At 52.1% G+C, this 57671-nt stretch carries 47 protein-coding genes (1 of these 47 running past the window's edge); 21 read left to right on the top strand and 26 right to left on the bottom strand.

What is annotated here, in order from left to right; all coding sequences use genetic code 11:
- Together JW953_17875 and JW953_17870 are read left to right on the top strand one after the other, a co-directional pair.
- Positions 1-810 carry the 3' portion of a hypothetical protein gene (locus tag JW953_17875; protein ID MBN1994572.1) on the top strand. The gene continues 270 nt to the left of window position 1, outside the view, so only the last 810 of its 1080 coding nucleotides appear in the window; its start codon lies off the left edge, out of view; it ends in the stop codon at positions 808-810.
- Between the two features lie 57 nt (positions 811-867).
- Positions 868-2283 carry a pentapeptide repeat-containing protein gene (locus JW953_17870; GenBank protein MBN1994571.1) on the top strand — a complete coding sequence of 472 codons (1416 nt, stop codon included), beginning with the start codon at positions 868-870 and terminating at the stop codon, positions 2281-2283.
- Positions 2284-2378: 95 nt separating this feature from the next.
- Here JW953_17870 and JW953_17865 read toward each other — a convergent pair whose 3' ends face one another.
- The 15 genes from JW953_17865 to JW953_17795 all read right to left on the bottom strand — a co-directional run bounded on the left by JW953_17865 (position 2379) and on the right by JW953_17795 (position 22802).
- The gene (locus tag JW953_17865) at positions 2379-3254 is read right to left on the bottom strand and encodes a ParB/RepB/Spo0J family partition protein (protein ID MBN1994570.1); all 876 of its coding nucleotides are present in this window, start codon (positions 3252-3254) and stop codon (positions 2379-2381) included.
- Between the two features lie 144 nt (positions 3255-3398).
- Positions 3399-4196, bottom strand: coding sequence for a ParA family protein (locus tag JW953_17860; GenBank protein MBN1994569.1), 798 nt, complete (start codon positions 4194-4196; stop codon positions 3399-3401).
- Between the two features lie 182 nt (positions 4197-4378).
- Positions 4379-5167: a protein jag gene (locus tag JW953_17855; protein ID MBN1994568.1), complete on the bottom strand. Its 789-nt coding sequence runs from the start codon at positions 5165-5167 to the stop codon at positions 4379-4381.
- On the bottom strand, positions 5127-6563 hold the full coding sequence (gene yidC, locus JW953_17850) for a membrane protein insertase YidC (GenBank protein ID MBN1994567.1): 1437 nt from the start codon (positions 6561-6563) through the stop codon (positions 5127-5129). Before yidC ends, JW953_17855 begins: the two co-directional genes overlap by 41 nt.
- A gap of 43 nt (positions 6564-6606) precedes the next feature.
- Complete coding sequence (gene yidD, locus JW953_17845) at positions 6607-6816, bottom strand: membrane protein insertion efficiency factor YidD (protein MBN1994566.1); 210 nt, start codon at positions 6814-6816, stop codon at positions 6607-6609.
- A gap of 59 nt (positions 6817-6875) precedes the next feature.
- Positions 6876-7214, bottom strand: coding sequence for a ribonuclease P protein component (rnpA, locus tag JW953_17840; GenBank protein MBN1994565.1), 339 nt, complete (start codon positions 7212-7214; stop codon positions 6876-6878).
- Between the two features lie 39 nt (positions 7215-7253).
- Positions 7254-7430, bottom strand: coding sequence for a 50S ribosomal protein L34 (rpmH, locus tag JW953_17835; protein MBN1994564.1), 177 nt, complete (start codon positions 7428-7430; stop codon positions 7254-7256).
- Between the two features lie 316 nt (positions 7431-7746).
- Positions 7747-12228, bottom strand: coding sequence for a lamin tail domain-containing protein (locus JW953_17830; GenBank protein ID MBN1994563.1), 4482 nt, complete (start codon positions 12226-12228; stop codon positions 7747-7749).
- Positions 12229-12599: 371 nt separating this feature from the next.
- Complete coding sequence (locus tag JW953_17825) at positions 12600-13634, bottom strand: ABC transporter permease (GenBank protein ID MBN1994562.1); 1035 nt, start codon at positions 13632-13634, stop codon at positions 12600-12602.
- Between the two features lie 118 nt (positions 13635-13752).
- Entirely contained in the window at positions 13753-14844 is a 1092-nt protein-coding gene (locus tag JW953_17820) for an ABC transporter permease (protein ID MBN1994561.1), read from the bottom strand.
- A gap of 182 nt (positions 14845-15026) precedes the next feature.
- On the bottom strand, positions 15027-16892 hold the full coding sequence (locus JW953_17815) for a peptide ABC transporter substrate-binding protein (GenBank protein MBN1994560.1): 1866 nt from the start codon (positions 16890-16892) through the stop codon (positions 15027-15029).
- A gap of 258 nt (positions 16893-17150) precedes the next feature.
- On the bottom strand, positions 17151-18191 hold the full coding sequence (locus JW953_17810) for an ATP-binding cassette domain-containing protein (protein ID MBN1994559.1): 1041 nt from the start codon (positions 18189-18191) through the stop codon (positions 17151-17153).
- A gap of 24 nt (positions 18192-18215) precedes the next feature.
- The gene (locus JW953_17805; GenBank protein MBN1994558.1) at positions 18216-19229 is read right to left on the bottom strand and encodes an ABC transporter ATP-binding protein; all 1014 of its coding nucleotides are present in this window, start codon (positions 19227-19229) and stop codon (positions 18216-18218) included.
- A gap of 52 nt (positions 19230-19281) precedes the next feature.
- A complete protein-coding gene (locus tag JW953_17800) occupies positions 19282-21063 on the bottom strand; it encodes a peptide ABC transporter substrate-binding protein (protein MBN1994557.1) in 1782 nt (593 codons plus the stop codon).
- A gap of 68 nt (positions 21064-21131) precedes the next feature.
- Entirely contained in the window at positions 21132-22802 is a 1671-nt protein-coding gene (locus JW953_17795; protein ID MBN1994556.1) for a peptide ABC transporter substrate-binding protein, read from the bottom strand.
- A 495-nt stretch (positions 22803-23297) separates the two neighbouring features.
- Here JW953_17795 and JW953_17790 point away from each other — a divergent pair, with 495 nt between their 5' ends.
- The 4 genes from JW953_17790 (at position 23298) to JW953_17775 (ending at position 29535) form a co-directional block, all read left to right on the top strand.
- On the top strand, positions 23298-25142 hold the full coding sequence (locus JW953_17790; GenBank protein MBN1994555.1) for a glycogen/starch synthase: 1845 nt from the start codon (positions 23298-23300) through the stop codon (positions 25140-25142).
- Positions 25143-25404: 262 nt separating this feature from the next.
- The gene (gap, locus tag JW953_17785; GenBank protein MBN1994554.1) at positions 25405-26409 is read left to right on the top strand and encodes a type I glyceraldehyde-3-phosphate dehydrogenase; all 1005 of its coding nucleotides are present in this window, start codon (positions 25405-25407) and stop codon (positions 26407-26409) included.
- Positions 26410-26953: 544 nt separating this feature from the next.
- Positions 26954-28207, top strand: a complete 1254-nt coding sequence (gene rho, locus JW953_17780) for a transcription termination factor Rho (protein MBN1994553.1) — start codon at positions 26954-26956, stop codon at positions 28205-28207.
- 251 nt (positions 28208-28458) lie between these two features.
- Positions 28459-29535, top strand: a complete 1077-nt coding sequence (locus JW953_17775) for a peptidoglycan DD-metalloendopeptidase family protein (GenBank protein ID MBN1994552.1) — start codon at positions 28459-28461, stop codon at positions 29533-29535.
- Positions 29536-29612: 77 nt separating this feature from the next.
- On the opposite strand, the gene JW953_17770 is transcribed toward JW953_17775, so the two are convergent.
- Together JW953_17770 and JW953_17765 are read right to left on the bottom strand one after the other, a co-directional pair.
- On the bottom strand, positions 29613-30947 hold the full coding sequence (locus JW953_17770; protein MBN1994551.1) for a hypothetical protein: 1335 nt from the start codon (positions 30945-30947) through the stop codon (positions 29613-29615).
- The gene (locus tag JW953_17765) at positions 30944-32392 is read right to left on the bottom strand and encodes a hypothetical protein (GenBank protein ID MBN1994550.1); all 1449 of its coding nucleotides are present in this window, start codon (positions 32390-32392) and stop codon (positions 30944-30946) included. Before JW953_17765 ends, JW953_17770 begins: the two co-directional genes overlap by 4 nt.
- A 168-nt stretch (positions 32393-32560) precedes the next feature.
- Here JW953_17765 and JW953_17760 point away from each other — a divergent pair, with 168 nt between their 5' ends.
- Positions 32561-33079 carry an adenine phosphoribosyltransferase gene (locus tag JW953_17760; GenBank protein ID MBN1994549.1) on the top strand — a complete coding sequence of 173 codons (519 nt, stop codon included), beginning with the start codon at positions 32561-32563 and terminating at the stop codon, positions 33077-33079.
- A gap of 12 nt (positions 33080-33091) precedes the next feature.
- On the opposite strand, the gene glgB is transcribed toward JW953_17760, so the two are convergent.
- Positions 33092-35035, bottom strand: a complete 1944-nt coding sequence (gene glgB, locus JW953_17755) for a 1,4-alpha-glucan branching protein GlgB (GenBank protein MBN1994548.1) — start codon at positions 35033-35035, stop codon at positions 33092-33094.
- A 378-nt stretch (positions 35036-35413) separates the two neighbouring features.
- Here glgB and JW953_17750 point away from each other — a divergent pair, with 378 nt between their 5' ends.
- The 3 genes from JW953_17750 (at position 35414) to JW953_17740 (ending at position 37582) form a co-directional block, all read left to right on the top strand.
- Complete coding sequence (locus JW953_17750; protein MBN1994547.1) at positions 35414-36007, top strand: hypothetical protein; 594 nt, start codon at positions 35414-35416, stop codon at positions 36005-36007.
- A 103-nt stretch (positions 36008-36110) separates the two neighbouring features.
- Positions 36111-36842, top strand: coding sequence for a ubiquinone/menaquinone biosynthesis methyltransferase (locus tag JW953_17745; protein MBN1994546.1), 732 nt, complete (start codon positions 36111-36113; stop codon positions 36840-36842).
- Positions 36839-37582: a class I SAM-dependent methyltransferase gene (locus JW953_17740; protein MBN1994545.1), complete on the top strand. Its 744-nt coding sequence runs from the start codon at positions 36839-36841 to the stop codon at positions 37580-37582. The genes JW953_17745 and JW953_17740 overlap by 4 nt, the downstream gene beginning before the upstream one ends.
- A 252-nt stretch (positions 37583-37834) precedes the next feature.
- On the opposite strand, the gene JW953_17735 is transcribed toward JW953_17740, so the two are convergent.
- Positions 37835-38305 (bottom strand): response regulator, encoded by a 471-nt coding sequence (locus JW953_17735; protein MBN1994544.1) that lies wholly within the window; start codon positions 38303-38305, stop codon positions 37835-37837.
- 277 nt (positions 38306-38582) lie between these two features.
- Between JW953_17735 and JW953_17730 the strand changes: the two genes are divergently transcribed.
- From JW953_17730 to JW953_17700, 7 genes are all read left to right on the top strand, one after another.
- Positions 38583-41834 carry a transglycosylase domain-containing protein gene (locus JW953_17730; protein ID MBN1994543.1) on the top strand — a complete coding sequence of 1084 codons (3252 nt, stop codon included), beginning with the start codon at positions 38583-38585 and terminating at the stop codon, positions 41832-41834.
- A gap of 10 nt (positions 41835-41844) precedes the next feature.
- Entirely contained in the window at positions 41845-42675 is an 831-nt protein-coding gene (surE, locus tag JW953_17725) for a 5'/3'-nucleotidase SurE (GenBank protein ID MBN1994542.1), read from the top strand.
- Complete coding sequence (locus JW953_17720) at positions 42672-43631, top strand: DUF1648 domain-containing protein (protein MBN1994541.1); 960 nt, start codon at positions 42672-42674, stop codon at positions 43629-43631. Before surE ends, JW953_17720 begins: the two co-directional genes overlap by 4 nt.
- Before the next feature lie 218 nt (positions 43632-43849).
- Entirely contained in the window at positions 43850-45508 is a 1659-nt protein-coding gene (locus JW953_17715) for a tetratricopeptide repeat protein (protein MBN1994540.1), read from the top strand.
- A gap of 9 nt (positions 45509-45517) precedes the next feature.
- Positions 45518-45961 carry a hypothetical protein gene (locus JW953_17710; GenBank protein MBN1994539.1) on the top strand — a complete coding sequence of 148 codons (444 nt, stop codon included), beginning with the start codon at positions 45518-45520 and terminating at the stop codon, positions 45959-45961.
- Positions 45880-46611, top strand: a complete 732-nt coding sequence (locus JW953_17705) for an SH3 domain-containing protein (protein ID MBN1994538.1) — start codon at positions 45880-45882, stop codon at positions 46609-46611. Before JW953_17710 ends, JW953_17705 begins: the two co-directional genes overlap by 82 nt.
- Before the next feature lie 23 nt (positions 46612-46634).
- Positions 46635-47084: a hypothetical protein gene (locus JW953_17700; protein ID MBN1994537.1), complete on the top strand. Its 450-nt coding sequence runs from the start codon at positions 46635-46637 to the stop codon at positions 47082-47084.
- 17 nt (positions 47085-47101) lie between these two features.
- On the opposite strand, the gene JW953_17695 is transcribed toward JW953_17700, so the two are convergent.
- The 7 genes from JW953_17695 to JW953_17665 all read right to left on the bottom strand — a co-directional run bounded on the left by JW953_17695 (position 47102) and on the right by JW953_17665 (position 52559).
- Complete coding sequence (locus JW953_17695; protein ID MBN1994536.1) at positions 47102-47356, bottom strand: thioredoxin family protein; 255 nt, start codon at positions 47354-47356, stop codon at positions 47102-47104.
- Positions 47357-47492: 136 nt separating this feature from the next.
- Positions 47493-48413 carry a sulfite exporter TauE/SafE family protein gene (locus JW953_17690; GenBank protein MBN1994535.1) on the bottom strand — a complete coding sequence of 307 codons (921 nt, stop codon included), beginning with the start codon at positions 48411-48413 and terminating at the stop codon, positions 47493-47495.
- A gap of 554 nt (positions 48414-48967) precedes the next feature.
- On the bottom strand, positions 48968-49405 hold the full coding sequence (locus JW953_17685; GenBank protein ID MBN1994534.1) for an arsenate reductase ArsC: 438 nt from the start codon (positions 49403-49405) through the stop codon (positions 48968-48970).
- Positions 49406-49525: 120 nt separating this feature from the next.
- On the bottom strand, positions 49526-50692 hold the full coding sequence (gene arsB / locus JW953_17680; GenBank protein ID MBN1994533.1) for an ACR3 family arsenite efflux transporter: 1167 nt from the start codon (positions 50690-50692) through the stop codon (positions 49526-49528).
- Positions 50693-50717: 25 nt separating this feature from the next.
- Positions 50718-50954 (bottom strand): TM0996/MTH895 family glutaredoxin-like protein, encoded by a 237-nt coding sequence (locus JW953_17675; protein MBN1994532.1) that lies wholly within the window; start codon positions 50952-50954, stop codon positions 50718-50720.
- 149 nt (positions 50955-51103) lie between these two features.
- Entirely contained in the window at positions 51104-52162 is a 1059-nt protein-coding gene (locus JW953_17670) for a permease (protein ID MBN1994531.1), read from the bottom strand.
- A 4-nt stretch (positions 52163-52166) separates the two neighbouring features.
- Entirely contained in the window at positions 52167-52559 is a 393-nt protein-coding gene (locus JW953_17665; protein ID MBN1994530.1) for a winged helix-turn-helix transcriptional regulator, read from the bottom strand.
- Positions 52560-52857: 298 nt separating this feature from the next.
- On the opposite strand from JW953_17665, the gene JW953_17660 reads away from it, so the two are divergent.
- The 4 genes from JW953_17660 to JW953_17645 all read left to right on the top strand — a co-directional run bounded on the left by JW953_17660 (position 52858) and on the right by JW953_17645 (position 57535).
- The gene (locus tag JW953_17660) at positions 52858-53034 is read left to right on the top strand and encodes a hypothetical protein (GenBank protein ID MBN1994529.1); all 177 of its coding nucleotides are present in this window, start codon (positions 52858-52860) and stop codon (positions 53032-53034) included.
- Between the two features lie 163 nt (positions 53035-53197).
- On the top strand, positions 53198-54223 hold the full coding sequence (gene pheS, locus JW953_17655; GenBank protein ID MBN1994528.1) for a phenylalanine--tRNA ligase subunit alpha: 1026 nt from the start codon (positions 53198-53200) through the stop codon (positions 54221-54223).
- A 105-nt stretch (positions 54224-54328) separates the two neighbouring features.
- Complete coding sequence (locus JW953_17650; protein ID MBN1994527.1) at positions 54329-56998, top strand: phenylalanine--tRNA ligase subunit beta; 2670 nt, start codon at positions 54329-54331, stop codon at positions 56996-56998.
- A gap of 120 nt (positions 56999-57118) precedes the next feature.
- Positions 57119-57535: a YjbQ family protein gene (locus JW953_17645; GenBank protein MBN1994526.1), complete on the top strand. Its 417-nt coding sequence runs from the start codon at positions 57119-57121 to the stop codon at positions 57533-57535.
- Positions 57536-57671: the final 136 nt, after the last annotated feature.

Genomic DNA, 57671 nt, shown 5'->3' with positions numbered 1-57671 from the left:
TTGAATTTGGCTGTTTTGAGGAGTAAGGTTGAAATGGAGGTTTTTGACATGGATGCACCCAAACAACCCGATGAAGAAAAAATTGACATTGCAGCGCGGCTGGGGAATCGTCCCCCTGCCGGCCGGTCCGCGGAGCCGACTGAACTGCTACGCTTGCTGCGTCATCCGCGGTCGGGCCAACTTATTGTTGAGGTAGCCGGGCAGCGTTATGGTAGATTGGCCGATATTGATGATCGGGAGACCGGCCAATACATTTTGGAATTGGCGGCTCATTTGTTGGCTTTTACGGGGGGAGTGATTGCCACAGAAGTAGGTGTCAAATCGGTTTATCTGCCCAAAGTAGGTGAAACGCCAATGTCTCTCACCGCGCCTACGCCCGTCTCGCAACTGCCAGACCCGAGCGCCTATGAACCGGCCACTTCCTCACCGGAGCCGGAGCCATCTTCGGCCAAACCTGAACTTGTGCCCAAACCTTCCCCGGAAGCTGAGGTCGCTTTTTTGGCTTCCTTAAAAGCCCAATCTCCAGAACCACAACCTCGCGGTTTTTTGGGACGTTCCAGCGCTGCCTCTCCCGGCGCATCGAGTCAGTTAACCGGCTTTAATCTGGCCGATGAGATTAATAAAATCGTCCAAACCCGCTTGTTGGTTTCTCCATTGGCTTCTACTACGGCCATAGACATCCTGTCGGATCCAGGCGGAGGGATTCAAATCAAGGTGAATGAAACTATTTATGCTGGACCTGATGACATTCCTGACCCTGAAGTGAAAGCCTTGATTAAAGATTCTATTAAACAGTGGGAGCGTACTTAGCAACCAACGGCGCTTATTAACTACCAAACCCTCCCCCTAACCGCAGAAAGCGACATCATGGGATACGAACAACTCAATCAAGTGATTAAAACTGCCCGTCGTCAGGGCAAAACGCCCGATTTGCGTCGAGTTGATTTGGCCGGTGCAGATTTAAAAGGTTTTGATTTGGCCGGAGTAGACTTGAGCGAGGCCAATTTAAGTAGGACAAATTTACGCAAAACCCGGCTGACCGGGGCCAATCTGAGCGGGGTAGACCTGAGTCACGCCAATTTGAAAAAAGCCGATTTACGCCAGGCCCGGCTGGATGGGGCCAATTTGACCGCCGCCAATCTGGATAGAGCCAACCTGGCCCACAGCACTATGCAGGGAGCCAATTTAGAGGCCACAAACCTGGACGGAGCAGATATGACCGGCGTCAATCTATCTGAAGCCCGTTTGCGCCGTACCAATTTGAGCCAGGGCCAGGCCAAACCCGATTGGCGCGGTTTTTTACAGCATCTTGGCCCTTATGTGATGGTCATTGGCGCGTTGGGCATTATCAATGCCCTCACCTCCCCCTCTTATCCCTGGTTTTTATTTCCGGCGGCGGCTTGGGGCATAGGCTTAAGTATCCATTTTTGGAATCTGGTTATCCGTTCTTTGCCCCGGCTCAGCGGGAAGTGGCGCGATTTTTGGGATCACTTGAGCGCCTATGTGTCCGTGATAGGGGCTTTGGGCATTATCAATGCCCTCACCTCCTCTTATCTCTGGTTTCTATTTCCGGCGGCAGCCTGGGGAATGGGGTTGGGTATCCATTTTTGGGTTGTTTTGATTGGCGGCGATGACGACCAAGCCGTTGTTGAGCCTGAAACGGACGAGACAGAAGAACAACCGGCTATCATTCGTGAGGCAGTACAGGCCCCCGCCAGACAGGAGTCGGTGGCCGGAAAAAATTTAACCAGCAAAACCCTCCAAGCCCATCTGGACAAAGCTCTGGCTTACCGGGAGCAAATTAGTGCCGTGCTGGCGGCTACAAGTGGGGGGATAGCTGAAGCGCGTTTACAGGATTTGGCCCGGCAGGTTGATGACTGGACCCAGGCGATTGCGGATTTAGCCGGGCGGGTTGACCGCTACCAGCACAATACCTTACTCCGCCACGATTTAGAGTCGGTGCCGCAATATATTGCCGATTTGAAAGTCCGGCTGGCCCAGGAAACCGATGAGGCCACCCGCGCCGAATTGCAGCGCACCCTGACCAATCGTAAAAACCAACTGGCTTCACTGGAACAGTTGCAGCGCATGATGAAAAGGGCCGAAATTCAAATTGAAAGCACCCTCTCGGCGCTGGGCACTATCTATTCGCAGATACTGACCGGCCAATCCACCAACCACGTGGCCGATTACGGCCATCTTTCGGCGGAGGTTGATGAAGAGGTGCGTATTTTACAGGATCAACTGGAAGCGTTGGAAGAGGTCAAACTGGCCAAAGAGTGATGAGTGAAGGTCAAAAAGTATGCTTTTCGTTCCTTGACAAAAAAGGCCATCTCCAAACCGGTAGATGGCCTTTTTGATTTGAAGTCAAGATAAATTTATAATTGTTCGCCCTCACCCAAAATGGCGTCAAAAATCGCTTGCAGTTCTTCTTGAGAATAAAAATGAATAACCAATTTCCCCGCCTCTTCATCGGTACGGGTTAGCTCAACTTTGGTGCCCAGTTGAGACTCAAACCTGGCGAGCATACTTTTATCGTGGGGCGTGAGCGGGGGGTGTTTGGGCTTGGGCGCTTCATCGCCGGAAAGAAGCTGCCGCACCAGGGTTTCGGTTTGGCGCACGTTCAATTCGCGTTTAATAATTGTTTCCAGCGCGTTCAGTTGGTCGCGCTGTTTCTTCAGGCTTAAAAGGGTACGGGCATGTCCCTCTGAAATTTTGCCTGCGGCCAGCGCCGCTTTGATTTCTTCCGGCAAATTCAAAAGCCGCACGGTGTTGGCGACGGCGGTCCGGCTTTTGCCCACGCGTTCGGCCACGGCTTCTTGAGTGAGGCCAAATTCTTCCATCAATTGGGTGTAGGCATCGGCTTCTTCCAGGGGGTTTAAATCGGCCCGCTGAATGTTTTCAACAATGGCCAGCTCCAGCATTTGTTGGGGGCTGGTTTCTTTGACAATGACCGGCACCACGCTCAAGCCGGCCAACCGGCTGGCTCTCCAGCGCCGTTCTCCCGCAATGAGCTGATACATTGTGCCATGCCGGGTGACAATCAGCGGTTGGATCAGGCCGTGTTCGATAATGGAGTTTGCCAGGTCTTGCAACTTTTCCTGGTCCATGTTCTGCCGGGGCTGGTGAGGGTTGGGCGCAATCTGGTCAACCGGCACGGTAATGGCCCCGGCCTGCACTTCAGGACTTACCGCCGGCGGGCCGTGGGGAATTAAAGCTCCTAGCCCTTTTCCCAAACCTCGCTTTTTGGTCATTTGAGTTTTCCTTTCCAGGTTTAAGACAGGATTGCACAAGTGTGTTCTGGGTTTTCTTGTTCCTACACTTTCTTGCTCCCAAACTCAGTTTGGGAGCAAACCCAGTTTGGGAAGAAAAGAAATGAGTTGTTTTTAAGCAACTTCTTATTTGTCGGTTATTTGCCGGCGCACCCGGCTGAGCACTTCTTCGGTGAGCACCCGGTAAGCCTTGCAGCCAACCGAGTCTGGGGCATACGCCAAAATATCTTCGCCGTAACTGGGTGCCTCGCCGAGACGAACATTGCGGGGAATAATGGTTTTGAAAATTTCAACCGGGAAATGTTCGCGTACCTCGTTGACTACGTCTGCGGCCAGGTTGGTGCGGCCATCATACATAGTCATCACCAACCCGGCAATATGCAGGTTGGGGTTCAGGCTGTCTCGCACCAGGTTAATGGTATAAACCAATTGGCTGAGTCCTTCCAAGGCCAGGTATTCACATTGGACGGGAATAATCACCCCATGATCAGAGGCGGTCAGGGCGTTGATGGTGAGCAAGCCTAGGCTGGGTGGGGTATCAATAAAAATAAAATCGTATTCGGTGCGGATTGGGGTTAGGGCCTTTTGCAAAACATTTTCGCGGGCCAGATGCTGCACTAACTCCACTTCAGCCGCAGCCAATTCCGGGGAAGCCGGGGCCACAAATAAACGTTCTCGGTTGGTGGCGATGATTGTTTCTTTGAGCGGGACTTTATTGATGAGGACGTCATACAAAGAAAGGTTATTATCCTCCAACTGAGCGCCCAAGCTGGAAGTGGCATTGGATTGGGGATCAGCGTCAACAATCAGCACCCGGGCTTGCCGAGCCGCAATAAACGCGGCCAGGTTAACCGCGGTGGTTGTTTTGCCCACCCCTCCTTTTTGATTGGCGATGCTATAAATGAAGGCAGATTGTTGGGTCATAAATTAAACGTAATTGTCACAAATTGAGTTTTTGTCAGGATTCGTCAAACAAGGCCCATTGTAACATGGCCCGAAGTGACAAACAAAATGGCAAGGTGGCTAAACGGCGTCGGCCCAAGATTGGATAAACAAAACCCACCCGTTTGGGGTGGGTTGGGTTGGACTGTGCGGTGCGGGCAGCGTTATCTTGGCATAATTGTCACCTTGCGGTTGTCATCGCTGCCGATACTTTTGGTGAATACTTTGGGGTGGTCTCGCAGCGCCAGGTGAATCAAACGCCGTTCGTGAGCAGGCATTGCTTCCAGAACCACCCGGCGATTGGTGGCTATGGCGCGTTCGGCCATTTTTTCGGCCATTTTTTGCAATGAACGGCGGCGGCGGACCCGATACGACTCGACATCAACCACCACCGGTTCCCAGCGACTAAAGTGTTTGCTGACCATCAAGCGCACCATATATTGCAGCACCTGCAAAGTTTCGCTGCGACGGCCAATCAGGATCCCCAGATCTCTTCCGGTGACATCTAAAACCAGCGGCGGTTCTTCGTCGGCCTCAACTAGCTCCGGGACCAGGCGAGTGGTAACCTGGGCCTCAATACCCATTCGTTCTAAAAGGCCAGCCAGATATTCTGCCGCTACCTCCGCCACACTTTCCGGCTGGCCCTGACCCTGGGTATGAGACAGCGGCTTTTCCATAGCGACAGCCGCGACAGCCGCGACTTCGTCAGAAACGCCTGATTCATCAGGTGGAGAGATATCGGGTTGTTCCTTGGGGGTCAACCGGACCTGCGCTTCTTCGGACCCAAGTCCAAAAACCCCTCGTTTACCTTCGTTGATAACTTCAATGTTAACTTGCTCCTGGGGTAAACCCAATTGGGCCAGACCCAACAGAATGGCTTCATCTACTGTTTTGGCCTTGATTTCAACAGTTTTAGCGTTTGCGTCGTTTTTTTCGTTTTGAACTTCTGACATTTTGACTTTTTGTATCTCCTCCTGGATTGGCAGAGGCCGAATCAGCCGAAACCGGGACAGGTTCCGGGTTTTTAGTTGAGGCGGGGGCTTTTGCCGGTTTTCCTGTGGGTGTGGCCGGTTGCAGTTGAGACTTGGTAAAGTATTGTTGCACAATGGCCAGCAGGTTGCTGACAAACCAGTACAAGGTCAACCCCGAAGGGACAACCAAGGCAAAATAGCCGAACATAAACGGCATAAATTTCATGATTGATTGCACCGAGGCTTGTTGGGGATCGGTGGTGGGGGTCGTCATCATTTGCTGCATATACAGTTGGGAAACTACTAGCAGAACCGGCAAAACCAAATAAGCGATGGCGTGGGGCCAACCAACTGAAGGGGGCAAAGGCCACAGCCATTCGATGCCGCCTCCCCAATCCGATACGGGGCCAGACAGGCTGGGAATCCAGAAAAAGCCCTCATTTAGTAAACCTTCCCTGGACAACAGTCGCAGGCTCTGATATAGGGCAAACCAGATAGGCATCTGCACCAGCATGGGAAGGCATCCTCCCAATGGATTAACGCCATGTTCCTTATACAGGGCCATCTGCTCTTGAGCCAACTTTTCCCGATCATTTTTATGTTTTTCTTGCAGCTCCTTCAATTTTGGCTGTAACTCTTGCATGGCCTTAGACGATTTGATTTGCTGCATGTTCAGGGGAAAGGTCAGCCCGCGCACTATCACGGTAAAAAGAATAATGGCAAAACCAAAGGAATAGGGAATGTTTACTTTGGCCAAAATATTGTTGAACCAGACCAAAATGAGGGCCAGCAGGTTGACAAATCTGTCCCAAATATTGCGACTGGGTTCATAAGTGGTAACAGCAACATCGGCCTCTAACGTGGCTCCGCCAAATTGTAAACTGGCTATATTGCTCAAGGTTTGACCGGGGGTTGAAGTGGAGGGAGGAATAGCGCCATAAACAATGCTCGCCTCCTCGCCCTGCGCCAAACTTCCCCGCCAGGAAAGCGTGTTATCATTAACATGCGCTTCAACAGCGCCGAGAGTGGCTGAGACCACCTTTTGGAGAACCAGACCCTCGGGCAAAGTATCGGTGAGGGTGGCATTGATGGTTTCCGCTCCCTCATTTTTTATAACAACGGTGTAAGTTACAACTTCGCCCAGGGCCACATCTTTGGTCCCCGCTATTTTTTCTAAGGTAACGCCTAATCCGGCAGCGGTAGAGGTTACGGCTGTTGGGGGGAGAACAGAAGGCGTTGGGGTTGCTACCGGTTCTGTTGTTGCTGCCGGTGTTGCTTCTTCAGGCGGTGAAAAGAACAGCCTGAAAGTGTTAAATAGAAAATAACTGGCAATAACAATGAGAACCAGGGGTAAAATCTTTGAAAGTTGCTCGCGCAAGATATGTATTATCCTCTCTAGCTAAAATACTCAAAACCCCGTTTCAGGGAACAGGATCGTATCCTCCCGGGTTAAACGGATGGCAGCGGGCAATCCGTTTAGCGGCCAACCACCCTCCTTTGATCAGGCCGTATTTGGCAATAGCTTGGTAGCCATAGTGAGAGCAGGTTGGATAGAACCGGCAACTCGGCGGTAAGGCCGGTGAAATAAACTTTTGGTAAAAGCGAATTAAGGCTAAAACTAACTGTTTCACTTGATTAAGTGACCGGACAATTCCCTAAAACTTACTGGTTATTATAGTTTTTATATCGCTTAAGACAACCATAAACCGGCTTTTTTAAGCAAATACTCCAGCGTTTGCTCAATTTCGGCATAGCCGGCCTGGCTAATGGGTTGTCGAGCGATAAAAACCAGATCAAACCCTGATTTTATCCGGGTAAGCCGCAAGCGAACGGCTTCACGCATCCGCCGCTTGATTTTGTTTCTTTGGACCGCTTTACCTAACCGTTTGCTGACCACAAAGCCAAACCGGCTATAATCCAGGTCATTTCGTAGAAAAGCCAGCACCATGAAGGGGCTGGCGTAAAACTTACCATTCTGCCGCACCTGCTGAAAATCACTGTTGCGGCGTAATCGTTGTTGTCGCCTCATCAAGTAAGCAGGAGTGCCGAGTCGTCGGCAAGAGCGATCTCAATCTGCGTTCCAATTGGTGCGCTTGGCATGCCGTCGTTGCACAGCCAATACTTTGCGTCCGCGCGTCCGCCGCGCTTTGAGAACATTGCGTCCCCCTCTGGTAGCCATGCGCGCCCGAAAACCGTGCACCCTGGCCCGGTGGCGACGTTTGGGTTGGTATGTCCTTTTAGGCATGTTTGTATAAAACCTCTGTTTCTAGTTTTAAGTGATGGACACGAAATTATACCTTATATGCCCTATGATTGGCAAAAAGCTTACTTTCATTGTGACTAATGGGTTGTTTGATATTGCTGGTCTAGCCGGGGCCAAAGAGGATTGATTTCAGGTAAGAGATTCAAAAACCCCCAAAAATTGGGGTTTTCAAAATTTTGATTTCTGTTATAATAAGAGCATAAGAGTGATTTAGTTTTTAGTGTTTTATTTTTCCTCCTCCTCCTTTCATTACCCCCGGGTGCTGCCCCCACCCGGGGGATTTTTTTGTTTTAAGGCTTTAATATCCCGTTTCCGGTAAGAGTATAGGCCAACTGTTGGGAGACTGAGCCGGTTCTGGCAAAACCAGGTCGGTTTGGTAGCGTAGCAACAGGCGGTAATCGTTGCGGGAAGGAGCGTCTTCATCTTCAGAATATTGGCTGACAATGCCGGTGGCGGTAACGGGTGTGCCAACCTTAATGAAGGGTTTTCTGATGCCGGTGCTTTGCCGGAGGTAAACTTTGGCCCAGCCGGTGTTGTCATCCAGCCAGAGGGTTGACCTTCCCTGGAATTGCACGGCCTGACCTTGCAGCATCACCAGCATTCCCTCGTAAGGTTCCAGCAGCGAGGTGGTGGCAAGAGGCAATGGTGGCGGTGGGAACCCGGCTTCCAGAAATTTGATGTCGCTACGCTCGTTTACTGCAATTTCAAATTCTTCGTGATATATTTTTAGAGTACCTTTTACTTCCACCTTATCGCCCAAGTTGAAATAGCGGTGATCTTCCGGCAGATAAATCAAAATGCCTGCCGTGTCATCTTGAATATACATGTTTCGCTTACCCAACACCCCCGGCGGAGCCGTTACCCTGCCTTTAACTTTGACCCATGCCCCAAGCGCCAACCGTTTGGCCTCAAAGATGTTGGCTTGCAGAGGCCCGGCCGAGGCGCGTGCCCAATTAGCCGCGTTGGGCGAGGGGCCGCAATCCTCGCTCCAATCAGCATGGCCGTCGGGCAGGCGACACCATGTTTCATCGTAGCCGGGGGTGTGGGGGTAACTGAAAGCGTCGATCAAATTGCCGTTGGGGTGAATTAAGGTGATCGTATCGCCGTCGTTGTTCAGGGAAAAGCCGGTCTGGTGGTGGTAGAACGTGGCAAACCCCCCGGCAGGGATGACCACGCCCAGCGGAATGTCGTAAACCCAGCCGGAGCTATCGGCCAGCCGCCAGCCGCCCAGGCCCACCGGCCGCTCCAGGGGATTAAAAAGTTCAATCCACTCGTCCTGATAGGTAGCCTCGCCGTTGCCGTCCCAATCCCAATCTCTGGGCGCGGGCAGGATTTCGTTGAGGTAAATGGTATCCGGCGGGGCCTGGCCTTCGATCCACACCGGCGCGCTGTAGGCGGCATCGCCGTCGGCCTGGACCGCCTTGACCCAAAAGAAGTGTCCCGGCAGAGCGTTGACCGTGGTTGACCATTGTCCGGTGGAGGCGGCCACAGGCATGGCGGCAAGAGGCAGATTGCCGTCGTAAAGGTATAGCGTCAACGGCTCCGGGTCGGGGTCAACAAAATCTACCACCGCGGGCAAAGTGCCGGTAGTGTTCAAAACGCTGCCCATCCAGGCCCCGTTCAGCCGTAAGGCCAGGGCCAGGTTGTTGTCTTCGGTGGCAAAAACGCGGCGCGCGCGCATGGCGTCAAACAAATCGGTTTGGGTGAGGGCCGGGGCAACCAGGCCGGTGCGGGTGGGGGAATCCGTGCCCCAGTGGGCGGTGTGAATGTCACTGTTATTGGTGGGCGCAACGCGCCAGCCAAGGGTGTTGCTCTGCACAAAAGCCGGCTCGTAAGTAACGTAACCCTGGGCATTGTTGCCAATTTCTTGCATAAAAACACGCGGCGCTGCATGGGGGTTGAAAACAAAGTTGTTAAAATCGCCGTCGTAATTGAGGCCGGGATGATTGAGTTGGGCAATGACCTCGGGATTGGCCGCCAGCCAATTGTAAAGTTTGGGCAAGGTATCAAACATGGGGTCAGTCCGGCTCAGGAGCGTATTGCTGTTGAACACATTGATGTGCCCATCGGTTTTGTGCGTCCACTCCAGACCCCGCAAGGCGATAAACTGGCCGGGGGCCGTGGCGTTAGCGGTTTGGTTGAGAGTATCGGCCCACTGGGCGGCAGAAATTTGCCAGCCGTGGTCGGTGATGGCAAAAAAGTGCAGGCCGGCGGCGCGGGCCATAGCCAGAGCATAATAGGGCGGGCCGGCTCCGTCGGAGTAGGTGGTGTGGGCGTGTAGATCGCCCCAATAGGCCTTCATGCCCTCCGGCAGCGGCGCAGGCGGCGGCGGGACAGCCAGTGGCGACGGAGGCATGGTGGGTTGGCCCGGATTGGGCAGCGTCCGCACAAAGTCGTGCGGCATTGAGTTGGTATCTACGGGCCAGATACGTTGCAGGCTGTGAGGTTCGGGCGCGGAGGCGTCCGGTTCCAGGCCCAGGGTGGCGTAGTCGCCGTTGCGATAAGCCACACTGTCCAGAATTTCATCGTTGGGGCCAAGCACCAGCAATTCGTCGCCGTTGTTGGCCAGCGCCCAATTGCCGCTGCCCCAGGCCGTGTATTTGGTTAAACTGCCTGTCTCAAAATCCGGCCAACTTTCAAAGCGAGCCTGAAATTGCGCCGCATCCTTGGCAATAACCAGGCAGGCATTGGCCGCCAGCGTGGCGCCAGGGGGAAGTTGGTACATACTTTCGCCGCCGCCGTTCACTTCTTCGTCGCCTGTTTTGTAGCCGGTCAGGTCCACCGGCCCGGCATTTGGATTGCACAACTCAATGAACTCGTCGCCTTCGGTGGAAGAGGTGGCGCCGTCGTACAAAAATTCGCTGATGAGGATGGGGGCGGGTGGAGAAGTGGTGGTAAAGGTAAAAACTTCATGGTGGGTCATATTATCCGGCGGGCCGTCCTGGTCGGTAACCTGGTCCGCAAATACGGTCACGGTACAGGTTTCGTTGTTGGCAAAATCGGTATCCGGGTTGAGGGTGTAATTTTGTGGACCGCCGCTAACCACGGCGGTATGTCCCCCGCTGGACGTGCAGTTGAGGTTGAACCAGGGATCGGTTACAACAACATCTTCGCTGAAATTGAGGTCAATGTTGGTATTAATGGCAATGCCAGTCGCGCCGTTGGGGGGGATAGTGCTGACGATGATGGGCGGAATGTCAGGAGGGCCGCACATTGCAAACAACGAACCATCTACCCTGACGCCGGGCGAAAAAAGCGCGCCGCCCGAACCCGTGGCTGTGGAATGTCTAACCAATGGGTCAGGGCCGGTCAGGTCGGGGTCACGGGTGAGGGATTGGTCGTCATTGGCTTCGTTGCCGTAAGGATAAACGGCCTGGACGATGGCGCCATTGTTGAGGGTGATTGTGTCCACGTCGTTATTCAGGCCCAGTTGGCCCGTGCTGGCGGTCTGGACAACCGCCCCGCCAAAGACGCCGGTGGGCGCGCCTCCGGCAAAAACCACAACGGGACATTGGTCCATTACTACAGTGCCGGCCGGAAACGTGTGCTTGAGGCCAACGCCGTCTGAGAGGGTCCAGCCTGAAATGTCAACGATACCACCGCTATTGTTGATAATTTCAATAAATTCATCGTCGCTGGCATCCCGGATACCATCGCCGTTGGCGTCTCCATTTGGATCGGCCGGGTCGGCATGGATTTCGTTGATGACCCAGTTGCCGGCAGCGGCAATGGTGGTGAAACTGAAGGCATAGTCCGCAACCATGGTATCCGGCGCACCGTCCTGGTCGGTGACCTGGGCCGCAAATACGGTTATGGTGCAGGTTTCGTTGTTGGCAAAATTGGTGTCCGGGTTGAGGGTGTAATTTTGCGGGCCGCCGCTGACCGTAGCGGAATGTCCCCCGCTGGACGTGCAGTTGAGATCGAACCAGGGGGCGGTTACGGCGACATCTTCACTGAAGCTGAGGTCAATATTGGCGTCAAGGGCAATGGCTGTTGCGCCGTTGGGTGGGGTAGTGCTGGCGACGGTGGGCGGCATATCGCCGGTTGGTAGCGTGATCTGTACGTTATCTAGCCCATACTCGTCTCGGTTGCCTGCGCCACTCACGTCGTCACCTGTCCATTTAAGATAGAAAAAATTGCCATTGGCAATGTTCAGGCCGGTGAGTGAAGTGGAGCGTGGCGTAGATTGCCAGGCGGGAAGCGCATCGGCTGCTTGCGGGGTGGTGAAGTCGAGGGCGACAATAGAAGTGTAAGTGATGTCATCTGACGAGTGAGAAAGGTTCAATGAGTTGGCCCGGTCTTGATCATTAAGATACCAGATGTCGTAGGCAATATTCAATTGAGTGAGGGTAGCGCCGGCGTTATTTTGGAGACGCAGGGTAATTTCTCCAGGGGTGAAATCGGTGCCTATAGGCTGGACGCCGAGAATGTTGTTTCCGCCGCCAACATCAAAGGCGTAAATGCCGCCGGTAGTGACGCCGCCCGCCGATAGACCTCTGGCAAAGTCGCCCGTTGTCTGGATGTCGCCAAAGAGAATATCGCCATCTGAGAGGCCGTTCACAATCCAGATATCCGAGTCTAATTGCCCAATATTTGGCGTGGGCGCAAAGCCACTGCCGCTAAAGCTATTGAAGTCTTCAGAAAAGGGAATAGGGCCGTTCCCATAGATTTTAAGGGGAGCGCAGAGCAAAAGAATCAGGATTGCCCCCAGGATAGATTTGACGAAAATGCGGACAGCCTTGATGAAATGACGATTCGCAAAGGATGCTGATCTGGTCATATTTCCTCCTCTTCCTAATTCAATTGTGACGATGGTGGGGTACGGCCTGGCTAACTTGAGCCAAATAAAAAAACCGTCACGCCCAATGCGTTAGCATCAAGCCGACGGTTATCTTAAAAACCTCAAGAGATGTTATTATTGACACAGTAAGTCCCTCCCTGAAAAATGGAAAGTCAATGCTGAATTGTGACCACTCCCTTTGCTCAACGGCTGGGGCGAGTGGTATGCCCAAAGTGACAAATCTTTGTGGCCAGATTTGTTTTCATCAAACTGCGTCAAACGCGGATTATAACATTATTAAGAATAGGTGGCAAAAAAGGGATTAAAAAAAAGCCGGCCCTTAAAGACCGGCTGAAAAAGCAAAATATTTGTCATTCCCGCAGGCGCGGGTCAAAGGCGTCGCGCAGGCCGTCGCCCAAAAAGTTGAAGGCCAGCACGGTTATGGTGAGGGCTACCGCCGGCGGGAAGAGGCCGTGTGGATAGGAACGTAATCCCTGGTAGGCCTCGTTGATCATAATGCCCCAACTGGGGGTGGGGGCGTTAACGCCCAGGCCGATAAAACTGAGAAAAGCCTCAAACAGGATGTAGCCGGGAATTTGCAGCGTTTCCTGCACAATGCACGGCCCTAAAATATTGGGCAAAATTTGCTTAAAGATAATCCCAAAATTTGAAACGCCAATGGCCCTGGCCGCCTCAACGTATTCCTTCTTTTTGACCGACAGGGTTTGGCCTCGGGCAATACGGGCCATGCCCAGCCAGTTCACCGCCCCCAGGGCCACAAAAACAAAAAATAGACCGCCCATGGCCTGGTCAAGATTCAGCAGAAGCCCCACCAAACCTTCATCTCCACCGCGCCGGCCTAACGATTTAAAGTAGACCTGCATCAAGATCACCACTATGAGCACCGGCAAACCATAGAGAAAGTCAACCAGGCGCATCATTAAATCGTCAGCGCGCCCGCCAACGTAACCGGCCACCATGCCGTAGACCAGGCCAATGATCAAACTCACCGTGGCCGCGACTATAGCCACCGACATAGAGACACGTGTTCCGTACAGGGTCCGGCTGTATATATCTCGGCCCAGGTTGTCGGCCCCAAACCAGTAGACAAAGCCTTGCAAATTGGGATTTTTTGATTCTTGGCCGGGTAGGGCATTATTATCTTGCAACGTTTGTTTGGCGTAAGCAGTCTGATTGGTGCGGTCTAATTCTTCCTGATGATCCTGCACGGAAAAAGCATTTACATAATCGGCAAAAATAGCTGCCAGGATTAGCAAAATAATAAAGATGAGACTACCAACCGCCACTCTGTTTTTAAGCAGTTGGTTGATGGCATCGCTCAACGGGCTGCGTTCGCGGCGTTGGGGCACACTTAAGGGTTTTGGCGCTTGTTCAACAACGGCCATAAGTCACTTTATACTCCCTCTCTAAATGTGGATAGGATTAGGACTAAAATTAACTTTTCTCGTTCCCAATTTGAGTTTGAGAGCGACAAAAACGTGGAAGTTATTTAATTTACGGTCTTTAGTCATAACGAATACGTGGATCGAGCCAGCCATAGATGATGTCTACGGCCAGATTAGCCAAAACCAGTAAAACGGCGTAGATGAGCGTGACGCCGGTAATAATGGGATAGTCGCGGTTACCGATACTGGTGACAAAGTGTTTGCCCATCCCCGGGATGCCAAAGATTTGCTCCACCACAAACGTGCCGGTGACCACGGCCACCAGCAGGGGGCCCAGTACGGTAATCACCGGGATCAGGCTGTTTTTGAGGGCGTGGATGACGATGACGGTCCGTTCATGCAATCCCTTGGCTCGGGCAGTACGAATGTAATCCTCCCGAATGATTTGCAGCAGGCTGGCGCGGGTCAGCCGGGCAATGGCCGCCGAGAACGCCGTACCCAGGGCAATGGCCGGTAAGAGAGCGTGGGCCCAAAAAGTTGGCCCCAATGAGGTAGGGAAAAGGCCCAATAAAAAGGGCGGTTTGGCCCCCCAGGTAGCAATGGGAATCCAGCCAAAAAGGTCGGGATAGAGCCGGCCCAGGGTTAGAGGAAAGATCCAGATCAGCAGCGGGCCTAAGACCAGGTTGGGAATGGAAAGTCCAACCACAGCCACAAAGCTGCTGGAATAGTCAATCCAGGTATTTTGTTTGAGCGCGGCAATGATTCCGGCCGGGATACCGATCAACACGGCCAGGGTCATGGCAATCATACCCAGTTGAAAGGAAATGGGGAAGGACTCCTTGACCAAATCATTGACCGTTCGACCGCGCAGTTTTAAGGCCATGCCCAGGTCGCCCCGGATAAGGCCCTGAGAAACGCCCAAACCGGCCGATTCCTGGACAATGTCACAACCGGGCACAAAATAGAGACCCCGGCAAATAACCCCGGTTACATCATCGCCCAAAATGTAAGAGGAAAATTGCCAACCCAGGGGCCAGTCCAGGTGATGCCGGCGTTCCAGGTTTTGCCGCACGGCTTTGGGCAGACTTTTATCACCTACAAAATCAAAGGGGCCGCCGGGAATGGCCCTCATCAGGGCAAAAATAGCAAAAGCCAATAATAATATTACCGGAATAGACCAGAGCAGGCGACGGACAATGTAAGCAAACATAGCGTACTCCTTTCCAGTTTTTGCCAAAAACGTGAAACGTAGAACGTGACAAATCTTATTGACTCCTCACGTTTCACCTTTTACGTTTTAATTGTTTTGAGCGACGCAGTTTTACCGTTACCGGCAAAACTGCGTCGCTATGATGTTCCTTACCTTTTGTTTTGGAAAGGATAAATTAAAAGTTACTCACCGAGAGCGGCTTTTTTGGCTTCCCAATCAATCTTCCACTCGGCAATGGGGTCGCCGGTAACCGGGCTGATGACCGGGGTGACCCAAGGCTTGTACAGCCGGACGTAAGTGTAGTAGTAGAGGGGCGCGATGGCCGCTTCCTCGTCAATGAAGATGGTCTCAGCCTGCTTGTACAACTCCAGGCGTTTGGCCGGGTCTGGCTCAAAAGCGGCTTCTTCAACCAGGGCGTCAAAGTCGGGATTGTTGAACTTGGCATAGTTCTGGCCGCTCTTGGAGTTGAAGACCTCGTTCAGCCAGTTGTTGCTGTCAGGATAGTCCGCGCACCAACCCAGGCGATAAACATTGGGCTTCTCCTCATCAGGCGATTCAGGCAGCAAAGTCTTCAGGTAAACGGCCCATTCCTGATTTTCAATGGTCATCGTGGCCTTGGGGAAGGCTTCTTGCCACATCGCCTGGACGGCCTGGGCAATCTGGGCATGCGCTTCAGAGGTGTTGTACATCAGCACAATGTCAAGACCCTCGCCGTCGGGATAACCCGCTTCGGCCAGCCAGGCCTGGGCCTGGGCCACCTGGTCGGCATAATTCGCTTCAACCATCCACCCGCCGATGTCAAAATCGGTAGCTACGTTGCCAAAGATGCCCGGCGGGGCAAAGGAGTGGGCCGGCAACTGGTCGCCCTTGGTTACGTTGTCAATCAAGCTCTGGCGGTCAATGGCGGCGGCAAAGGCTTTGCGCACCAGCACATTGTCAAACGGCGGCTTGGAATTGACAAAGCCGTAGTAGTAGGTGCACAGGCGCGGCGCAATCAAGAGTTCCTGGCTGAGTTGCGGATCGGCCTTGATGCGATCCATGTCGGGCAGGGGAGGACCCCAACCGGGATCGGCCATCATATCCACTTCATTATTTTCGTACATTGATTGGACGGTAGAAGCTTCTTGAATAATGGGGCCGCCAAACAACTCGATCTGGACGCTATCGGCATCTACCCACAACGGGTTCTTTTCGATCCAGATTTCTGAGCCGTGGGTCCACTCCTTCAGGGTGTAGGGGCCGTTGGTCACAATCAGGCCGGCCTCGGTCCAGTTATCGCCCCATGACTCGATGGCTGCTTGCGGTTCCGGGAAGGTGACCCACATAGCCGCGATGGAGGGGAAGTAGGCCGCCGGTTCTTTCAGCGTGAATTCAACAGTGGTATCGTCCGGCGCGCTCACGCCAACGGCCGCCTTGATGTCTTCAAAGTCTTCGGCACCGGGATCGGCGGTATTGAATTCTTCAGCGCCGGCAATCACATACAGCACATAGGCATAGTCTGAAGCTGAGTTGGGGTCTAGCGTGCGCAATACGCCGTAAACCACATCCTGAGCCGTCACTACTCCCAAATCCTCAAACTCGCCGGTGTTGGGATCACGATGAACCCAGTGGATGTCATCCCGCAAATTGAAGGTCCAGATCAAACCATCATCCGATACACTCCAGTCGGTAGCCAGGGCCGGCACCACATTGGCGTCCTCATCAAAGCTGGCTAAACCCGTAAACATCTGGCGAATGTAGAAGATGGAGGTAGTGTCTGTTGCCAACGAAGGATCAAGGCTGGGAGGTTCAGTTCCGGTTACTGCATCCAGTCTGACACGTCCAGCATCGGGGTCTTCGGGAGCTACTTCAACGACCTTTTCAACTTCTACTTCCTTGACTACTTCAACCGTTTCTACCACGGTCACAGTTTCGCCTTGCACTTCTTTTTCAACGATGACCGTTTCCACAATAGTTTGCGGTTCTGGTTGAGCGCCGCATTGAGCCGCGATCACGCCCAACAGAGCTACGACTACCAAAAATAAAAGGGTCTTTTTGGAAAACATCATTCTTATCTCCTCTTACCTAAAAAATTAACTAACTGTTTTGGCCAAAACAGTTGGCCATCTTTCCATCATCAAAAATGTACATTTTTGCGGTAAGCAACCGGCCCAACCTACCCTGACCGCCTTACTCAGCCGCATTGCCAATCAGACAATCAAATTTTTTCATCACCTCCTTTCTTGATACAGGCCAAAATTTCCGTATCACAAAACTTACATTTTTTGTAGAACAGATTATTGTCCGTTCTATAGGGCAACCCGTTATTATGACGGTTGGCAACTATCAAACAGATGGCAGGCCACCCAATGACCCGCTTCCACCTCACTGAATTTGGGTTCAACCATAGCGCAGTCAATGCCGTATGTTTGCATCACGCGCGATTTAGCCGGGCAGCGGGTGCAGAAGTTGCAGCCTTTGGGCGGATTGGCCGGGCTGGGCACATCGCCCTGTAAAATAACCCGGCGTTTCTCTCGTTCTGCCTCGGCGATGGGGTCGGGAATAGGCACAGCCAGGAGCAAGGCCTGGGTATACGGATGCAGCGGGTTTTCGTAAAGGGTGGTGCGGTCGGTTTTTTCCATAATTTTGCCCAGGTACATCACGGCCACTCTGTCGCTGATGTGGCGCACCACCGACAGGTCATGGGCAATGAAAAGGTAGGTCAGGTTGAACTCTTCTTGCAGCCGTTTCAATAGATTAATCACTTGAGCCTGAATGGACACATCGAGCGCGGAAATCGGCTCATCGCACACAATAAAATCTGGCTGCACGGCCAGGGCGCGGGCTACGCCAATGCGCTGCCGCTGGCCGCCGGAAAATTCGTGAGGGTAGCGGTTGATAAAGTAGGGGTTCAACCCTACAATTTCCAGCAATTCTTTGACTCGCTCCCGGCGAGCCTTGCCGCTTAAAAGATTATGCACTTCCAGCGGCTCGCCAATAATGCTGCCCACCGTCATGCGGGGATTCAAGGAGGCATAGGGGTCTTGAAAGATCATTTGGATGTGACGGCGCATGCGGCGCATTCCTTCGCCCTTGAGGGTGGTTAGTTCCTTATCCTCAAAAATAACCGAACCGGCTGTGGGCCGGTAGAGTTGCAGAATGGCCCGGCCCGTTGTGCTTTTGCCGCAGCCGCTTTCGCCCACCAGGCCCAGGGTTTCACCTTTTTTAACCTCAAAGGTGATATCGTCTACGGCTTTGATGTCTCCCACATGCTTTTGGAAAATAATTCCCTTGGTGATAGGGAAGTACATTTTTAGATTTTTTACGCTGAGGAGGGTTTGGTGTTTACCGTTACCGTTTGTGGTCATGTTTTTCTTGCCTCAATTACAGAACTAAACTACTTCTTGATAGGGCTGCTCAACTGTTGGTTGAGCCGTGACTACATCTACGTGGCAGGCCACTTTGTGATTGATACCAGTGGTCTTTAAGGGGGGCATCTCGCGGGTGCATATCTCAATGCGGTAGTTGCAGCGTTCATAGAAGGGACATCCTGGGGGCAGATTGATTAAATCTGGCGGAAGGCCCTCAATGGATTTGAGTTGTTTGGGCCGTTCTTCATCCAGGCGGGGGAGAGACCCCAGCAGACCGATGGTGTAGGGATGGCGAGGATTCAGGTATAACTCTTTAACCGGCGCTTCTTCAACAATATAACCGGCGTACATCACAATCACTCTGTCGGCCAACCCGGCTACCACGCCCAGATCGTGGGTAATCCAGATAATGGCCATGCCCAATTCATCCCGCAGCCGTTTCACCAGGTCCACAATCTGGGCTTGAATGGTAACATCCAGAGCCGTGGTCGGCTCATCGGCGATAAGGAGTTGTGGGTTACAAGAAAGGCCCATGGCAATCATCGCCCGCTGGCGCATCCCGCCGGAGAATTGATGGGGATAATCATCAATCCTGTCTGCGGCGGAGGGGATGCCAACCAGTTGCAATAACTCAATGGCTCTGGTGCGGGCCTGTTTTTTATCCATCCCCAGGTGAAGTTCCAGGGCTTCACTGATCTGACGCCCTACCGTTAAAACAGGATTGAGAGACGTCATCGGGTCTTGAAAGATCATCGAGATTTTGTTGCCCCGAATAGAGCGGATTTCATCGTTGCTGATTTTGAGCAGGTTGCGGTTTTCAAAAAGCACTTCGCCCGCTACAACTTTACCGGGCGGCGAGGGAATCAGACGAATGAGTGACATTACACTAACGCTCTTACCGCAACCGCTTTCACCCACAATGCCCAGCGTCTCGCCTTCGTCCAGGGTGTAGTCAATCCCATTAACGGCATGCACCACGCCGTCTTGGGTAAAAAATTGAGTGGTTAAGTTTTTTACTTCAAGTAAAGTGGCCATACAGGTCTCCCTTAAAAAATAGTGTCACGTATTAGGTGTCAGGTGTAACGCCTTAGAGGGCTTCAATATAGACATACTGAAACTTTGGTACTTTAATCGGTGGAATCCGGAAATTTTTTACATAAGGCTTGATCAACCAGTTTTCAACTTCAAAATAAAGTGGAATCCAGGCCGCATCGTCCAGGATGAGTTGTTCGACTTGTCGGTACAGGGCCAAACGTTCCGGTATATTTTGCGTGCCTCGAGCCTCATTCAAGAGATCGTCTACCACCGGATTGTGATACCGGCCGTAGTTTTGGGCGCTTTTAGAATGAAACAGTACTTCCAAAAAATTCTGGGGGTCGGGGTAGTCGGCCACCCAACCCAGGTAGTACATTTGATAAGGGGTATCAGGCCGATTCAAATTGGCCAAAAATTCAGGAAAGGGTACCTGCTCTACCCTGATTTCTAACCCCAAATTTGTCCGGTAAGAAGCGGCAATGGTTTGGTAGAGATTTCCGGCGCCAGTGCCCACGTGCAGGGTGAGAGGGGGCAATTGACTAACATCCCCGTAAGAGGATTCTGCAATCAAATCCAGAGCATGCTCCAGATCGAATTCATAATCGCTCAAGTCAGGATTTTGATAACCGGGCATGTTCAGGGGCACAATGCCGTTGGCCACGTATACATTGCCCTGCACCGCTTTCACAATCGTTCGTTTATCCAGGGCCAGGTTAAGGGCCTGGCGAATTTTAACGTTGTCAAAGGGCGGCTGCTGAACGTTAAAACCGATATAATTGACGCTCAACAAATTGACCGATACCAGTTCCTGACTGAGAGGGTTGTTTGGATCGGCCACTGTAGCTAAATTATTATTGCTGACCTGGATAATATCATAAGTCACCCCCTCCGGCCGTCCCAGCAAGCCCAATCCTTTTTCGTAACCGCTCAGCAGGTCAAGGGGGATATTAAAAAAGCACGTAATTTGCTTCAGAATGGGTTTTGGCTCCCGGTAATAGTTCTGGTTTTTTTCCAGCACAATCATGTTTTGGCCTAAAAGAGAGAGTTTGAACGGCCCGCTGCCGTTTGGCTGCGTGAACCAGGTTGCGCCGCCGGATTCCACATTTTGCCGGTCGAGCACGTAAGCGGTGGGGTAGGCCATTTTGGCCAGAAAAAAGCCCTTGGGTTCGTCAATGGTCAGTTGAAGGGTCCGGTCGTCTACCACCGCTACGCCTCTTACTTCGTTAACCTGGCCTTGCAATTTTTCCCGGCAGCCCACAATATCGCCCAGGTAGGTGCCGGCGGTGTGGGAGCCGGTCGCCGGGTCGCAGGCTCGCTCAAACGACCATTTAAAATCTTGGGCGCGGATGGGTTGGCCGTTATGAAATTGAGCTTCCGGTCTGAGCCTGAAGGTGTAAACCAAACCATCGGGGGAAATGTTGTAACTCTCGGCCAGGTCCGGCATCAAGTTTAGTTCAGGGTCATAGGCCATCAGGCCGCTGAATATCTCCACAATGTATTCAAACGAAAATGCATCGCCAGTCAGGTGCGGATCCAGGGTGGTAGGTTTGGCGCTGGGCAAATGCAAAACTTGCCGGTCGGCCAGATTGAGCGTAGGCGTTGGCGTAACGGTGGGCGTAAAGGTGGGTTCCTCCGTAACTTCCGGGGTTTCTGTCGCTGGCTCAGGGGTCGAGGTGGGGGAAGCAGGTTCAGGCGTGCTGGTGCTGGTGGAAGTAGGCGAGACGCTGTTTTCTGAAACTCTGGTGCTGGCCGGACGGTTGTTGGGGCCACCCAAAAGCCCCGAACTACAGGCCAGCCCAAAACTCAAAAGTAAAACCGCTCCCGCAAACGGCATGAAACGCGGCCAATGCGGTAAAGCTGCTGCGCCAGGCCCTGAATTAATCCGAAACCTCATCTCAATTTTTAATGTTCAGCAATTAAGATATGTTGAAACTTTGGTACCTTGATTGGCGGAATCTGGTAATTTTGCACATAGGGTTTTACCAGCCAGTTTTCCACGTCAAAGGTCAATGGAATCCAGACGGCGTCGTCCAGGATGAGCTGTTCGGCCTGTTGGTAGAGGGCCAAACGCTCGTTAGCATCTTGGGCGCCTCGCGCCTCGTTCAGCAGAACGTCCACGGCCGGGTTGCTATAACCGCCGTGATTCTGGGCGCTATCAGAATGGAAGAGAATTTCCAAAAAATTCTGCGGGTCAGGATAGTCCGCAATCCAGCCGAGTTGGTACATTTGATAAGGGCTGTCGGGCCGGTTCAAATCTTGCAAAAATTCGGCCCAGGGCAGTTCTTCTACCTCAATCTGTAATCCCAGGTTTTGTTCGTAAGATTTAACCAGGGCTTCCACAATATCCCCCGCGCCGCTCACGTGCAAGGTTATTGGCGGCAACTGGGCTACATCGCCGTAGGATGACTGGGCAATTAATGCCAGGGCGCGTTCTGGGTCAAACTCATAACCTTTCAGGTCGGGATTATCATAGTCCGGCATGCCGGGCGGCACAATGCCGTTGGCCACGGGCACGGTGCCTCGATAAATGGCTTTGACCACCCGCTCTTTGTCCAGCCCCAGGTTAAGGGCCTGGCGAATTTTAACATCATCAAAGGGGGGCTGCCTGACATTAAAGCCAATGTAAAACACGCTCAAGGCGTTGGTTGACACAAATTCGCCGCTAACGGCGTTATTGGGGTCTGTAACCCGGGCATAATCCGACAGGCTTACGGGTATAATATCGTAGGTGGCTTTGTCGGGCAATTCCAACGCCTCCACAATTTTTGGAGGAAATCCTTTTTCGTAGCCTGTTCTCAAATCAACGGGCACATTCACCAGGTAAAGTACGCGGCCCAGCACCGGCTGGGGGTCTCGATAGAAATTTTGGTTTTTTTCCAAAACAATCAGATTGGGATTGGGTAGCGATAGTTTAAAAGGCCCGCTGCCGTTCGGTTCGGTGAACCAGGTGGGGCCGCCCATTTCAACGTTCTCCCGGTCCAACACGTAAGCGGTGGGATAGGTCATTTTGGCCAGAAAGAAGCTTTTGGGTTCATCAATGGTCAGTTGAAGGGTCAGGTCGTCAATTACGACCACGCCGGCCACTTCATCGGCTCTATCTTGTAATTTATCCCGGCAGCCCACAATGTCGCCCAGGTAGGTATCGGCAGTGTAGGAACGAGTGGCCGGGTCGCAGGCTCGCTCAAACGACCACTTAAAATCTTGGGCGCGGACGGGTTTGCCGTCCTGGAATTTGGCTTCGGGTCTGATGTTGAAGGTGTATACCAGCCCGTCGTCGGAGATTTCGTAACTTTCGGCCAGATCGGGGATCAGGTTTAAGGCAGGATCGTAGGCCATCAGGCCGCTAAAAATCTCTACCACGTACTCAGCCGAGGTGGCGTCGCCGCTCAGGTGAGGATCAAAAGTTGGCGGATTGCCTCCCGGCAAAATCAAAACCTGCTCTTTGGCCAGATTTTGATCAGGTTGGGTTTCTTTAGTTGTATCTGTGGCGGTTTCTTCGGTTTGAGGGGTTTCAGAAGCCTCATTGTTGGTCGCAGATTCGTTAATAGCGGCCGGGTTGTCATCACTGGGCAAGGAACCGCCCCTGTTATCAAAAGCTTCTGTCGCTGCTGGAGGGGCCTTTTGGTCACTCTCAATACCGGGAACACCTAAACCACAGGCAAGGCTAAAACTCAGAAGCATAACTACAAAGAGAAAAATCAAACGCTTCTGGTATAGCAAACATACGATACCTGGCATACTTATCTCCAAAGGATCAGTCGTTGACCCCCCTCCGTAGTTTATTAAACTGTTGTCGCTTTTCCAGAGAGGGATATTTTCAGGTTGGCTTGGGTCTGGCCGATTTGCCATTTAGTTAACAAGCAGAAAAGCGAGAGTTATTTTACGTGAATGGGAGCAAATGTCAAGCATTCTGACATAAAATCAGGTTTGAGGGACCCAACTGACAAACCCCATAGATATATTCTATTGTACCTTACTTGGTCTCTGAGTCAATTCAGATGGCAACTTGCTCCCCCTCATATTCGTGGTAAAATTTTAACAGTTAAGCCTCAACTGCGGAGTCCCAAAATGCCCAAAACAAATCAAAAATTACGGGTGGCCATGCTGGCCTGGGAAATTGGTCGAAGCGCCAGCGGTCTGGGGGCCAAAGTGGGCGGCCTGGGGGTGATTGTGGAAGAGCTGCCGCCGGAGTTGGTGAAAGCTGCCACCAAACAGGGCCTTGATCTGGAGATTGAAACGCTCAGCCCCTGCTTTGCCCATTACGACAAAAGCCAACTCACTAAACTTGAGCTGCGCCTGCCCGTTACCCTTGAAGGACATACTTTTGACTTTGAAATTTACCAACACGTTTTTCCCGACGGCCAAAAGGTTGTTTACTTTTGGGACGAGTGGCAACTTCACTGGACCCATGCCAATGCCATCTACCCCACCGATCCCCAGGTGGCGCTCAAACTACATGCCGCTGTCTGCCAGGCGATGGCCGGTTACATTAAGCAGGGCAATTTTGATACTATCCACCTGCATGACTATCATGTCGGCCTTGTCCCCTTTTATTTGGGCGATGATTATCTGAGCGAGGTGCCGGTTCATTTCACCATTCACAATGCCACCTACCAGGGCATCATCCCCCTCATTGGCGGCGGGTATAATTCTCTTAACCGGATCAACCTGCCCGGCGAAAAACTGTTCCACAAATATTTTGACTTTTTTGATAACCTCAACCTGATGAAAGCCTGCATGCTCAAAGTGCATGAAACCGGCGGCAAAATCACCACCGTTAGCGGCGATCTGGCCGGAACGTGGGGCTACGCCGCCGAACTCCGCGAAAGTCACGACACGCTTTGGCACCGGGCTTATGCCCAAAAAGGCAGCCCGCCGGGCGAGGTGTTTGTGCCTAACCGCCACCTTGAACTTTTTGAAAAGTTACCCGTTGCCGGCATCACCAATGGCATGAGCGACCGCAATCGCGCTGAAAATCTGCCGGAACTTAAGGCCAAAGTGCTGCGCCAAATGCAAAATAAGCGCGGCCCCCAGAATCCCATTTTCCAAAATCTCACCACCCAGGCCGAAATGCTGGCCCGCGACCATACCTTTGATGTGGACCATTTGCCGGTGAAGGCCGAGCTAAAACGGCTGCTGCACCTGGAAACATTTGGCGCCGAACCGCAAGGGGATCCGGTTTTGCTCACCGCCGTCGGGCGGTTGGTTGAGCAGAAAAATCTGGGCCTAGTGGCCGACATTATTGAGCGCACCCTGGCCTACGATACCGGCGCTAAATTCATCATCCTCGCCTCTGCCCCGGATGGGGATGCCGGAGGCAAGGCCAGCGAGATGAATTTCTTCCGGCTGGCCCATCTCTATCCTGGCCGAGTTTATTTCAACAATACCTTCAACCTGCCCCTGTCCAAACTCATGCTGACCGGCGGCGATTTTTGCCTTATTCCTTCCCGTTTTGAGCCGTGCGGCCTGGTAGATTACGAAGCTTCGCTGGTGGGCAATGTTGTGATTGGCCGGGCCACCGGCGGCCTGACCAAAGTGCGCCACTGCGCCTATCTGTATGAATGGCTTGACATCAGCGACCGGGCGGGCGAGGCCGACGCCTTTTTCTGGCAAATCAAGGCCGCCCTCGATACCTATCGTCACCAACCCGCCCGTCATGCCGAGATGGCCCAAACAGCGATGCGGATTGAGGCCAGTTGGGATACTTCCGCCGGCCAATATGTTGAGATGTACCGTTACGGCCTGTTGGTCAAAAAATGGCACGTTGAGCGCCAGCAACTTATAGAGAAATTCGCCAAATGGCTCAAAAAAGATCGAGCCATGTTTGCCGAATTTTTCATCCCCGGCCAAGATGAATACCGAGATAATTTTGATTGGATATTAAAAGCGGCGCTGGAACGTAAAATCGGTTAAATTGCCGGCCCGGCCAACCAAGTAAAAAGAGTCATAACTTTCTTTGACTCTCTTGGCTACATCATTTATAATGGCGGCTGGTTAAATTACAGCAGTTGCACGTTGCCCCCAGGCGAGGATAAGCTTCGCCCCTTGTGCGTCACTTCTACGATAGAAGATTAACCGCATCAGTTCTAAAATTCCATTTGTTGCTAATTGGCATTACAGTTGAATATTTAACTTAAACATATTACCCTATTTAAATGTTGGAGGAACATTTACAATGACAACAAAAGTTGGTATTAACGGATTTGGCCGCATTGGCCGACAAGTGTTCAAAGCGATCCGCGACACCTATCCTGACACCCTGGAAGTGGTTGCGGTCAACGATATTGGCAACGTGGCCACCATGGCTCACTTGCTCAAATACGACTCAAACTATGGCAAGTTTGACGGTAATATTGAAGTGGTTGAAGACGGGCTGAAGGTAGATGGCAAACTGCTCAAAGTGCTGGCCGAGCGCGACCCGGCCAAGCTGCCCTGGGGCAAGTTGGGCGTAGACATTGTGGTCGAATCTACCGGCATTTTCCGCGACCGGGAGGGAGCCGGCAAACACCTGCAAGCCGGCGCCAAGAAGGTCATTATCAGCGCCCCGGCCAAAGGCGAAGATTTGACGGTGGTGTTAGGCGTGAACGAAGAACAGTATGATCCGGCCAAGCATCATATTGTGTCCAACGCCTCCTGCACCACCAACTGCCTGGCCCCGGCGGCCAAAGTGGTCAATGATAAGTTTGGCATTGTCAAGGGCTTGATGACCACCATCCATGCCTACACCAACGACCAGAGCATTTTGGATTTGCCCCACAAAGACCTGCGCCGCGCTCGCGCCGCCGCTATGAGCATTATTCCTACCACTACCGGCGCGGCCAAAGCCGTGGCTCTGGTTATTCCTGAACTCAAGGGTAAGTTTGATGGTTATGCCCTGCGCGTGCCCACTTCCACGGTGTCAGTGGTTGACTTTGTGGCCGAGGTGAAAAAAGAAGTTACTACCGAAGAACTCCGCGCCGCCCTGAAAGAAGCCGCAGCCAAGAGCAAAGTGATGGACTACGTGGAAGAACCGCTGGTTTCCATAGACTACAAAGGCAACCCGGCGTCCAGCTCCATTGACGCTGAATTTTGCCAGGCCCTTGGCGGCAATCTGGTAAAAGTGGTCACCTGGTATGACAACGAGTGGGGTTACTCCTGCCGCACCGCCGACCTGGCCGATCTGATGGCGAGCAAGCTCTAAAACTCTAAAAGTCATCTGCCCAATCAGGAGTGAAAAAGGACATCTTTTCATTCCTTCTCGAATTATTCAGGAGTGCGGAATCCATCCCGCACTCCTTTCGTTTTTGGTCAAAATGGAGCCGCATCTTTGTGTTGAGTTTAAGTTGACGGCATTAAGGAAAAATGTTATAATTTTGTTTGAGATACGGCATAAGTTAGACACTCCGCACAGTTTTGTGCAACTTTAGTCCCTATTCCCCCAACCCAAAAATCTTTATAAGGCTCTGATTTCTCTGAATTATTAATTTGAAAAAATACTTTGGCAGCATCCCCTAAATTACCACTAAATGGGCTTGTCGGTATGCACTTAAACTTGTTTGGCGGCCTCACTTAAGCAGTCGGTCGCCAGACAGTGAAGCGATAAATGTTGTCCCTGTAACTTTATGAACTCTATCTGGCAGAAATGGCCCTGCAGGGGCTTAAAACCTATAGTTTTTACTGTTAAATACAATAACAAAAACCGCAGTTGATAACCTTTCGTCAACACATTTTCTGGAGCTTTTATTATGAATATGGCTGAACTTGAAGCCAAGACTCTTGAAGAATTGAGAAGTCTGGCTAAAGAATTTGAAGTTTCTGGGTACACCAAGCTCAAAAAGAGCGATCTGGTTTTAAAAATATTGAAGGCCAATGCCGAGGCTCAAGGTTTTATTTTTGGCGGCGGCGTGTTGGAAATCATCCAAGATGGGATAGGGTTTCTCCGTTCGGTGGATTTATTGCCCGGGCCGGAGGATATTTACGTTTCGCAAAGCCAAATCCGGCGGTTTGGCCTGCGTACCGGCGATATGGTGATTGGACAGGTGCGCCCACCCAAAGATACGGAAAAGTATTTTGGCTTATTGCGGGTGGAAGCAGTTAATGGGCTTGATCCTGAAGCGGCCAAAAAACGACCGATTTTTGAGCGATTAACCCCCATCTTCCCGGAAGAGCGATTAAAGCTGGAAACCCGCAAAGATATCCTCTCTACTCGTTTGCTAGATATGTTAGCTCCCATTGGCCGGGGGCAACGCGGTTTGATTGTTTCCCCACCTAAAGCGGGCAAAACTACCATTCTCAAACAAATTGCCAATGGCCTCACGGCCAATCACCAGGATTTGCACATGATGGTCGTGCTTATTGGCGAGCGCCCCGAAGAAGTAACCGACATGGATCGTTCTGTAGAAGCCGAAGTGATGGCCGCCACCTTTGACGACCCGGAAACCTCACAAACCCGCGTGGCCGAAATGGCCCTGGCCAAAGCCAAACGTTTGGTTGAGGGAGGCCGCGACGTGGTAATTTTGATGGACTCTCTAACCCGTTTGGCCCGGGCCTATAACATGGTGGTGCCGCCCAGCGGCCGCACCCTCTCGGGTGGGATTGACCCGGCGGCGTTATATCCCCCCAAGCGGTTTTTTGGCGCAGCCCGAAATATTGAGGAGGGAGGTAGCCTGACCATCATTGCTACTTGTCTGGTGGATACGGGTAGTCGCATGGACGATGTGATCTACGAGGAATTCAAAGGCACGGGTAATATGGAAATGCACCTTAGCCGCAAACTCTCCGAGCGTCGTTTCTTCCCGGCCATTGATATTGAGCGCTCCAGTACCCGCCGTGAGGACCTCCTGTTATCGCCGGATGACCTATCCCGGGTATGGACGCTGCGCCGGATGATTACGGCCGTGGGCGGCGGCACCGAAGCCACCGAAATGGTTCTGGAACGTTTGCCCAAAACGGAAAACAACACCGAATTTTTGGCCACCCTTAACAAAGAAATCTACTAAGGGGTCTATCTCAATTTAGGCCGTAAGTAGTAGGGACAGGACATTGACCTGTCCCTACCGCCAAAATTTTGGGCCGCACCCTCTACTAAGGCTTAATTTGACGCCCCCCGGATAAGTGATTATTATACTTGTCTGTTTACGGGTGTCTGTAAGCATAAACCTGATTGGCTGAGAAGAGTCTTATGCAACCCTCCGTGGTCAAAAAACAGTTTAACACCACTTCAGACCCAGCCTCGTTTGGTGAGGCGCCAATGATAAACTCCTATCGTCGTTTGCAAAACATGGTGATTTTGCCCTTCCAGAAGTTGATCCGTGATGATGCCCTGTTGCGCCGTGTCTCAACTCATCTCATTGTTATCCTGCTGGTGGTGGTGGCCGTTGGCTTGAGTAATATTCATTTCTCCACGAGCAATGCTGTTCGTTCTTTCAAACAAGAAGCCGTTGTCGAGGAGCCGGTTGTGGCCCCGGTAACCGCAGAAGAAAGCGCGCCATTGACGCTGCCGGCCAGTTTGAACAGTGTTGAAGATGACGTACTGGTGCGGGCAGTTGTGCCCCATACAATTATCCCGGACCGGACCAAAGAAGAAATCACAACCTATGTAGTTGAATTTGGCGATACTGTTTTTGATATTGCCTTCAGATATGGTTTAGCCCCTGAAACCATCATGTGGTCTAACCCCAGCCTGGGCGATAACCCGGACTTGTTGCGGGTAGGCCAGGAGTTAACTATTTTGCCGGTTGATGGCGTGTACCATCAAGTAGGGGGAGATGATACCCTTGAGGGTATTGCTGCCACTTACAAAGTGGAACCAGCCGCAATCATTGACTATTTTTTGAACGAGTTGGATCCCGACGAGCCGATTATTCAACCGGGACAATGGCTGGTGGTGCCCGGCGGCACCAAGCCTTATGTGCCCCGCACGGTAACGGCTTATAGCGGCCCTGTGCCTGAAGATGCTACCAAAGGAACGGGTATATTTGGTTGGCCGGCCAGCGGCTCGATTACGCAGGGCTATTGGGGAGGGCATCGCGGTTTAGACATAGGTGGTTGGTTAGGCGCGCCGATTACGGCTTCGGACTCCGGCCATGTGATAGCGACCGGTTGGGATGACACCGGCTACGGCTATGTGGTGGTTATTGACCATGGCAATGGTTTTCAAACCCTGTATGCTCACTTGCAAGCCTATTACGTGGAAGCAGGCGATGATGTAGCCAAAGGCCAGACCATTGCCGAAATGGGTAGCACCGGCAACTCCACCGGACCGCACCTGCATTTTGAAATCAGACAAGGTACTGTTCAGCGTAACCCCTATGGATTTTTGCCATAAATTTTCTGCCCCTTGAAAAAATTAAAAAGCCATCCCCCTACAGGATGGCTTTTTTTGTTGAATAAGTGATGTTTGCCTTAAACAACCTCTTCTCGACTGGACCAAGGCCGGTAAGTTCGCCAGCGTTTTTTAAGGTAGAGCCGGCTCTCTTCAAATTCCACGGCTTGGGCCGCTATGGTGCCTTCACGGCCTACCAAAGAGAGGCCGGCTATTTCTTGCCAAAACGCGGCTAAACGCCCCTGGTAGATAGGAAATAAGGCACTGACAATTTGATCCGGATCATCCTCGCCTTTATTAAAAACCACGGCAAAATCATAAATTATCCGCGCCCACAAATCCGAAGGGAAGTAGAAGCGGTCCGGGGGAAGCGCGGCCAGGGCTTCCAGGTGAGTTAAGTTGTCGGCGGTGAGGATGCGTTGCCACAAGGCTCGATACTCTATCCAGCCCAGGGCCAAATCGTCAAGTAACGGGGTGGGGTCTTGTTCCGGAGTCGGATTTGAGTTAACGGCGGTCATAAATTCGGTGAGGGTGGACAATGAATAAAAATTGTCTACCTGTTTCCAGGATTTTCTATAATCGTATACCAGGCGGAGCATAACGCTGACGACGTTTTGGAATTGAAGCTTGAAGCGGGCGTTGAGCCGTCCGGCTCGGCTCTTATCCGCAGGGGTCCGTGGCATATCTAAAGATAGGTCAAGCGAGGTTTGTTTTGTTCCCAACGCAGTTTGGGCTACCCGCCAATGGTTCAGGAGCGCATATGTAGACAACCAGGGTGACAAACCAAAGGCCGCCACCTCGGTTTCCCAAACATCCTCATCCAACAGCGCAGTAGCCAACTGAGGCGAAAGGGCAAAATCAGGGGCGGCGGGGTGGCGTACACTCCATCCCCATAGGGCGCGGAAAAGCGGATAGGCAATCAAATCGCTCAAAATACTGCCGGGCGCCAGCGATGACCATTGATAGCGCGGCATAACTAAATCAGCTTTGTTTTCCAGGATCAAATGAGCCAACCCGGCTATCCAGTTTGGGGTAATGGTTTGGGTGTGGCTATCTAAAATAACAATTGCTTTGGCATCCAGGGCCAAAGCTGCATCAAACAAAGCGGCAATGGCGCTGCCCTGGCCTAATTGACCCTCATATCGGCCTGTGACCACCAGGCCATGATGACCGTTGACCGAGGCCTGGGCTGCGACCAGGCGACGGGTGGTCGCTTCAAGGCCCACATCGGCATTAACCAGTACGCTACGCAAGTGGGGATAATGTTGATCGGCTCCCGCTAAAGCAACACGCGCCACGTGCACTGCATCTTGGGTGTTTTTATGAGTAGGCAGACCAATCACCAAATCAGCTTCACCGATTGTTTTGAGTTGGCGCTGCGCGCCGGGGCGCAGCATGGGATGATACATCTTCATTGGGCTAAAGCATCAACGGCTGTGGCGGTTGCTTCTTCGGGCGTGGCTTCTCCACTGATAACTTGTTGAACCGCTTGCTGAATAATACGTCCAACCCGGTCGTAGCCAGCAAAGGCAGGTTGAGGCTGGGCCGTGTTCAGTTGTTCGGCCAAGTATATCCAGTAGGGGTCGTTTCCGGCAAGTTGGTTGAAAGCTGTCTCCCGGGTTGGGATTGAGTGATTAATGGTGTTCCACGTAGCATTGTTACTGGTTGACATGAATGACTCAATTAAGCGCAAAGCGTCTTTTTGGCGCTCGACATCATCGGTTACTAAAACCAGAGTCCAACCATGCATAATGAGCACGGGGGAGACACCTTCTTTTGGCACGGGCAAAGGGGCAAATGAGGTGTTCTTGAGTAACTCGCGGTCAATCAGATATTGGCGAACACTGATTTGAGCAATACCGGCTTTGGCTTCAAGGTAAATCGGCCAGAGTTCCTCGGTGGTGGCTGCTTCCAGCGCAGATGCGTCAATAATATCATTCGCCATAGCCTGTTGGTAAAAGTCCAGCACAGCTCGTAAAGCTCGCTCATCAATAGTGGGCGCGCCCTGGTCGTTGAGTAGTTTGCCGCCTGTAGAGAGATAGAGAGAAAGGGTGGTGTCGTTGACCAGGCCATTGACTCCTTTAGCTGGAAACAGGTAGCGGGTGTTGCTGCTCAAAACGTCTGACCACAGCACCAGGGGGGCGGTAAACGTACGGGTATTATAAACCGTATGTTCCATTTCTATGCCCAAGGGAACACCGACCAGGGTATTATTGATGGTTCCCATCTTCCGCGCGGCCGGCAGTAAGTCTTGCGCAATAGAACGGTCTAGCTTGCCGCCAAGTGGCTCAATCAAACCTTCTGTGTAAGCCTGGTTGAGGTCGGTGGTATTGAGTACGGCTACATCCGGTAAGATGGTCGGCGCAACCTCTCGAGAAGTCCTTAAAAAATCTAAAACGCCGCCTTTGCCGCTTGGTTTCTTGAGAATCATTTCAACTTTAAGATCAGGGTTGACTCGCCTGAAGTTGCGCAGGCTGTTGCTGATAAAATTACCGATTTCACCTTCGGCCTCAGAAGAAATCGTCTCAATGGTCCACACGGTTAGGGTTAGGGTAGAGTCTTCCGGGGTAGTGGTAGGGGTTATGGTAGGCGTGGCCACAAGCGTAGGGGTTCGATAAGGCCGGGTGGTGGCTGTAGTCTGAACGGGGGGAGTGTTTTGCTGGGTGTCGGTGGTAGCCACCGGCAGTTGACAACCTGAGATAACAATCAAAGCCAGACCTGCGGCCAGGGCAGTGATCAAACGAACCACCCTGCCGGTAGAACGGGAGGATGGACGGGAATAACCCCTGCCAAGTTTCTGTCTTGTTTGCCTCAGGCTCAAGGCCTGGTAGAGCATTTGCAAAGAAAAGTGGTCAGCCATATCATTTCCTTAAAATAACATCAGGGTTGGGATTTATTATACCACAGACAGACAAATTTATGACACTTGCTCATTTCAGGGGATTTTGCTAGAATGGTGCTCTTTTGTAGCCCAGTTTTAATCATACCCAGGCCATGATGATCATACAGACAAAAGAGGAGCACTACAATGGATTTAGCAAGCACTATCCGTAGCGTACCAGATTTTCCCATAGAGGGTATTTTATTTTATGATATTACAACCTTGCTCAAAAACCCGACTGCTTTTAAGGAAAGTGTTGACCAACTGGTTCGTCATTATCGGGAGGCGGGGGTGGATGTAGTAGCGGGGATAGAATCCAGGGGCTTTATTTTTGGCGCGCCGCTGGCTTATCAGTTAGGCGTTGGGTTTGTGCCGGTGCGGAAGCCGGGCAAACTACCCGCCGAAACCACCGCCGAAAGTTACGAGTTAGAGTATGGCACAAACACCATTGAAATCCATGTGGATGCCGTTGAGAAGGGACAGAAGGTTTTGGTTGTAGACGACCTGCTGGCCACGGGCGGCACGGCCAAAGCCACCTGCAATCTGGTTGAGAAATTGGGCGGCGAGGTGATAGGCGTAGCCTTTGTCATCGAGTTAAACTTTCTCAAGGGGCGAGAGAAGCTACAGGGTTATAACGTTTTCTCGTTGCTCCAATATAACGAATAATGCTGTACTGCTTTAGCCCTTCAGTTTAAGCATAATGGTGGCCAGAGGTGGTAGCGTAAGCGAGAGTGATTGGGCGTGTCCATGCATGGGCACGCTTTCTGTTTCTCGACCCCCTTCATTGCCTACGTTGCTGCCCCAGTAGAGGGTCGCATCGCTGTTGAGGATTTCCTGGTAGTAGCCGGGCCTGGGCACGCCGATGCGGTAATTGTGGCGCGGCACAGGGGTAAAGTTGCTGACCACCACGATGAACTCAGCGGAGGACCTGGCGTTACGGATGAAGGCAAAAACGCTGTTGTCGCTATCGTTGGCGTCAAGCCAGGTGAAGCCGGTCCACTCAAAGTCGTCCTCGTACAAGGCCGGCTCATTTTGATAAAGGTGATTTAAGTCCTTAATAAAACGTTGCACGCTCTGGTGATTGGGCGCTTGCAGAGCTTCCCACTCCAGGCTGGTGGTAAAGTTCCACTCCTGCCACTGGCCGAATTCGCCGCCCATAAAGAGTAATTTTTTGCCGGGGTGTCCCCACATAAAGCCGTAGTAAGCCCGCAAATTGGCAAATTTCTGCCACTCATCCCCCGACATTTTGTTGACCAGCGAACCTTTGCCGTGGACCACCTCGTCGTGCGAGAGCGGCAGAATAAAGTTTTCATTAAAGGCATATAGCAGGCTAAAGGTCATGTCGTTGTGATGGTATCTGCGAAAAACGGGATCTTTGCTCATATATTTGAGGGTGTCGTGCATCCAGCCCATGTTCCATTTTAAGCTGAAGCCCAGGCCGCCCATATAGGTAGGCCGCGAGACCATGGGCCAGGCCGTGGACTCTTCGGCAATGGTCAGCACCCCAGGGAAGACGCCATGCACTACTTCGTTGACTTTGCGTAAAAAGCTGATGGCGGCCAGATTTTCGCGCCCGCCGTATTCGTTGGGTATCCATTGTCCCTCTTCGCGGGAGTAGTCAAGATAAAGCATCGAAGCCACCGCGTCAACCCGCAAGCCATCAAAATGGTATTTGTCGAGCCAAAACAGGGCATTGGAAATTAAAAAGGCGCGGACTTCGTTGCGCCCGTAATTAAAAATGAGCGTGCCCCAATCTTGATGCTCCCCCTGGCGGGGGTCGGCGTGGGAGTAAAGATGAGTGCCGTCAAAATAATTAAGCCCCGCACCGTCTTTGGGGAAGTGGGCCGGCACCCAATCCAAAATCACCCCAATCTTGTGTTGATGGCATTGGTCAATAAAATACATTAAATCTTCCGGCGGGCCAAAACGACTGGTGGCCGCAAAGAAGCCAAGCACCTGATAGCCCCAGGAAGCGTCCAGGGGATGCTCAGCAATAGGCATTAGCTCAATGTGGGTGTAGCCCAATTCCTGCACATAAGGGATTAATTCGTCGGCCAATTCCCGGTAGGTCAGGTAGCGGATGCCCCATTGTTCATCGGGCACTTTGCGCCAGGAGCCAAGATGGACTTCGTAGATAGACATGGGGGCGTCAAAGGCCTGGTGTTTGGCGCGATGGCTGACCCAATTGCTGTCGCCCCATTGGTAGCGACTAAGATTGACCACCACTGAGGCAGTTTTGGGGCGTTGTTCAATGGCAAAACTATAGGGGTCGGTTTTATCAAAGCTCTCGCCGGTTTGGGAAACAACGCGATATTTATATAGCGCGTATTCCTCTAAGCCCGGCACAAATAGCGTCCAGATGCCGCTGTCGCTGGAGTGCATGGGGTGGCTTTCGCCATGCCACCCGTTGAATTCGCCCATCACATAAACCTGCCGGGCGCTGGGCGCCCACACGGCAAAATGGACGCCTTTTTGATTGTTCAATTCAACCAGGTGGGCGCCCATTTTTTCGTAGGTTCGTTCATGCGTGCCTTCACCCAAAAGGTATTTATCAAAATCCGTGAGCCATTGGGTGGGAGTAGTTTTAACTTCTTTGGCCGGACTCGTTTTTTTCTTGGTCATCTTTTTTATCCCCTCTAACAGGATACGCGATCTTTGGACATAATTAACGTTGCTTAACCTTTAACCGATATTAACACATTCCGTAAATAGGGGCAATATCGGGAGGGGGTCTGTTTTAAATTGGCCCGGCCTATTTCAAATTAGCCCGGCCTATTTTGCAAACTAAGAGATTTGTAGTAAAATCTCCCCAGTTTGCGTAGAGATTGCGTAGGCCAAATGGCTTAGTGATAATTGCCAAACGGTACGCAATCATGCTATAATGACCTTAGTTTGATAGATAAGGGTTGTGTAGAAATTACCATACGGCTCAGGGAACAGTCGGTAATTTTAGAAAAAACAAAATAACCACTTCAACTAAAAAAGAGGAAGGAGCGCGTTATGACGGTCATAACCCAAAGACAACAACATCCTCAAATTGTTTCCAGGCCGCGCCGCCGGGTCAAATCAAAAAGAGCGCAAAAAAGTAATCAGCCGGGTTCACTGGTAATTTCCAGCTTAAAGGCCAGTTTAGTGGGCGGAATTTGTATTTTGCTTTTGATGTTAATCAGCCTGATTCCCTTGCAGTTTTTGGCCTGTCTGGTGGTGCCCGGTTTTTTGGTGGCCTGGTTGAGCACCGGAATGTTGGCCGGCATTTTGGCCGGGGATAAGGTGCAGAGCAGTTATCAGGGCGGCAAGGTGGGCTGGATGGCCGGTTTTTGGTCGGGGGTGTATGGCGGCATTATTGCCATGATCTTGGCCGCCGTGGGGGTGTCGGTGTTGGGGATTCCCATTGTTAATTTTGGCCAGGGCATTGTGAACCAATTTACCCCGGAGCAGTTGGAAGGTTTGGTTAGCTATGGCCTGTCTACCGATATTATTGCTTTGGGCGGGCGTGTTTTTGGAATGTTTCTCATTGTGGGTGTCATAGGTTCTTTGATCTCCGGGCTTTTTAGCTCGCTGGGGGGGATGATTTACCCCAAGCTGAGCAGTTAGTTGATTTTTCTCAGAAGAATTTTAAGCCCCCGATGAGCGGGGGCTTTTTTGTTGCTGTTTTTAGAAAATTGACAATTGCCGGTTGTTTACCGATAATGAGGCCATGACTTTCACTTCCCCGGTTGAAAAAAAACAATACGTTAAAACTATGTTCGCCCGCATTGCCCATCGGTATGATTTAATGAATCGGCTAATGACCGGCGGGCAGGATGTCCGCTGGCGGAGATTGTTGCTTGAGCAAGCGTCATTATCGCCCGGCGGCAGGCTGTTAGACATTGCCGCCGGCACCGGCGACATTACTTTTATGGCCCTGAAACAATACCCTCATCTGGCGCGCGTTGTTGGGGCGGATTTTACCTTGCCCATGCTGCATGTGGCCCAACAGCGCCGGCGGAAACAAAGGTGGTCAAACCCAAAGTTGGCCGAGCTATTGAGTTGGAGTGGAGCCGATACGCTTCATTTACCCTTTGCCGATAATGCGTTTGACGCTGTGGCCAGTGGGTTTTTGCTGCGCAACGTAACCAGCGTCTCCCAGGCCCTGGCCGAGCAAAGACGAGTCTGCCGGGTTGGGGGACGGGTTCTGATTTTGGATGTTCCGCGCCCGGCGGATAATTTATGGGGCAGTGTATTTTGTTTCTATTTTCACCACGTTGTGCCTCTCCTGGGCGGCTTCATTACCGGCCAGCGAGATGCCTATAGTTACCTGCCCGCTTCCGCCGACGCCTTCTTACGTCCCGCTGAATTGCAAGTTGAAATGGAAAGCGTGGGGCTGCGGGAGGTAAAATATACGCTGCTAATGTTTAAGACCGTGGCCTTGCATGTGGGGGTCAAATGACCAATTCTGCTGGATTCCCCAAAGCCGACGAGCGGGGCGTGCCCAGCTTGGTTTGGCGGGCCGGGCAGAATCGCCGCCTGGCCATGATTAAAGCGGCGGCCGGGGAACGCCTTTCGGGCCGGAGCAAAGTTTTGGTTGATGGTTGTGGCGTGGGGCTGTATCTCCGGGTGTTGCGGGAATTTACGCCCAACGTAGTTGGGCTGGATATTGAACCGGAGCGCGTCGCCGAGAGTTATGGGTATTCTCCTTTGGCGCATGTGGCTGCCGGAGAAAATTTGCCCTATCCGTCCGGCTATTTTGATTTGGTTTTGAGTCATGAGGTCATTGAGCACGTCCAAAACGATGCCCTGTGCGTGGCTGAAATGGTTCGGGTGCTTAAACAGGGGGGGCGCGCCGTTATCTTTTGTCCCAATCGTCTTTATCCGTTTGAAACACACGGCCACTACTGGCGTGGGCAATACCATTTTGGCAACATGCCCCTGCTCAACTATCTGCCGGATAGGTTTAGGCGGAAATTGGCCCCGCATGTTCGCGCCTATACTATTGGCAACCTCAGACGGCTTGTCGCCAAACTGCCGGTGACTATTATCACGCATACCCAAATCTATCCCGGTTACGATAACGTGATGGCTCATCGCCCGGTCCTGGGACGTGTTTTGCAGCGAGTTACCTACGTTTTTGAAAAAACACCTTTGCGTATCTTTGGCCTATCTCACTTGTTGGTGATAGAGAAGAAATAAAATTGTGGGGCAAAAGTTGGCTAAACAACGGCCTAAAGTGGGGTAATTTTCATCCAAAATTTAGGGACATCGTCTATTATTTTACGAGGAGATTGTGTTCTTGACCAGCCACTCCCGGCGAATGACCAACCAAGTATTATCGTTCGTCGTTCCTTTTTCATCGAGGATGCGGCAGCGCCGGTAAGAGTAAGGGGAAACAAAAAAACAGACCGTTTGGTCTGTTTTGCAGGATTACAGGCCAGATCAAAAGAATCACTCTTCTTCTTCTTTTTCTTCTTCTTTTTTTGCGGTTGCTTTTTTGTTTTCTCCCCTAACTCTAATATGGGCGGTTTTTTGAGTTAATACGACTGTTCCTATCTCTAAACACCGGTCAATAATCTCGGTTAAGTCGTCGGGTAAAACGGTTTTGATTAAATAATCATCGGCGCCGGCTTCCAGGGCCTCATCAATAAGCGCCTGGTCTTTGTAGGCCGAGAGGACCAAAATAGGAACATCTTTAATCGCTTCAATCTGGCGCAGTTTTTCAATAGTTTCCGCGCCACTCATCTTGGGCATCATCATATCCACCAGGATGAGGGCCGGACGCCAGGCTCGGGCCTTTTGAATACCTTGCGGCCCGTCATCGGCTGTAATCACATCGTAGCCGGCCCGGGCCAAAACAAAGGTGAGCATGCGTTGCGTATCAGGGTTATCTTCAATACAAAGAATTCTAAATTTTGACACTGGAACCTCTTTTAACGCTCATTATTCTACCACAATGGTAAAATCATGTAAACAAGTTCAATGCCCTAAATTCAACATTTTAAGCATACACAATTGCGCCGACTTTTACAAACTATGAACCCGTGTTTATCCAGTTTTTTGACCCGTCGAAAAGTATTTTTTAACTTGCTCAACCTCTTCCTTTCTGCTACCATGCCGTTTCAACGGTAGACTGGTTGTTTTCTCGAGCCGGTGTGCCGTTTTTGTTGAAGTTCAGTTGTTTTCAGGATAATGCCTCATGCAAGCCAGTCGAAAAGTGATGATTACCCGTCGTCGCCGGCGGCGGGTGCAAGAACAAAAACCGAAAATTCTGCTGTATGTTTTGAGCCTGGGATTATTGCTTGTGGCCCTGGCGGTGGCCGCAATTTTTATCTCTTTCCTGACCAGTGTTGGCGCAGCGTATGCAGTTTATGATAGTTTTGCCCAACAACTGCCCGACCCCACCTCTATTGAAACCGAGCAGGAAGATTTTGAAACCACCAAGATTTATGATCGCACCGGCCAGGTGTTACTCTATGAGATTTTTGACCCCTTATGGGGTGACCGCAACTATGTTGAATTGAGTGAAATTCCTGAATTTTGCCGCGATGCCACGATTATTCTGGAAGATAAAACTTTCTATGAAAATCCCGGCTTTGACCCCGAGGGAATTGGCCGCGCCTTTGTGCAAAACTTGCAAGGCGAGCAGGTTCAGGGCGGCAGTTCCATTACCCAACAGCTCATCAAAAACATTTTGATTGACAAAGAAGAACGCACCCAACTTTCTTACACCCGTAAACTGAAAGAAGTGCTTCTAGCTGTTGAAATTACACGTCGTTTTGACAAGGACCAGATTCTGGAATGGTATTTTAACACCAACTCTTATTTTAACTTAGCCTACGGCATTGATGCGGCGGCCCGCGTTTATTTTGACAAACCCGCCAGCGCCCTAACTAAAGCCGAATGCGCTATGCTGGCCCCTATTCCTCAATACCCCTACCTCAACCCCATTGACAATGCGGAAAAGGCCAAGTATCGCCAGCTTATCACCTTAAACCGGATGGTGGAAGAAGGCGCCCTGACCCGCGCAGAGGCTGATGAAATCTACAAAGAAGAGATGCAGGTCAAAAAGATTCAAGAGCGATTTAATATTGTGGCCCCTCACTTTGCGGTGCATGTGCGCAAGGAACTTGAGCGTACGCCCGGCAAATATAACATCAACGACCTTGGCTTGATTTACCGGGGCGGCTTAAAAGTCTATACTTCCCTTGATCTGGACTTGAACAAAAAGGCTCAGGAAATTGCGGCCAACCATATCCAAGAGTTAAAGGACAATAACCACAATGCTAACAACGCCTGTGTTGTTTCCATCCGCCCCAAAACCGGCGAGATTCTGGCCCTGGTTGGCAGCGTAGATTATTGGGATGAGCAGAATGATGGCAATGTCAACGTCTGCACGGCCGACCCTGGCCGCCAGCCCGGTTCGTCCTTCAAACCTTTTAATTATACCACTCTTTTCTCCCAGGGCGTGTACAATGCGGCCACCATGGTCATGGACGTGCGCCAATCCTTTCCTGACGACCCCAACCCGCCCTACGTGCCGGAGAACTACGACCGCGAATATCACGGTCCGGTGCGTTTGCGTAACGCTCTGGCCAACAGCTATAACATTCCCGCCGTGTGGGTGCTGCACAAAGCCGGCATCAAAAACGTGATCGCCACCGCGCACCGGATGGGCCTGACCACGCTCAACGCCGATTATTATGGCCTGGCCCTCACCCTGGGCGGGGGCGAAGTGAAGCCCATTGATATGGCTTACGCCTTCAGCGTAATGTCCAATTTAGGCATCATGGCCGGCCAGCCTGTGCCTGAAGTAGACCGCCGGCCCGGCCATCGCACCTTGGACCCGGTGGCTATTCTGCGTATTGAGGACAAAGAGGGCCATATTATTTACGAATACAAAGAGCCAACCACCGAACAAATCCTTGACCCTGCCCTGGCTTATCTTATGGTTGACATTCTTTCCGACAACACCGCCCGAACCCCTGCCTTTGGCGCGAATAGTGTTTTGAAACGTGATTTTGAGGACCGGCCTATTGCGGCCAAAACCGGCACCACCAACAACTTTAGAGACAACTGGACCGTAGGCTTCACCCCCCAACTGGCCACAGCCGTGTGGGTGGGCAACAACAACAATGAAGAAATGAAAGATGTGACCGGTCTTTCCGGAGCAGCCCCTATCTGGCACGATGTGATGCTTTATTACCACCAAGACAAACCGATTGAGTATTGGCAGCGTCCCCGGGGCCTGGTGGACGTGCAGGTTGACGCAGTCTCCGGCCTGTTGCCCGGCGACCACACCGAGCGCACTGTCACTGAAATTTTTCTGGAAGGCACCGAACCCAAACAAAAAGACAACGTGCATCAGGTTTTCCGGGTCAACCGCGAAAACGGAAAATTGGCTACCGTCTATACCCCCCCGGAATTGGTAGAAGAGCGCGTGTATGAAATTTACCCGCCGGTGGCCAACGATTGGGTGCGCGAGAACGACATTCCCCAACCACCCACCGAATACGACGACAGCACCGGTCCGGCCATCAACCTGGGGCCGGTAGCCGTAATCAATCCGCGTCCGTATGAGTATGTCAAAGGTGGGGTAGTGATAACGGGCAATGCGCAACTGGACGGCTTTCAATTGTATCGCCTTGAATACGGCCAGGGTCTCAACCCGGCTGAGTGGCGGCAACTGGGCGGCGACCACGGCAGCCCGGTTGAAGGCGGCCCGTTGGAATTTTGGGATACCACTGTCGAGGAAGAAGGTCTATATACCCTGCAACTGACCGTAGTCAGGGGCGACCAGAGCGTTGAGCGTAAGGCCGTGCAAGTTACGGTTGACAACACCCCCCCGGAAGTTGAAATCATCAACCCGGAGCCGGAGCGCGTTTACGTGTTGGAAGATGACGAATGGATCAATTTGCAGGTTGACGCGCTTGACAACTTCTCCATGAACCGGGTTGAGTATTTTATGGACAATCAGAAAATTGGCCAAAGCACGGTAGACCCCTATACCCTGCGCTGGAATCTGGTTTTGTCCGACACCCAGGTTTTTTGGGAAGCGCCGGTTACGCAAAGCGTGGTCATTACCCAACCCGATGGTTCAATCATTGAAACCGGCGAATTTTTTACCGTAACCCACGTAGTTACGGTCACTACACCCATTACCGACCCCGAGGAGTTAGCAGCGCTGCCCCCCGATGAGCCGGCTGAAAAAAAGATTGGCTATCAAAAAGTCTATTCCGATGGCTGGACCATTATCAGCACCACCCTGGGCTATACCGAGTCCCACCTGATTCACGTGGTGGCCTACGACTCGGCGGGGAATGAAACCAAAACCGAACCAATTCGGGTCTTTATCACTCACGAGGAAGAAGAGGAGAAGGAGGAAGAAGCCGCTGATAAACCTCAAGGGTTTGTGCTACCTCCCCTCCGTAATCGCGTTATCAGGGGTTAGAAAAAAGCCTATGCTCATCCTCATCACCAACGACGACGGCATAAACGCCCCGGCCCTTTTTCCGCTCAAAAAGGCCCTGGACAGCGTGGCCGATACCATTGTGTTTGCCCCCGATCACAACTGGTCGGCCTCCGGGCATCCCAAAACCATGCATAAACCCCTGCGGGTTGATCCCTTCACCCTGTCCGACGGCAGCCCGGCCTTTGTCTCAACGGCCCCTCCGCCCGACTGTGTGGCCCTGGCTTTGTTGGGAGTGGTAGAGCCGCAACCAGAGCTGGTCATTTCCGGTATCAATCACGGAGCCAATTTGGGATATGATGTTTTTTACTCCGGCACAGTGGCCGCAGCCGTTGAGGCCACCATCAGAGGCGTGCCTGCCCTGGCCATTTCGCGTGAACGAAATGATGACGAGGTGCTGCCCACGGTTTTAGATGGGTCCGACAATGATGGCCTTTTACAGATCGCCGAAGAAATTGATTACACGCCCATTGTTGCCTTCTGCGCCCGGTTGGTCCAAAAAGTGAGTGAACGTGGCTTGCCCGCCAATATGTTTCTGAACATTAATTTGCCCGATGTGCCCTGGTCGGAGATAAAGGGTATTGAACTGACCCGCCTGGGCCATCGTGTTTACCGGGACAAACTGGTGGCGCGTGAAGACCCACGAGGCCGGCCTTACTATTGGATTGGTGGTCTGCCTCCCCAAGGCGTGGCCGATCACGGGACCGACATCTGGGCGTTGGCCAACAAACTCATTTCCATTACTCCGGTTAACCTGGATATGACCGCCTATCGCATGATTGATGACCTGAAACGCTGGAAGTTAGAAGACCTGGCCCTATGACGTTTCAACCTTATCCTACCCGCAGTGGATTTCTGGCCCTCATTGTGGCAATTTTAGCTGCCACTGTGGTTATATTTCTCCTTACCTTGTTACCTCAAGGTGTTTCTCTTGAAATGCCTATTGACTGCCCCGAAGTTATGTGCAGGGTCGTCAGTTTATTGTTCCAACAAAGCGATCCCTTCGACCTTTTCAAAATATTCATTGGTTTGCTGGTGGCTTTGCTTGTAGTCATTGTTGCTTTCTATTGGGCCGCCATCGCTTTTAAACTGCACTATCATCTGAGCCGCAATGGTTTGGCCATCCAATGGGGCTTGATTGAGTATCGCATCCCTGTTGACCATATTGAAGCCATCATCCCGGCCCAAACAGTCGCCGAGTCGGCCCGTTTTTGGGGCCTAAATTTGGCCGGGTTGCGCTATGGCTGGGGCCGGCTGGCCGGATTTAGTCCCCTTAAATTTTACGCCGCCGCGCCGCTGGTTAATAGTTTGTTGGTGATAACTTTGGGCCGAACTTATGTCATCTCCCCGCAGCAGCCTGATCGTTTTCTGCAGGCCTGGCAGTCTCGCCAATCGCTTGGCCCCACGCAGGAGTGGTCAACCGGCATGCGCCGGAGTTGGCCGCTCAACACGCCGCTCCTGGCCGATCCTCTGGCCTGGTGGTTATTAGGCCTGGCCGGTCTGCTCTGGCTGGCGCTGTTAGGGTATTTGGCCTTTACCTTTGCCGACTTGCCCGCCGTTTTGCCTGTCCACTTCAATGCCCTGGGGCGCGCCGACCGCATCGCCGGCAAATGGACCTTATTGCTGCTGCCCACCATTGGCGTGGCGGTGGTGGTTTTTAATGCTTTGTTGGGCGAGGTGGTCTATCGGCGGGAAAAATTGGCTGCTTACCTATTGTGGGGCAGCACTATAATAATGCAGATATGTTTGGGGGTGGCTGCATCCATGATCACGGCTTAAAATGATACCCCGTCTGGCAAAATCCAAGATAAAATTCATCAGATTATTGTAATTGTATTTTGCGCATGCTATAATTCCCCCGTTGAATGTTAAGGTCTGGTGCTGCACACCCCTTAGCCAATCATTCCTCAATATAAAAAAGTGAATTTCACCAGCACCCATATCGTTTGCACAGGGCAAGCTTGGGTCTGAATTATATATTTTTTGGCAATCTTAAAATGGATGACATCGAATTAAAACAGTTTCTGGAAACTCTCCATCATCACTTGAATATCCTCCAGGAGCGTGAAGCCAAATTCGGCGGCAACGCTCCCCTTGACCTGATTAATCAAATTGAAGATCACCAGACGGCGATTGCCTTGGTTGAGGCCAGATTAAATAATGAAATTTCCAAAGCAGAGCTTGAGAGGCAGTTAGCCCCTTTAACTTTGGGCCTTGATCGTGGCGACATGGAAATTGTGGCGGGCAAGAATATTGTCAAGATTGGCAACATCACCGTTCCCGCTCTGCCCCTGGTGATTGGGGTGATGGTGGCGTTGGGGATAGCGGCTTTTGCCACCTGGTATTTTTTGGTTCCCTCTCAGATGCCGTTAAACACCTTTAACGTGGCCGTCGCTGATTTTGGCCAGGTTGATGCCCAGGGCCGGGTTAGCGTGTCGGAAGACGGCAAAAACTTGAGCGAGTGGATGTTTGGCGAGATGCAGGCGGAGTATAAAAACTGGCCGGCAAACCAACCCGTGGCCTGGCACGATAGTATGAGTTTTCTGCAAAAGCGGGGCAAAATTGGGATGGTTCAGGGAGATACTCCGGCGGAGCGCCAGCAAGTTGCCCAGAAAATTGCGGAGCGCATTGGCGCTCAGATGGTGATCTATGGCAACATTGCCGTTGATGAAAACCCGCCCTATTTTATCCCCGAATTTTACATTGCCGACCTTGAAAATGAAGCGGATGAAATTGTGGGTACACACCAACTCGGCTCGCCGATTGAAGTGCGGCTGCCGTTGGACTTGCGTGACCAGCGGGCCGGCAACTTTTTTCAGGAAAACCTGGGCGTCCGCGCCGATGCGCTGGTCTGGTTTACCCGAGGGCTGGCCCTAGATTTGAGTGGGCGGCATGAAGATGCCCTGACTGTGTTTAATGAAGCCGGAAACTCGCCAGAACTTGAAAGTTGGGATGAGGCGCAAGGCCGGCGTATCCTGGATTATTTTATTGGCCGGGAAGCGCTGTTCCTCACTCGCGACCCAGACGCCACCTTGAATGAAACAAAAGCTAATCATCTGGACCAGGCCGAAGCAGCCTTCAAAAAGGCGTTGGGCAACGATGAAAATTATCCCCGGGCGTATATTGGTTTGGGTGGCGTTTACTTTCAGCGGGCGCAGAGTTTTCCGCCCCCAGAACGTCTGGAGAATGACTATTTGAATCTGGCCATTGAGCAATATTCCCAGGCGGTTGCCGCTGAGAGCGGCACGGGGAGTCAGGTGGAGACTAAAGGGGTACTGGGACTGGGGAAAACCTATCGTCTTTTGGGGGAAGCCCATCTATTTGCCGGAAATTACGATCAAGCACTGCCGGTTTATGAACAGGCGATCACGTCTCTTGAAAAAGGTATCGGTTTGTTGAACCCTACCCAGCACCGCGACCTGGCCGAAGCCTATCATGCTTTGGGCGCCGCTTATCATGGGCAGGGGCATATTCAGCTTGTCGAAAAAAACAAGACGGCCAGTGAAACCCTGTTTGAAAAAGCGTTTACGGCCTACGATAATTGTATCAAAGAGGCCGATGCCGAATTTTACGATACTACCTTGCAAGCGTTGAAGAGTAAATTTTGTGAACCCAAGCGCGAGAATGTGCTCGATGTTCTGGCTGCTGAGTTTTAAGGAGGAATCATGCCTGTCCGATTGCGGTTGTATCTGGGGGGATTAATAATAACCGGCGCATTTTTATTTGCCTGTGGGGTTGCGCCATCGGGGGACGAACCGGCGGCTACGCCCGACCTTATTGCCACCGAAGTGGCGGTTAAAAAAGCAGCGGCTGCTACCCTTACCGCCGAGGCGGTGCTGGCCCAGGCGCAGGTTACGGAGGAGTCACCTGTCGCCGAGAAAACTCCACTTACCGAAACCCCGTTGCCATCATTAACATTGTCGCCGGCAACGTTGCCGACTACGTCGCCGACTACGTCGCAAACTACCGGCAATACCGTCCAATCGCCTGATACGGCCACACCGGTATTGCCGGAATGTACGGTGGTGTGGCTAATGGCCTTAATCTCCGCAGCGGGCCGGGCGTGGTGTATGAACCTGCTCTGGCATCGTTGTTGCAGGGAGTGGTAGTGATGCCTCAAGCCCGTATTGCCGACAACACCTGGATTCAAGTCCAGGTCCTGGAAACCGGCCAGGTCGGTTGGGTCAGTGCCGGGGCGGAGTATATTTCTTGCAATATTGATCTAACAGGTTTACCCTTGGGGCAGACGCCGCCCACGCCAACACCGTTGCCCACAGCTACCCCCATCCCGCCCACCCCCACCGAACCCGCGCCGCCCACGCCTACCCCGCCGCTGCTGGTTGACGTGCCGGTTGAGGGCGGGCAGTCAGAATTGAAAGGGAAAATCATCATCCCCGGTTTTACCCGGGATCAATTGAAGGGTCCCAATAATGATGTGACCTTCCGCGACCGGCTGGTGTTCCGGGTGGAGGTGTATGATCCCCAAAAGGGCAACCAGGATGGCGCCGGGATTGAAAGCGTTAAGATTGTGATCAATGGCCCCAACGGCGAAGTTCACGAGCGCACCGAGCGTACAGCCGGTTACTGCGTATTTGGGGGTGGTGAACCAGATTGCAACGTGTTTAGCCTCAGAGATCATAACCGGTGGCCGGAAAGAGATGAAGAGATTCAAAATGGAAATCATGCCGTGGATATCTTTATTACCACCAAAGATGGCCGGGAAGAACAATGGATCTGGAATTTTGAAATTGACAAGTAAATCTAAACAAGGAGATGGCCTGAATGTACGTGTTTGTTCTCTTGTTGCACAGTATTTTTCGCTGGTTGGTGTTGATTGTGGGCGTTATCACGGTGGCTATATCGTTGGGGGGCTGGTTCAGCAAAAGTGATTGGACCCGCACCAACGAAAAGATGGGACTGGCCTATGTCAGCCTGGTAGATATGAATGTGCTATTGGGGTTCTTGTTGTATCTTTTCCTTAGTCCCATCACCAAAGTTGCGTTTGCCAACTTTGGCGCAGCGATGGGGGATAACGTGTTGCGATTTTTTGCCGTGGAACATATCTTTGGTATGATCGTGGCCCTGATTGTGGCCCACATAGGGCGCGTGCTTACTAAAAAAGCCTCCGAGCCATTAAAAAAGCACCGAACGGCGGTTATTTGGTACACCTTGTCATTGCTGGTGATGCTGGTGATGATCCCGTGGGATCGGCCGTTTCTACGTCTGGGCTAAAATATACTAACCTATTTTTATTCCACGGCCACTGTTTCGCTCAACCACCGCTGGATTTCCGTTCTATCTGGCAAACGGCCGCTTGAAACCAGACGGCCGTTGATGACCAGACCGGGCAGCGCATCCTCAGGGATGAATTTGCGAATCTGGTGTGGATCATTCACACAGACCAGCTTGACGTTGGCCAGGTCCAAATCCTTCAACACCTGAGCAGTCAACAATTCCAGATTCAGACAATCATAACAACCGGTACCCAAAATAGAGACCTCCATGAGAACACCTTCTTACGGTTGTATTTCCCCTCTGACAAATAATTATTGATGGGGAGGGGCTTGCATCTTTTTTTCGCAGGGAGGCTATGACCGCGCCTCCCTGCCATAACCATTGAGCAATATGGACGGATCGCCTTTACCAAATCATGATCCCAAAGTAGGCCGTGATGAATTTGACGGCCACGTACAGAAAGTAAAGACCGAAAATGAGCTTAAGGGTGGTCGGTTTGAAACGTTTGATGATGGCCGAACCAACCTGCGCCCCGATAATCGTGCCCAGGGCCAGCAGCAGCCCGGCCCCCACGTCTACAAAGCCCTGAATCAGTTTTATCCCGCCGCCGGCCACCGCCAGGGGAATCATGGTAGCTAACGAACTGCCTATGGTGATGTAGACCGGCGCGCCGAAGAGATAGATCAACCCCGGCACCAGGGCGTAACCGCCGCCTAACCCGGCCACGCCGGTGGCGACGCCCACGATGAAGCCGAAAACGGCCCACCCCCAAACCGGCCCCGGAATGGTGTTGCCTTCGTGCTGGGGCAGCTTGCGCTGGGTAATCCCCTCCCAGACCATGCGGATAGCCGGCCACAGAAAGACCAGTCCCAAGATCAGGCCCAGCAGTTGGCTATGAGGGGCCAGCAGCGTAAAGAGCCAGGAACCCAGAACAACCCCCAAAATTCCGGCCCCGCCTATCCACAGCACGGCTTTCACGTCCAAATTGCGGCGTACCAGATGGCCGTAGCCCCCGGAGATGGCGGTAAAGATAACGGCAAACAGGGTTGTTCCTACCGCGATGGCGGCCGGATAGCCCATCCAAAAGTGAATAATAGGCAGCATCACACTACAGCCGCCGGTTCCGATCAGCCCCCCCAATATGCCGGCAATGAAGCCGACTATCATCAGGATGGTCCCGCTGGCGACAGTCACAGCCGGCGCGCCGGTAGTCATCTGGCCCGAAGGCCCGGCTAAGAAGTACCACAGGGCAATGACCACCATGATGAGCAGTAAGACCGCCGTGGGCAGGTATTCCTTAAATAGAGACGATGATTTAACAGACATTGTTTTTACCTCCACATTCAACTGTATGGTTAAGTAACCAGGTTCAATTTTGCCAATCATTGCCTTATCCACGATTGGCCGGAGGCGGTCGTTTGAGGCCAGGCCCGCGTCCACATTGACACAGGCAACGGCACACTCTGCGATGGCAACGTTTGTACTTCACGGTTATGCTCTTTCATTTGGATTGATCAGCTTTTCTTCAGCGTTTCTACTTGTTGCAATAGGATTGCATGGAAGCATTTATCCCCGTTTTTCCATCGCCCGCCTGGCGGCAACGGGTTGCAGTACGAATAGCGGCAAGTAATGGCAGCAGCCAAAAAAAGTGTAACATCAGAGGCGCGCCACACTCCAGGCAAGGCAAGATGCTTATCATCAGCAGCGCACCGGACACAGCCCATCCTCAACCTATTCCGACCAACCCAGGTAAACATCAGCCGCCAGTCAAATTCAATGACTAATTATATAAACCAAAAATATTCCACGCCTGCCGGATTACAATTTATGGCGATTTACAATCCGGCAAGCGCAGTCTTTTAATTAAGCTGCCGTGACGATTACACGGTTACGTCTTGTTCAGCCAGCCACTCCTTGATCCGCCGGTCAATCTGGTCGCGCACCTCGCGGAATTTGGCCAACTTTTCTTCATCTGATCCCTCAAGTGCCGCAGGGTCTTCAAAACTCCAATGGTCATGCCGCCCCGCGCTCATCAAAAACGCCTGGGGGCAATTCTTCTCCGCATCGTCGCACACGGTAAAAAAATATTGGAAATGGACCTTGGCCAGATACTCCTTCAAACTTTTTGAATGTTGCCCATCAAGGCTGATGCCGATTTCTTCCATCACGCGGACTGTGTAGGGGTTGATCCCTTTTGGCTCCAACCCGGCGCTGTGGGCCTCATATTGATCGCCAGCATATTTTTTAAGGAATGCTTCGGCCATCTGGCTGCGGGCCGAATTTCCAGTACAGAGGAACAACACTTTTTGTTTGGTCATTTCAGGTTTCCTTTCTATAGATAAAATAAAGTTTTGAAGGTGAAGTCTCTGGCGCATCGGCGGGCCGGAGACCTATTCAATTATGGCGTTCCCTGGTGTTGTTCCTATCCTCGATTGTAGTTATTTTGTTATTTCCTGTCCATCGGACAGACCCTGTCCCGGCTGGCAGGCTTCTCCGGCGGCCTGAATTATCTCTGGTGAGGCGCTGGTCACTGTCCCGCCAAAATACCGTCGCTGGAAATAGAGAGCCACGTTTACCAGCCCAATCAGCACCGGTACCTCCACCAGCGGCCCGATGACCGCAGCGAAAGCCACGCCTGAGTTGATGCCAAACACAGCCACGGCCACGGCAATGGCCAACTCAAAGTTGTTGCTGGCCGCGGTAAAGGCAATGGTGGTTGTTTTGGCATAATCGGCCCCAATTTTGCGCCCCATCCAAAAACTAACCAGGAACATCAGCACAAAGTAGATAAGCAAGGGAACAGCAATCCGCACCACATCCAGCGGAATGGTCACAATCAGGTTGCCCTTCAAACTGAACATTACCACAATAGTAAATAGCAGAGCAATCAAGGTGATTGGGCTGATGCAGGGGATGAATTGCGTCTCATACCATTCTTTACCTTTGGCGCGAATCAGGACGAAACGGGTCAACATCCCGGCGATGAAAGGGATGCCCAGATAAACGAAGACGCTCTGGGCAATCTGGCCCATGCTCACTTCTACCAGACTGCCGCTCAAGCCAAATAGCGGCGGCAGTACGGTGATAAAGACGTAGGCGTACACGCTGTAAAAGAGTACCTGAAATACGCTGTTAAAGGCCACCAGCCCGGCGGCGTATTCGGTGTCGCCTTTAGCCAACTCGTTCCAGACAATGACCATGGCAATACAACGGGCCAGGCCAATCATAATCAGGCCGACCATGTACGCCGGGTAGTTGTGCAGAAAGATGATCGCCAGCCCAAACATCAAGATAGGCCCAATAATCCAGTTTTGGGCCAGCGACAGTCCCAACACTTTCCAGTTGCGGAAGACGTCGCCCAACTCTTCATATTTTACTTTGGCCAGGGGTGGGTACATCATCAAAATCAGGCCGATGGCGATAGGGATATTGGTGGTATCCACCTGAAAGCGGTTGATAAAGGCTTCTACGCCGGGGACGAAATAGCCCAGCCCCACCCCCACGGCCATGGCCAGAAAAATCCACAGGGTTAGAAAGCGGTCCAGAAATGGCAGTTGGCTGGTTACACTTTTGGGTTGCGCCCCTTGCTGCGCCGCAGTTGTCATGGTAGACCTCCTTAAGATCGCAAGATTAATTTTGTTGCAGTATTTGAACCATTTTATCGCGGGTGGGCACTCCGCCGGAATGAACCACTTTTTCATCAATCACCACGGCGGGGGTGGTCATAACGCCATAGGCCATGATGTCGGCCATATCTTTAACCTCCTGAATTTGGGCCTCCAGCCCCAGGTTCGCAACAACCTCTTGCGCCAAAACTTTTGTTTTCTGGCAGTTGGCGCAACCGCCGCCTAAAATTTTAATGATCATCGTCTAACTCCTCATAGTTTTTTATAGTTTTTCAGAAAAAGATTTTGAATTCTTGCCGGGTAGAGACAGGACAATGTCCTTTCTCTACCCAAAACATTATCTGAACAACTACAGTTGGTGGCGAAACTCAATTTCGTCGCCGCATTAGTTTAGATTTGGATAATCAGATTGAACAAATAGCCGGTAAAAATAATGGCTATCCCCACAATGCCGATGAAGAGCACAATGAGTTTTGGTTTGAGAACCCGTCGTAAAATGAATATCTCCGGCAAACTCAAAGCCACCACCGACATCATAAAAGCCAGCGCCGTGCCCAGGGCCGCGCCTTTTTCCAACAGGGCATAGACCACGGGGATCACTCCCGCGGCATTGGCGTACAAGGGAATTCCTAATACTACTGCCGCGGGCACCGACCACCAGGCCTGACGCCCCATAATGCCGGCCAGAAAATCTTCCGGCATGTAGCCGTGAATGACCGCGCCAATGGCAATACCGATCACCACAAACGGCCATACCCGGCCTACAATCTGGCGGGTCATGTGGATGGCATCGCGAATGCGATCATTCCAGCTAGGTTTGGCGGCGACGCCCTGATTCTGGCCTACCCGAATTTGCCACACAAAATCTTCTACATATCGCTCTGGCTTCAGCCGGCCAATAATTACCCCGCCCACAATGGCTATCACCAGGCCGGTCGTCAGGTACAGCCCCGCAATCTGCCAACCAAATAATCCCAGCAGCATGGCCAGGGCTACCTCGTTGACCACCGGGGTGGCGATGAGAAACGAAAATGTAACCCCAACCGGAATTCCACTTTCCACAAAACCGATGAACAGCGGCACCGCCGAACAGGAGCAAAACGGTGTGACCACGCCCAGCCCGGCGGCCAACACATTGCCAATACCTTCCCGTTTGCCGCCGAGAAGGGCGCGAGTTCGTTCTGGGCTAAAAAATGACCGGACGATGGTGACCAGAAAAATCATGCCGCTCAAAAGAAGCAAAATTTTGGACGTGTCGTACAAAAAGAAATTGACTGCCTGGCCAAAATGGCTATCGGGCGATAGACCCAGCAGGGTGTAGGTCAACCAATCGGCCAGCGGCTGCAATACATTCCACAGAATAAGCCACAAAATGGCCGCCCCAACCATTAATGCCGGCAATTGCCAGGCTGGTCGGGTGGAAGGTGAAGCTGCTTGATAAGTTGACATAATTCTATTTTCCTTTGGTTGGCTGAACTCGTTCGTCAGTTGTCAGTTGTCCTTCCGGGCCGCATAAAACCAGGCGAGGCTGAATTCGAGCCGGATCAAAAAATTCGTCGAACCAGTTTCGCCACCGGCTGATCTCCTTTCGATCTACAGCATAATAAATCCAGCGGCTGTCAACGGCATCACGCCGACTATGGATCAGCCCGGCTTTACGCAAGATGCGCAAGTGATGTGAAAGCAAATTGGGCGGCAGCCCCAGGCGATCATTCAACTCACAATTACACGAGTCCCCTTGCATTAGCAGGTCAAGCACCCGTAGCCGGTTGGTATCGGCCAGGGCTTTAAGAATGGTGGTCGCTTTATCCAATGTTTCCCCACAAATAGTTTGCTTCTCGGCCATACGATCATCTCCATTGCCTTTTTGGGTAATTAATTCAATAACTATTGAAGTATATCATCCAAAAAAACGACCTTCTATTCAGGCCCCAATCTATTTCAATCTCTATTGAAATATCTATGCTGGATTATACGCCCTGTGCCAGTAGATGTCAAGTGACATTCGTCACTTACATAGATAACAAATGCTATTTTATTTCAACAATCATTGAATTATAGGAAATTTGGTTGAATTTTGAAAAATTGGTTGACATGGACCCCGGAATGTGCTATATTGTCATCAATATCAGGAGAAATATATCATGTCAAAACAACTCTACCGGTGGCTCAAAAACCAACCCAAAATAGAAGTGATTGCCAAAGCTGAAGATAGTACGGCCAATACTAACACCTGGTTGGCCGTGTTTGCCTTTGCCTTTATGGGGTTCTTTTTCTTTTTTAGCGGCGCGTTGTGGCGCGCTCTGATGGCCGGAGGTTGAGGCAGCTAGATAACAAGGGGTTTTCCAGGGCGCGACCACTCTCGGTTGCGCCCTTTTTATTTGCCCAACATTCTTGCCCCCTGCTACTTGTCTCACAAGGCAAGATAGACTATGATATGGCTCTGCCGACGATAGACATTATCCACGATGAGGAGAACAAGATATGCTCAACCAACTCGAAACCATGGCCGAAAGCGCCCGCGCCGAGTTAGGGCAGCTCAATACGGGCGATGTCCTTGATGCCTGGCACAGCAAATACATTGGCCGCAAAGGCGAAATCACCCAAATGCTGCGGCGGGTGGGTGAACTGCCCAAAGAAGAACGACCTACGTTTGGTCAGCGGGCTAACCAATTACGTCAAGAACTGGAAGCGGCCTACGAGCAGAAAGCCCAGGCCGTGAAAGTCACCGAAATGGAGCAAGCCCTGGCGGAGGACGCGCTCGATGTGACCCTGCCGGGACGCCCCGTGTCCCGCGGCCGATTACATCCCAGCACCCAAACCCTGCGCCGTATCTACCAGATTTGGGCCGAAATGGGCTTCCAGGTTTATCGCAGTCGTGACGTGGAAACCGACGAAATGAATTTCCAGTTCCTCAACTTCCCGCCGCATCACCCGGCTCGTGAGATGCAGGATACCTTCTACACCACCAATCCTGACGTGCTTTTAAGAACCCACACCTCACCCGGCCAAATTCGAGTAATGCGCGACTATTACCCGGAACCGATTCGGGTCATTTTGCCGGGGATGTGTTACCGGCACGAGCAGATTACGGCTCGCTCGGAAATTCAATTCTATCAGGTTGAAGGGTTGGCCGTTGGTCCTGGCATCCGTTTCAGCAATTTAAAGGGCACGCTCATCAACTTCACTAACCGGCTTTACGGCGAGGGCCGTCCGGTGCGTTTCCGGGCCAGCCATTTCCCCTTCACCGAGCCTTCTGCGGAGATGGACGTGCAGTGTTTTTTGTGTGACGGCCGGGGTTGCCGTATCTGCAAGTATACCGGCTGGCTGGAAATTCTGGGCTGCGGCATGGTTCACCCTAATGTGTTGCGTAACGGCGGCTACGACCCTGACAAATTCAGCGGTTTCGCCTTTGGCATGGGGCCGGAACGGGTCACCATGCTCCGCCATGGCATCGAGGACATCCGTTATTTCTGGGGCAATGACCTGCGGTTTTTGGAGCAGTTTTAGCAGGGTAGCAGAATGGCAGAGTAGCAGAGTGCTATAATAGTCGCTACCCTGCTACTTGCTACCTTGCCGCCATTGCCAAAAAACTTAAAAAATCGAGAGTTGAATATGAAAGTACCTATTAGCTGGTTAAAAGATTTTGTAGACATTACGTTACCTGTAGCAGAACTGGCCAAACGTTTAACCCTGGCCGGGCTGGAAGTTGGCGGCATTGACTATATCGGCGTGGAAGGGGCTGATTTAGTTTGGGATCATGATAAATTGGTGCTGGGCCACATTCTTAAGGTAGAGCAACACCCTAACGCCGATCGTCTGGTTTTGGCTACGGTTGACATTGGCGCCGCCGCGCCGGAAACCGTGGTTACCGGCGCACCCAACCTGTTTGAGTTCGTCGGCCAGGGCGACATTAGCCACCTGGGTCTCAAATCGCCTTTTGTGATGGAAGGGGCCACAGTCTACGATGGTCACGCCAAAGAACCCGGCGCAAAAATGAAGCTCAAGGGTCGTGAAGTGCGGGGGATCATGAACCGCCATATGCTCTGCTCCGAAAAAGAGCTGGGCCTCAGCGACGACCACACGGGCATCATCCTGGCACAGGATGATGCCCCGCCGGGTACACCCCTGGTTGATCTATGGGGCGATGTGGTGCTGGATATTGACTTGACGCCCAACATCAGCCGCTGCGCCTCCATTTTGGGGGTGGCGCGGGAGGTAGCCGCGCTGACGGGCCAGAAAGTGCGCTACCCCGCCGTATATGATGTCAGTGGGGGTGAATTGGCCGATTATAAACCCGCGGTTCTGGCCGGCAGTGGTTTGACCATGGGCCACGCCGAGGTGTTGCCTCCCTCGTTGGAAGGTGTGTTGGATATTGAAACCACCGAGCCGGAGTTGAACCCCCGCTTTGTGACCATCCTGCTTGAGGGGATCGAAATCAAGCCGTCGCCCTATTGGATGCAGCGCCGATTGCGGCTGGCCGGGATGCGCCCCATCAACAACATTGTGGACGTGAGTAACTACGTGATGTTGGAAACGGGCCAGCCCAACCATGCCTTTGATTGGGACGTGCTGCGCCACCGGGCGGTTGAGTATCCCCCCTCATCTTTCTCCTCAACGGAGGGTACAAAGGAGGGAGTGGTTAAAATTATCACCCGTCTGGCCGAACCCGGCGAAACTGTGCTGACCTTGGATGAAAAGATTCACCAGATGCCTGACTACTCCATTTTGGTCACCGATCCCAAGGGCAATCTCAGTATTGGCGGCATCATGGGGGGGGGAGAAAGTGAGGTCAGTGAGCAAAGCCAAAACATTCTATTGGAAGCGGCGGCCTGGAACTTTATCAACATTCGCCGCACCAGCCAGGCGCTCAATATTCCCTCTGAGGCGGCCTATCGTTTCAGCCGGGGCGTGCATCCCAGCCTGGCGATGCTGGGCGCATTGCGAGGGGCCAAATTGATGGCCGACCTGGCCGGCGCCGCGGTCAAGGGGGTGTTGGATTATTATCCCAACTCGCCGGAAGCCGTGGTGTTTGACCTGCCCCAGGCCGAAGTGACCCGCTTGTTGGGGATCGAAATTGAATTGGCCAAGATCAAGCATATTTTGGAATCATTGGAATTCCAGGTGCAAGAAATTCAGGCCGATAGCCCTACCTTGCGGGTGACTGTGCCGGATCACCGGCTGGACATTTCGGCCGAGCCGACAACGGGCCGGGCCGACCTGATTGAAGAAATTGCTCGGATTTACGGTTATGATCGCCTGCCGGTATCGGAAATTGCGGACGAACTGCCGCCGCAGCGTAATAATCCTGCCCTTGACCGCGAGGAGCGCACCCGCGATCTGTTGATCCAGGCCGGCCTGCAAGAAGTGATCACCTATCGGCTCACCACGCCCCAGGCCGAAGCTCGCGTATTGGGCCAGGACTATCCGGCCAGGGCGCAGTATGTTACCCTGGCCAATCCCTCCACCCCGGAGCGGACCGTAATGCGCCACAGCCTGCTCAACAGCGTATTGGAAATGGCGGCTGAAAATAGCAAACATCATCACCGGGTGCAGGTATTTGAAGTGGGTAGCGTCTACCTGCCCAATCCTCTTTCTCAAGAGGGGGAACAGGGCGAAGCCGCCATCCTGCCCGCCGAGCCGGTCCGCTTGGCTATGGTGATGGCCGGCCCGCGTGAGGACATTACCTGGCTGCCTGGTGCAGATAGGAGTGTGGTTGACTTTTATGATTTGAAGGGGGTGGTAGAATCGTTTCTCAATGGGCTGCACCTGGACAACATCGTTTACATTCCCACCCAACACCTAGCCTACCATCCGGGTCGGGTGACCGAGTTGCGGGTCAATGGTCAGGCGATGGGTGTGTTGGGCCAGTTGCACCCGCTGGTGGTGGCTGCTTACGAGCTGCAAGTAGACGATGGCCAGCCGGTGCTGGCCGCCGATTTTGACCTTGACGCCTTGCTATGCCAGATACCGGACTTGTACGTGGTGCGGAGTCTCTCTCGCTTTCCCGCAGTGCAGCAAGACATTGCCGTGGTGGTGGATGAGAATCTTCCGGCGGAACAGGTGGAAACGCTCATCGCCCAAACCGGCCGGCCCTTGCTGGTGGAGGTGCGTTTGTTTGACGTGTTCTGGGGAGCGCAGCTTGGCCCGGGCAAAAAGAGCCTGGCCTACAGCCTTACCTTCCAGGCCCAAGATCGCACCCTCACCGACCAGGTGGTGGCCAAACAGCAAGATAAAATTGTCAAACGCCTGGCGCAGGAGTTGGGCGCCAGATTGCGGAGTTAAACCCGGCGTCTCATCTAAAAGACTGAACAAGGCGCAGGGTAGCCAGGTAAAGAGACAGCTACCCTGCTACTTTGTTATTTTACCATTTTGCCTACTTTTTGAACGGTAAAGGAGTCACCCATGGTTGTTACTCAAGAATTTAGCCTATCCACCAAAGGCTTTTGCGATTTTTACAACATCACCCGCCGGGTAGAAGAGGCAGTGCGCGGCAGCGGTCTCAAAAACGGTCTGGCGACTGTGTTTACTCCCAGCGCCACCAGCGCCATTACCACGGTAGAATACGAAAGTGGGATGCTGCAAGATTTTGAAGATTTTTTTGAGCGCGTGGCGGCCCAGGCCTGGGAATACAAACACAACCAAAGATGGCATGACGGCAACGGTTTTTCCCACGTCCGTGCAGCCTTGCTTGGCCCCTCTATCACTGTGCCGTTTGTGGACGGCCAGCTCACTCTGGGCACGTGGCAAGAAATTGCCTTTGTGGATTTTGATAATCGCGGCCGGTCTCGCCGCCTGGTGGTGCAGATGATGGGCGAGTGAACTACGATTTTTTGGCGCACTTAACCTTTATACTATTTTATAATCCGGTTTTTTGGGATGGTTCATCTCTTACGAATAGTTAAGTTGACACTTTTCAAATAGGCGAAAATCTATATGAGTGTTAATCCAAGAAAAT

Source organism: Anaerolineae bacterium, from assembly GCA_016931895.1.
Lineage (GTDB): Bacteria > Chloroflexota > Anaerolineae > 4572-78 > J111 > JAFGNV01.
Note: the sequence above shows the minus strand (reverse complement) of the source record. Positions and strands in the feature narration are given on the sequence as shown.

Excerpts from the sequence above, each read along its gene's own strand:
- surE (MBN1994542.1), top strand. The coding sequence starts at position 41,845 with ATGCTCATCCTCATCACCAACGACGACGGCATAAACGCCCCGGCCCTT.
- rnpA (MBN1994565.1), bottom strand. The coding sequence starts at position 7,214 with ATGAGGCGACAACAACGATTACGCCGCAACAGTGATTTTCAGCAGGTG.
- JW953_17740 (MBN1994545.1), top strand. The coding sequence starts at position 36,839 with ATGACCAATTCTGCTGGATTCCCCAAAGCCGACGAGCGGGGCGTGCCC.
- JW953_17670 (MBN1994531.1), bottom strand. The coding sequence starts at position 52,162 with ATGTCAACTTATCAAGCAGCTTCACCTTCCACCCGACCAGCCTGGCAA.
- JW953_17730 (MBN1994543.1), top strand. The coding sequence starts at position 38,583 with ATGCAAGCCAGTCGAAAAGTGATGATTACCCGTCGTCGCCGGCGGCGG.
- JW953_17685 (MBN1994534.1), bottom strand. The coding sequence starts at position 49,405 with ATGACCAAACAAAAAGTGTTGTTCCTCTGTACTGGAAATTCGGCCCGC.
- gap (MBN1994554.1), top strand. The coding sequence starts at position 25,405 with ATGACAACAAAAGTTGGTATTAACGGATTTGGCCGCATTGGCCGACAA.
- JW953_17710 (MBN1994539.1), top strand. The coding sequence starts at position 45,518 with ATGCCTGTCCGATTGCGGTTGTATCTGGGGGGATTAATAATAACCGGC.
- JW953_17695 (MBN1994536.1), bottom strand. The coding sequence starts at position 47,356 with ATGGAGGTCTCTATTTTGGGTACCGGTTGTTATGATTGTCTGAATCTG.
- JW953_17825 (MBN1994562.1), bottom strand. The coding sequence starts at position 13,634 with ATGGCCGTTGTTGAACAAGCGCCAAAACCCTTAAGTGTGCCCCAACGC.
- JW953_17665 (MBN1994530.1), bottom strand. The coding sequence starts at position 52,559 with ATGGCCGAGAAGCAAACTATTTGTGGGGAAACATTGGATAAAGCGACC.
- JW953_17830 (MBN1994563.1), bottom strand. The coding sequence starts at position 12,228 with ATGACCAGATCAGCATCCTTTGCGAATCGTCATTTCATCAAGGCTGTC.
- JW953_17750 (MBN1994547.1), top strand. The coding sequence starts at position 35,414 with ATGACGGTCATAACCCAAAGACAACAACATCCTCAAATTGTTTCCAGG.
- JW953_17650 (MBN1994527.1), top strand. The coding sequence starts at position 54,329 with ATGAAAGTACCTATTAGCTGGTTAAAAGATTTTGTAGACATTACGTTA.
- JW953_17860 (MBN1994569.1), bottom strand. The coding sequence starts at position 4,196 with ATGACCCAACAATCTGCCTTCATTTATAGCATCGCCAATCAAAAAGGA.
- JW953_17855 (MBN1994568.1), bottom strand. The coding sequence starts at position 5,167 with ATGTCAGAAGTTCAAAACGAAAAAAACGACGCAAACGCTAAAACTGTT.
- JW953_17645 (MBN1994526.1), top strand. The coding sequence starts at position 57,119 with ATGGTTGTTACTCAAGAATTTAGCCTATCCACCAAAGGCTTTTGCGAT.
- JW953_17715 (MBN1994540.1), top strand. The coding sequence starts at position 43,850 with ATGGATGACATCGAATTAAAACAGTTTCTGGAAACTCTCCATCATCAC.
- glgB (MBN1994548.1), bottom strand. The coding sequence starts at position 35,035 with ATGACCAAGAAAAAAACGAGTCCGGCCAAAGAAGTTAAAACTACTCCC.
- JW953_17660 (MBN1994529.1), top strand. The coding sequence starts at position 52,858 with ATGTCAAAACAACTCTACCGGTGGCTCAAAAACCAACCCAAAATAGAA.
- JW953_17700 (MBN1994537.1), top strand. The coding sequence starts at position 46,635 with ATGTACGTGTTTGTTCTCTTGTTGCACAGTATTTTTCGCTGGTTGGTG.
- JW953_17675 (MBN1994532.1), bottom strand. The coding sequence starts at position 50,954 with ATGATCATTAAAATTTTAGGCGGCGGTTGCGCCAACTGCCAGAAAACA.
- JW953_17775 (MBN1994552.1), top strand. The coding sequence starts at position 28,459 with ATGATAAACTCCTATCGTCGTTTGCAAAACATGGTGATTTTGCCCTTC.
- JW953_17805 (MBN1994558.1), bottom strand. The coding sequence starts at position 19,229 with ATGGCCACTTTACTTGAAGTAAAAAACTTAACCACTCAATTTTTTACC.
- JW953_17760 (MBN1994549.1), top strand. The coding sequence starts at position 32,561 with ATGGATTTAGCAAGCACTATCCGTAGCGTACCAGATTTTCCCATAGAG.
- JW953_17815 (MBN1994560.1), bottom strand. The coding sequence starts at position 16,892 with ATGATGTTTTCCAAAAAGACCCTTTTATTTTTGGTAGTCGTAGCTCTG.
- arsB (MBN1994533.1), bottom strand. The coding sequence starts at position 50,692 with ATGACAACTGCGGCGCAGCAAGGGGCGCAACCCAAAAGTGTAACCAGC.
- JW953_17800 (MBN1994557.1), bottom strand. The coding sequence starts at position 21,063 with ATGCCGTTTGCGGGAGCGGTTTTACTTTTGAGTTTTGGGCTGGCCTGT.
- JW953_17720 (MBN1994541.1), top strand. The coding sequence starts at position 42,672 with ATGACGTTTCAACCTTATCCTACCCGCAGTGGATTTCTGGCCCTCATT.
- JW953_17870 (MBN1994571.1), top strand. The coding sequence starts at position 868 with ATGGGATACGAACAACTCAATCAAGTGATTAAAACTGCCCGTCGTCAG.
- JW953_17690 (MBN1994535.1), bottom strand. The coding sequence starts at position 48,413 with ATGTCTGTTAAATCATCGTCTCTATTTAAGGAATACCTGCCCACGGCG.
- JW953_17865 (MBN1994570.1), bottom strand. The coding sequence starts at position 3,254 with ATGACCAAAAAGCGAGGTTTGGGAAAAGGGCTAGGAGCTTTAATTCCC.
- JW953_17745 (MBN1994546.1), top strand. The coding sequence starts at position 36,111 with ATGACTTTCACTTCCCCGGTTGAAAAAAAACAATACGTTAAAACTATG.
- JW953_17820 (MBN1994561.1), bottom strand. The coding sequence starts at position 14,844 with ATGTTTGCTTACATTGTCCGTCGCCTGCTCTGGTCTATTCCGGTAATA.
- JW953_17810 (MBN1994559.1), bottom strand. The coding sequence starts at position 18,191 with ATGACCACAAACGGTAACGGTAAACACCAAACCCTCCTCAGCGTAAAA.
- rho (MBN1994553.1), top strand. The coding sequence starts at position 26,954 with ATGAATATGGCTGAACTTGAAGCCAAGACTCTTGAAGAATTGAGAAGT.
- JW953_17765 (MBN1994550.1), bottom strand. The coding sequence starts at position 32,392 with ATGGCTGACCACTTTTCTTTGCAAATGCTCTACCAGGCCTTGAGCCTG.
- rpmH (MBN1994564.1), bottom strand. The coding sequence starts at position 7,430 with ATGCCTAAAAGGACATACCAACCCAAACGTCGCCACCGGGCCAGGGTG.
- JW953_17790 (MBN1994555.1), top strand. The coding sequence starts at position 23,298 with ATGCCCAAAACAAATCAAAAATTACGGGTGGCCATGCTGGCCTGGGAA.
- JW953_17770 (MBN1994551.1), bottom strand. The coding sequence starts at position 30,947 with ATGAAGATGTATCATCCCATGCTGCGCCCCGGCGCGCAGCGCCAACTC.
- pheS (MBN1994528.1), top strand. The coding sequence starts at position 53,198 with ATGCTCAACCAACTCGAAACCATGGCCGAAAGCGCCCGCGCCGAGTTA.